Origin of the sequence: Actinomycetospora chlora, from assembly GCF_039542135.1 — a bacterium.
GTDB classification, from domain to species: domain Bacteria; phylum Actinomycetota; class Actinomycetes; order Mycobacteriales; family Pseudonocardiaceae; genus Actinomycetospora; species Actinomycetospora chlora.
The window spans coordinates 56360-112073 of record NZ_BAABHO010000013.1; the positions used below are offsets into that span (position 1 = coordinate 56360).

General features: G+C 74.8%; 59 protein-coding genes (2 of these 59 cut by a window edge). 33 read left to right on the forward strand and 26 right to left on the reverse strand.

Features of this window, described 5'->3' with window-relative positions; all coding sequences use genetic code 11:
• The 5 genes from ABD994_RS10265 to ABD994_RS10285 all read left to right on the forward strand — a co-directional run.
• Positions 1-1353, forward strand: the 3' portion of a protein-coding gene (locus ABD994_RS10265; protein ID WP_345413751.1) for an acyl--CoA ligase family protein. The gene continues 303 nt to the left of window position 1, outside the view; only the last 1353 of its 1656 coding nucleotides appear in the window; its start codon lies off the left edge, out of view; the stop codon is at positions 1351-1353.
• 94 nt (positions 1354-1447) lie between these two features.
• Positions 1448-2011 carry a hypothetical protein gene (locus tag ABD994_RS10270; RefSeq protein ID WP_345413754.1) on the forward strand — a complete coding sequence of 188 codons (564 nt, stop codon included), beginning with the start codon at positions 1448-1450 and terminating at the stop codon, positions 2009-2011.
• A 29-nt stretch (positions 2012-2040) separates the two neighbouring features.
• Entirely contained in the window at positions 2041-2580 is a 540-nt protein-coding gene (locus tag ABD994_RS10275; protein ID WP_345413757.1) for a hypothetical protein, read from the forward strand.
• A gap of 69 nt (positions 2581-2649) precedes the next feature.
• Entirely contained in the window at positions 2650-3990 is a 1341-nt protein-coding gene (locus tag ABD994_RS10280) for an MFS transporter (protein WP_345413759.1), read from the forward strand.
• A 16-nt stretch (positions 3991-4006) separates the two neighbouring features.
• The gene (locus ABD994_RS10285; RefSeq protein WP_345413761.1) at positions 4007-4630 is read left to right on the forward strand and encodes a nucleoside/nucleotide kinase family protein; all 624 of its coding nucleotides are present in this window, start codon (positions 4007-4009) and stop codon (positions 4628-4630) included.
• Between the two features lies 1 nt (position 4631).
• Here ABD994_RS10285 and ABD994_RS10290 read toward each other — a convergent pair whose 3' ends face one another.
• The gene (locus ABD994_RS10290; RefSeq protein ID WP_345413763.1) at positions 4632-6236 is read right to left on the reverse strand and encodes a flavin-containing monooxygenase; all 1605 of its coding nucleotides are present in this window, start codon (positions 6234-6236) and stop codon (positions 4632-4634) included.
• A 28-nt stretch (positions 6237-6264) separates the two neighbouring features.
• The gene (locus ABD994_RS10295; RefSeq protein ID WP_345413764.1) at positions 6265-7638 is read right to left on the reverse strand and encodes an FAD-binding oxidoreductase; all 1374 of its coding nucleotides are present in this window, start codon (positions 7636-7638) and stop codon (positions 6265-6267) included.
• A gap of 68 nt (positions 7639-7706) precedes the next feature.
• Between ABD994_RS10295 and ABD994_RS10300 the strand changes: the two genes are divergently transcribed.
• The 3 genes from ABD994_RS10300 to ABD994_RS10310 are packed head-to-tail and all read left to right on the forward strand — an operon-like array spanning position 7707 to position 10153.
• Positions 7707-8264 (forward strand): dihydrofolate reductase family protein, encoded by a 558-nt coding sequence (locus ABD994_RS10300; RefSeq protein ID WP_345413766.1) that lies wholly within the window; start codon positions 7707-7709, stop codon positions 8262-8264.
• A gap of 18 nt (positions 8265-8282) precedes the next feature.
• Positions 8283-9083, forward strand: a complete 801-nt coding sequence (locus tag ABD994_RS10305) for a siderophore-interacting protein (RefSeq protein WP_345413767.1) — start codon at positions 8283-8285, stop codon at positions 9081-9083.
• Entirely contained in the window at positions 9080-10153 is a 1074-nt protein-coding gene (locus ABD994_RS10310; protein WP_345413769.1) for a serine hydrolase domain-containing protein, read from the forward strand. Before ABD994_RS10305 ends, ABD994_RS10310 begins: the two co-directional genes overlap by 4 nt.
• Here the strand turns inward: ABD994_RS10310 and ABD994_RS10315 are convergent.
• From ABD994_RS10315 to ABD994_RS10345, 7 genes are read right to left on the reverse strand one after another with little or no spacing between them, the layout of a single operon-like run.
• On the reverse strand, positions 10142-10531 hold the full coding sequence (locus ABD994_RS10315) for a hypothetical protein (RefSeq protein ID WP_345413771.1): 390 nt from the start codon (positions 10529-10531) through the stop codon (positions 10142-10144). The two genes, ABD994_RS10310 and ABD994_RS10315, sit on opposite strands and share 12 nt — an antisense overlap.
• Positions 10524-10895 carry a hypothetical protein gene (locus tag ABD994_RS10320; RefSeq protein ID WP_345413773.1) on the reverse strand — a complete coding sequence of 124 codons (372 nt, stop codon included), beginning with the start codon at positions 10893-10895 and terminating at the stop codon, positions 10524-10526. Before ABD994_RS10320 ends, ABD994_RS10315 begins: the two co-directional genes overlap by 8 nt.
• Before the next feature lie 31 nt (positions 10896-10926).
• Positions 10927-11190 carry a hypothetical protein gene (locus ABD994_RS10325; RefSeq protein ID WP_345413775.1) on the reverse strand — a complete coding sequence of 88 codons (264 nt, stop codon included), beginning with the start codon at positions 11188-11190 and terminating at the stop codon, positions 10927-10929.
• Positions 11187-11444, reverse strand: coding sequence for an acyl carrier protein (locus ABD994_RS10330; protein WP_345413777.1), 258 nt, complete (start codon positions 11442-11444; stop codon positions 11187-11189). Before ABD994_RS10330 ends, ABD994_RS10325 begins: the two co-directional genes overlap by 4 nt.
• 2 nt (positions 11445-11446) lie before the next feature.
• The gene (locus tag ABD994_RS10335; protein ID WP_345413780.1) at positions 11447-13021 is read right to left on the reverse strand and encodes an amino acid adenylation domain-containing protein; all 1575 of its coding nucleotides are present in this window, start codon (positions 13019-13021) and stop codon (positions 11447-11449) included.
• Positions 13018-14043 carry an LLM class flavin-dependent oxidoreductase gene (locus ABD994_RS10340; RefSeq protein WP_345413782.1) on the reverse strand — a complete coding sequence of 342 codons (1026 nt, stop codon included), beginning with the start codon at positions 14041-14043 and terminating at the stop codon, positions 13018-13020. The genes ABD994_RS10335 and ABD994_RS10340 overlap by 4 nt, the downstream gene beginning before the upstream one ends.
• The gene (locus tag ABD994_RS10345) at positions 14040-15794 is read right to left on the reverse strand and encodes a carbamoyltransferase family protein (RefSeq protein ID WP_345413784.1); all 1755 of its coding nucleotides are present in this window, start codon (positions 15792-15794) and stop codon (positions 14040-14042) included. The genes ABD994_RS10340 and ABD994_RS10345 overlap by 4 nt, the downstream gene beginning before the upstream one ends.
• 197 nt (positions 15795-15991) lie before the next feature.
• On the opposite strand from ABD994_RS10345, the gene ABD994_RS10350 reads away from it, so the two are divergent.
• Positions 15992-17638: a P-loop domain-containing protein gene (locus ABD994_RS10350; protein ID WP_345413786.1), complete on the forward strand. Its 1647-nt coding sequence runs from the start codon at positions 15992-15994 to the stop codon at positions 17636-17638.
• Here the strand turns inward: ABD994_RS10350 and ABD994_RS10355 are convergent, their stop codons facing one another.
• A complete protein-coding gene (locus ABD994_RS10355) occupies positions 17639-18157 on the reverse strand; it encodes a L,D-transpeptidase (protein ID WP_345413789.1) in 519 nt (172 codons plus the stop codon). It abuts the gene before it with no gap.
• Positions 18158-18368: 211 nt separating this feature from the next.
• Here ABD994_RS10355 and ligD point away from each other — a divergent pair, with 211 nt between their 5' ends.
• A complete protein-coding gene (ligD, locus tag ABD994_RS10360) occupies positions 18369-19349 on the forward strand; it encodes a non-homologous end-joining DNA ligase (RefSeq protein ID WP_345413791.1) in 981 nt (326 codons plus the stop codon).
• Here ligD and ABD994_RS10365 read toward each other — a convergent pair whose 3' ends face one another.
• Together ABD994_RS10365 and ABD994_RS10370 are read right to left on the reverse strand one after the other, a co-directional pair.
• Positions 19350-20099, reverse strand: coding sequence for a putative protein N(5)-glutamine methyltransferase (locus tag ABD994_RS10365; protein ID WP_345413793.1), 750 nt, complete (start codon positions 20097-20099; stop codon positions 19350-19352).
• On the reverse strand, positions 20096-20968 hold the full coding sequence (locus tag ABD994_RS10370; RefSeq protein ID WP_345413795.1) for a beta-keto acid cleavage family enzyme: 873 nt from the start codon (positions 20966-20968) through the stop codon (positions 20096-20098). Before ABD994_RS10370 ends, ABD994_RS10365 begins: the two co-directional genes overlap by 4 nt.
• Positions 20969-21021: 53 nt before the next feature.
• Here ABD994_RS10370 and ABD994_RS10375 point away from each other — a divergent pair, with 53 nt between their 5' ends.
• The 6 genes from ABD994_RS10375 to ABD994_RS10400 all read left to right on the forward strand — a co-directional run bounded on the left by ABD994_RS10375 (position 21022) and on the right by ABD994_RS10400 (position 25885).
• Positions 21022-21690: an RraA family protein gene (locus ABD994_RS10375; protein ID WP_345413797.1), complete on the forward strand. Its 669-nt coding sequence runs from the start codon at positions 21022-21024 to the stop codon at positions 21688-21690.
• The gene (locus tag ABD994_RS10380) at positions 21690-22430 is read left to right on the forward strand and encodes an SDR family oxidoreductase (RefSeq protein WP_425550048.1); all 741 of its coding nucleotides are present in this window, start codon (positions 21690-21692) and stop codon (positions 22428-22430) included. Before ABD994_RS10375 ends, ABD994_RS10380 begins: the two co-directional genes overlap by 1 nt.
• A gap of 47 nt (positions 22431-22477) precedes the next feature.
• On the forward strand, positions 22478-23290 hold the full coding sequence (locus ABD994_RS10385; protein WP_345413799.1) for an SGNH/GDSL hydrolase family protein: 813 nt from the start codon (positions 22478-22480) through the stop codon (positions 23288-23290).
• Positions 23287-23616, forward strand: a complete 330-nt coding sequence (locus ABD994_RS10390; protein ID WP_345413934.1) for a hypothetical protein — start codon at positions 23287-23289, stop codon at positions 23614-23616. The genes ABD994_RS10385 and ABD994_RS10390 overlap by 4 nt, the downstream gene beginning before the upstream one ends.
• Complete coding sequence (locus ABD994_RS10395) at positions 23520-23768, forward strand: GNAT family N-acetyltransferase (RefSeq protein ID WP_345413801.1); 249 nt, start codon at positions 23520-23522, stop codon at positions 23766-23768. Before ABD994_RS10390 ends, ABD994_RS10395 begins: the two co-directional genes overlap by 97 nt.
• Positions 23769-23836: 68 nt before the next feature.
• Positions 23837-25885, forward strand: a complete 2049-nt coding sequence (locus ABD994_RS10400; protein WP_345413803.1) for an HNH endonuclease signature motif containing protein — start codon at positions 23837-23839, stop codon at positions 25883-25885.
• 24 nt (positions 25886-25909) lie between these two features.
• Here the strand turns inward: ABD994_RS10400 and ABD994_RS10405 are convergent, their stop codons facing one another.
• The 3 genes from ABD994_RS10405 to ABD994_RS10415 all read right to left on the reverse strand — a co-directional run bounded on the left by ABD994_RS10405 (position 25910) and on the right by ABD994_RS10415 (position 27753).
• Positions 25910-26326 (reverse strand): SRPBCC family protein, encoded by a 417-nt coding sequence (locus ABD994_RS10405; protein ID WP_345413805.1) that lies wholly within the window; start codon positions 26324-26326, stop codon positions 25910-25912.
• A 72-nt stretch (positions 26327-26398) separates the two neighbouring features.
• The gene (bla, locus tag ABD994_RS10410) at positions 26399-27286 is read right to left on the reverse strand and encodes a class A beta-lactamase (protein ID WP_345413808.1); all 888 of its coding nucleotides are present in this window, start codon (positions 27284-27286) and stop codon (positions 26399-26401) included.
• Positions 27283-27753 (reverse strand): pyridoxamine 5'-phosphate oxidase family protein, encoded by a 471-nt coding sequence (locus tag ABD994_RS10415; RefSeq protein WP_345413811.1) that lies wholly within the window; start codon positions 27751-27753, stop codon positions 27283-27285. Before ABD994_RS10415 ends, bla begins: the two co-directional genes overlap by 4 nt.
• A 98-nt stretch (positions 27754-27851) precedes the next feature.
• On the opposite strand from ABD994_RS10415, the gene ABD994_RS10420 reads away from it, so the two are divergent.
• From ABD994_RS10420 to ABD994_RS10430, 3 genes are all read left to right on the forward strand, one after another.
• A complete protein-coding gene (locus tag ABD994_RS10420) occupies positions 27852-28400 on the forward strand; it encodes an HdeD family acid-resistance protein (protein ID WP_345413814.1) in 549 nt (182 codons plus the stop codon).
• Between the two features lie 19 nt (positions 28401-28419).
• Positions 28420-29232, forward strand: a complete 813-nt coding sequence (locus ABD994_RS10425) for a hypothetical protein (protein WP_345413816.1) — start codon at positions 28420-28422, stop codon at positions 29230-29232.
• A 272-nt stretch (positions 29233-29504) separates the two neighbouring features.
• On the forward strand, positions 29505-30641 hold the full coding sequence (locus tag ABD994_RS10430) for an alkaline phosphatase family protein (RefSeq protein WP_345413818.1): 1137 nt from the start codon (positions 29505-29507) through the stop codon (positions 30639-30641).
• Here ABD994_RS10430 and ABD994_RS10435 read toward each other — a convergent pair.
• The 4 genes from ABD994_RS10435 to ABD994_RS10450 are packed head-to-tail and all read right to left on the reverse strand — an operon-like array spanning position 30626 to position 34139.
• Positions 30626-33010, reverse strand: a complete 2385-nt coding sequence (locus tag ABD994_RS10435; protein WP_345413820.1) for an ATP-binding cassette domain-containing protein — start codon at positions 33008-33010, stop codon at positions 30626-30628. The genes ABD994_RS10430 and ABD994_RS10435 overlap by 16 nt on opposite strands.
• 28 nt (positions 33011-33038) lie before the next feature.
• Positions 33039-33455: a VOC family protein gene (locus ABD994_RS10440; RefSeq protein WP_345413822.1), complete on the reverse strand. Its 417-nt coding sequence runs from the start codon at positions 33453-33455 to the stop codon at positions 33039-33041.
• Between the two features lie 5 nt (positions 33456-33460).
• The gene (locus tag ABD994_RS10445; RefSeq protein WP_345413824.1) at positions 33461-33937 is read right to left on the reverse strand and encodes a helix-turn-helix transcriptional regulator; all 477 of its coding nucleotides are present in this window, start codon (positions 33935-33937) and stop codon (positions 33461-33463) included.
• Positions 33938-33944: 7 nt separating this feature from the next.
• Positions 33945-34139: a hypothetical protein gene (locus ABD994_RS10450; protein ID WP_345413825.1), complete on the reverse strand. Its 195-nt coding sequence runs from the start codon at positions 34137-34139 to the stop codon at positions 33945-33947.
• A gap of 110 nt (positions 34140-34249) precedes the next feature.
• Between ABD994_RS10450 and glyA the strand changes: the two genes are divergently transcribed.
• Genes glyA through ABD994_RS10485 form a run of 7 tightly spaced genes read left to right on the forward strand, consistent with a single transcriptional unit; the run spans position 34250 to position 43303 of the window.
• Positions 34250-35536: a serine hydroxymethyltransferase gene (gene glyA, locus ABD994_RS10455; protein WP_345413827.1), complete on the forward strand. Its 1287-nt coding sequence runs from the start codon at positions 34250-34252 to the stop codon at positions 35534-35536.
• Positions 35533-36762 (forward strand): sarcosine oxidase subunit beta family protein, encoded by a 1230-nt coding sequence (locus ABD994_RS10460; RefSeq protein ID WP_345413829.1) that lies wholly within the window; start codon positions 35533-35535, stop codon positions 36760-36762. Before glyA ends, ABD994_RS10460 begins: the two co-directional genes overlap by 4 nt.
• Before the next feature lie 10 nt (positions 36763-36772).
• Positions 36773-37045 (forward strand): sarcosine oxidase subunit delta, encoded by a 273-nt coding sequence (locus ABD994_RS10465; protein ID WP_345413832.1) that lies wholly within the window; start codon positions 36773-36775, stop codon positions 37043-37045.
• On the forward strand, positions 37042-39783 hold the full coding sequence (locus tag ABD994_RS10470; protein WP_345413834.1) for a 2Fe-2S iron-sulfur cluster-binding protein: 2742 nt from the start codon (positions 37042-37044) through the stop codon (positions 39781-39783). The genes ABD994_RS10465 and ABD994_RS10470 overlap by 4 nt, the downstream gene beginning before the upstream one ends.
• Positions 39776-40339 (forward strand): sarcosine oxidase subunit gamma, encoded by a 564-nt coding sequence (locus ABD994_RS10475; RefSeq protein WP_345413836.1) that lies wholly within the window; start codon positions 39776-39778, stop codon positions 40337-40339. Before ABD994_RS10470 ends, ABD994_RS10475 begins: the two co-directional genes overlap by 8 nt.
• A 31-nt stretch (positions 40340-40370) precedes the next feature.
• On the forward strand, positions 40371-42836 hold the full coding sequence (locus tag ABD994_RS10480) for a GcvT family protein (RefSeq protein WP_345413839.1): 2466 nt from the start codon (positions 40371-40373) through the stop codon (positions 42834-42836).
• A gap of 23 nt (positions 42837-42859) precedes the next feature.
• The gene (locus ABD994_RS10485) at positions 42860-43303 is read left to right on the forward strand and encodes a cyclodeaminase/cyclohydrolase family protein (protein WP_345413842.1); all 444 of its coding nucleotides are present in this window, start codon (positions 42860-42862) and stop codon (positions 43301-43303) included.
• Positions 43304-43309: 6 nt separating this feature from the next.
• Here ABD994_RS10485 and ABD994_RS10490 read toward each other — a convergent pair whose 3' ends face one another.
• Positions 43310-43978, reverse strand: a complete 669-nt coding sequence (locus tag ABD994_RS10490) for a GntR family transcriptional regulator (protein ID WP_345413844.1) — start codon at positions 43976-43978, stop codon at positions 43310-43312.
• An 89-nt stretch (positions 43979-44067) separates the two neighbouring features.
• On the opposite strand from ABD994_RS10490, the gene ABD994_RS10495 reads away from it, so the two are divergent.
• Positions 44068-45432, forward strand: a complete 1365-nt coding sequence (locus tag ABD994_RS10495; protein WP_345413846.1) for an L-serine ammonia-lyase — start codon at positions 44068-44070, stop codon at positions 45430-45432.
• Between the two features lie 13 nt (positions 45433-45445).
• Positions 45446-46294, forward strand: coding sequence for a formyltetrahydrofolate deformylase (gene purU / locus ABD994_RS10500; RefSeq protein ID WP_345413848.1), 849 nt, complete (start codon positions 45446-45448; stop codon positions 46292-46294).
• 7 nt (positions 46295-46301) lie between these two features.
• Here the strand turns inward: purU and ABD994_RS10505 are convergent, their stop codons facing one another.
• Genes ABD994_RS10505 through ABD994_RS10515 form a run of 3 tightly spaced genes read right to left on the reverse strand, consistent with a single transcriptional unit; the run spans position 46302 to position 48487 of the window.
• Complete coding sequence (locus ABD994_RS10505) at positions 46302-47096, reverse strand: IclR family transcriptional regulator (RefSeq protein WP_345413850.1); 795 nt, start codon at positions 47094-47096, stop codon at positions 46302-46304.
• A 16-nt stretch (positions 47097-47112) separates the two neighbouring features.
• Positions 47113-47292: a hypothetical protein gene (locus tag ABD994_RS10510; RefSeq protein WP_345413852.1), complete on the reverse strand. Its 180-nt coding sequence runs from the start codon at positions 47290-47292 to the stop codon at positions 47113-47115.
• A gap of 49 nt (positions 47293-47341) precedes the next feature.
• Positions 47342-48487 (reverse strand): aromatic ring-hydroxylating oxygenase subunit alpha, encoded by a 1146-nt coding sequence (locus ABD994_RS10515; RefSeq protein WP_345413854.1) that lies wholly within the window; start codon positions 48485-48487, stop codon positions 47342-47344.
• A gap of 312 nt (positions 48488-48799) precedes the next feature.
• Here ABD994_RS10515 and ABD994_RS10520 point away from each other — a divergent pair, with 312 nt between their 5' ends.
• On the forward strand, positions 48800-49975 hold the full coding sequence (locus ABD994_RS10520; RefSeq protein WP_345413856.1) for an NAD(P)/FAD-dependent oxidoreductase: 1176 nt from the start codon (positions 48800-48802) through the stop codon (positions 49973-49975).
• A 28-nt stretch (positions 49976-50003) separates the two neighbouring features.
• Here ABD994_RS10520 and ABD994_RS10525 read toward each other — a convergent pair whose 3' ends face one another.
• Entirely contained in the window at positions 50004-51431 is a 1428-nt protein-coding gene (locus ABD994_RS10525; protein WP_345413858.1) for an MFS transporter, read from the reverse strand.
• Positions 51432-51615: 184 nt separating this feature from the next.
• Between ABD994_RS10525 and ABD994_RS10530 the strand changes: the two genes are divergently transcribed.
• A complete protein-coding gene (locus ABD994_RS10530) occupies positions 51616-51963 on the forward strand; it encodes a bifunctional 3-phenylpropionate/cinnamic acid dioxygenase ferredoxin subunit (protein ID WP_345413861.1) in 348 nt (115 codons plus the stop codon).
• 15 nt (positions 51964-51978) lie between these two features.
• On the opposite strand, the gene ABD994_RS10535 is transcribed toward ABD994_RS10530, so the two are convergent.
• Together ABD994_RS10535 and ABD994_RS10540 are read right to left on the reverse strand one after the other, a co-directional pair.
• Positions 51979-52791, reverse strand: coding sequence for an amino acid kinase family protein (locus tag ABD994_RS10535; protein WP_345413863.1), 813 nt, complete (start codon positions 52789-52791; stop codon positions 51979-51981).
• Positions 52788-53639, reverse strand: a complete 852-nt coding sequence (locus ABD994_RS10540; RefSeq protein WP_345413865.1) for an amino acid kinase family protein — start codon at positions 53637-53639, stop codon at positions 52788-52790. The genes ABD994_RS10535 and ABD994_RS10540 overlap by 4 nt, the downstream gene beginning before the upstream one ends.
• 214 nt (positions 53640-53853) lie before the next feature.
• On the opposite strand from ABD994_RS10540, the gene oxdA reads away from it, so the two are divergent.
• The 3 genes from oxdA to ABD994_RS10555 form a co-directional block, all read left to right on the forward strand.
• Positions 53854-54903 carry an aliphatic aldoxime dehydratase gene (oxdA, locus tag ABD994_RS10545; protein ID WP_345413867.1) on the forward strand — a complete coding sequence of 350 codons (1050 nt, stop codon included), beginning with the start codon at positions 53854-53856 and terminating at the stop codon, positions 54901-54903.
• A gap of 90 nt (positions 54904-54993) precedes the next feature.
• Entirely contained in the window at positions 54994-55533 is a 540-nt protein-coding gene (locus tag ABD994_RS10550; RefSeq protein ID WP_345413869.1) for a L,D-transpeptidase, read from the forward strand.
• Positions 55534-55578: 45 nt separating this feature from the next.
• A protein-coding gene (locus ABD994_RS10555; RefSeq protein ID WP_345413871.1) for an isocitrate lyase/phosphoenolpyruvate mutase family protein crosses the window boundary here: on the forward strand, positions 55579-55714 show its 5' portion. Its footprint extends 722 nt past the window's final position; only the first 136 of its 858 coding nucleotides appear in the window; its start codon is at positions 55579-55581; its stop codon lies off the right edge, out of view.

A 55714-nucleotide genomic window follows, 5' to 3' on the forward strand; every position in this document is an offset into this window, starting at 1 on the left:
CGCTACATCCTCGACCACTCGCAGGCGAGCGTGCTCGTCGTCGACTCCGCGCTGTACCCCACCGTGGAGCCGATCGCGGACTCGCTCGAGACCGTGCGCGAGATCGTCACCCTGGTCGACCCGCAGGGCCCGGACGCCGGTGCCGCGGTCGAGGGGGCGACGTGGGACGACCTGCTGGCCCGCGGGGACGACGGTGCGGACCTGCCCTGGTCGGTGGACGACGAGCGCTCGACGATCAGCATCAACTACACGTCCGGCACCACCGGGCGCCCCAAGGGCGTGCAGTACCACCACCGCGGCGCGTACCTGAACTCCTTCGGCGAGATCGTGCACAGCTACCACGACCCGTCGAGCGTCTACCTGTGGACGCTGCCCATGTTCCACTGCAACGGCTGGTGCACGCCGTGGGCGATCACCGCGATCGGCGGCACCCACGTCTGCCTGCGCGAGGTGCGCGGCGACCGCATCTGGGAGCTGATCGGCGAGCACCGCGTGACCCACCTCAACGGCGCCCCCACCGTCGTCACCACGATCATGAACGCCGCCGAGGCGCGGACCCTGGACTACGCGCTCGTGGTCACCACCGCCGGCGCGCCACCGAGCCCCACCACCATCCTCGAGATGGAGAAGATGGGCTTCCGGATCGTCCACGTCTACGGGCTCACCGAGACCTACGGGCCGTACTCGGTGTGCCAGTGGCAGGAGGAGTGGCGCGGTCTCGAGGAGCACGCGCGGGCGAAGCTGCAGGCCCGTCAGGGCGTGGGGATGCTGCAGACCGAGCCGCTGCGCGTCGTCGAGCCCCTCGGGGAAGACGTCACCGACTGGGACGCGGTGGAGCTGGTCGACGTCCCGTTCGACGGCGAGACCATGGGCGAGATCGTCATGCAGGGCAACAACGTCATGTCCGGCTACTTCCGCGACCCCGACGCGACGGCCAAGGCGTTCGCCGGCGGCTGGTACCACTCCGGCGACCTGGGGGTCATGCACCCCGACGGCTACGTCGAGCTGCGCGACCGCGCCAAGGACGTCGTCATCTCCGGCGGCGAGAACATCTCGACCGTCGAGGTCGAGCAGGCCGTCCTCTCCCACCCGGCGGTGCTCGAGGCCGCCGTCGTCGGTGTCCCCGACGAGCGCTGGGGCGAGCGGCCCAAGGCGTTCGTCGTCCTGCGGCAGGGGAAGTCGGCGGAGCCCGACGCGATCATCGACCACGTCAAGGGCGCGATCGCGCGGTACAAGGCGCCGCGCGACGTCGAGATCGTCGAGGAGCTGCCCAAGACCTCGACCGGGAAGATCCAGAAGTTCGAGCTGCGCGCCAAGGAGTGGGGCGACGCGACGACGCGCATCCGGGGCTGAGGCCCGCACGGCCCGCATGGGTGGACCCCCGTGCGGGAACGGGGGTCGGACGGCGGAGGATGTCCGCCAGTCTTCACCCCGGAGGAGCGAGCGCGTGAGCGAGGGATCCGTCGAGCAGGGCGTCGAGCACGGTGAGGCCGTGCTGGACAACGACACGACGAGCCTGGACGCGGAGCCGGCCGTCGTCATGGACGAGGACCGCATGGGCGCGGACCCGCTCGAGGACGGCATGGACGCGCCCGAGGGCTACAGCCGGGACGTGCGGCTCGGTGGCACGCAGGAGTGGGAGCGCGCCGACGCGACCATCAACGAGCGCCTGCCCCAGGAGCAGCCGGACGTCGACGCGGAGGAGCCGCCGGAGCGGCCGCTCGCGGCGACCCCGATCGACGAGCTCGACGAGTCGGTCGACGACCCGGCCAACGCCGTCGACGGCGTGGGCGGCGGGGCGGTGCTCGACGCCGACGGTGCCGACGGCGTGGCCGCGGACGAGCAGCTCGCCGAGCTGGGCGCCGAGGTCGAGCTGGGTGTGTCGTCGGCCCGGGGCGCCGTCGAGCCCACCGGCCTGCCCGCCGACGACGCCGTCGGCGAGGTGGCCGCGCTCGACCGCGAGCCGGGCACCGCGGAGGAGCAGGCGCTGCGCGTGGAGCAGGAGAACTGAGCGCGCCGGGGTGGGCCGTCCGCCCGCAGGTGCCGCGCCGGGTCGTGGTCGCCGCGGGCGCGGTGGTCGCCGTCCTCGTGCTCCTGCTGGTGGGCGCCCTCATGGCCGGCTGGAAGCCGTTCACGAGCGAGCCGGACGTGCTGACCTACGGGCCCGACGGCGACCTCGCCCAGTTCACGCTGTTCGAGGGGCAGTGCGCGAGCGGGAAGCTGGCGAACGGCGGCCAGTTCGGCGTGGAGTCCGACACGCCGTGCGGCAACCCGCACGACGTCGAGGTGGTCGCCTCGGCGGCGCCGCTGCGCGAGGGGCGCCAGTCGTCCTACCCGGGCGCGGCGGCCCTCGCCGCCTTCGGCCGCGCCTACTGCGCGCTCTACCAGGACTCCGACCTGCTCGTGCCGTCGTCCGGCGGGGTCGACCGCGGCGACCTGCGGATGACCGCGGTCATCCCGAGCCAGGCCGCGTTCGCGAACCCGCGGACGGCCGGCTCGGCGTCCGGCGGGCGGCAGGTGAGCTGCATCGTCTCCCGTGACGACGGAGAGCGATTGACTGATCGCTTCTCCGTGATCTGAACGGTCCAGTCCGTGTGGTGCGGGTGCGGTATTGCCCCGTGTGGGTGTGATGGCGAACATTAGTCGGCCATGAGCACCCTTCCCGCCGGAGCCGATCGTCGGGCGCTCAAGCGCCGGGCCGTCGTCGCGAGCACCGTCGGCACCACCATCGAGTGGTACGACTTCTTCCTGTACAACACCGCGGCGGCCCTGGTCTTCGGGCCGCTGTTCTTCGCGAACTCCGGCGCAGGCGGCGTCCTGCTGGCGTTCTCCACCCAGTTCGTCGGCTTCGCCGCCCGGCCGATCGGGGCGGCGATCTTCGGTCACTACGGCGACCGCATCGGACGCAAGTACAGCCTCGTCGCCACGCTGCTGCTCATGGGCGGTGCGACGGTGCTCATCGGCGTCCTGCCCACGTACGCCACGATCGGCGTGTGGGCCCCGATCCTGCTCACGCTGCTGCGGGTGCTGCAGGGCATCGGCGTGGGCGGCGAGTGGGGCGGGTCGGTGCTCATGGCCATGGAGTGGGGCCACCGGCGCCAGCGCGGTCTGATGGCCGCCTGGCCGCAGGTCGGCGTGCCCCTCGGCCTCGCGTCGGGCACCGCGGTCGTCTACTTCTTCGCGGGTCCCGGCTTCCTCGACGGTGGCTGGCGGTGGCCGTTCCTCGCGAGCATCGTGCTCATCGGTGTCGGGCTCTGGGTGCGTCTCAGCGTGCTCGAGTCGCCGGCGTTCGCCAAGGTCAAGAGCTCCGGCCAGGTCGCCAAGCTGCCCCTGGCGGAGACGCTGCGCACGCAGTGGCGCGACGTGCTCAAGGCGATGTTCGTGCGCACCGCCGAGCAGGCGCCGTTCTACATCTTCACGTCGTTCGTGCTGGCCTACGGCACCCGCGAGCTCGACCTCGACCGCCAGCAGCTCCTGCTCTACCTCATCGTCGCGGCGTGCATCGGCATCGTCAGCGTGCCGTTCTTCGGCTGGCTCTCCGACGTCCTGGGTCGCCGATTGGTCTACGGCGTCGGTGCGGTGCTCACCGGCTTGTACGCCTTCCCGTACTTCGCCCTGCTCAACACGGCGATCGGCGGCCTGGTCTTGCTCGGGATCATCCTCGGCCTCGTCTTCCACGACATGATGTACGGCCCGCAGGCCGCGCTGATCTCCGAGAGCTTCGGCACCGGCATCCGCTACACCGGGGCCGGCCTGGGTTACCAGCTCGCCTCCATCACCGCCGGCGGGCCGGCCCCGCTGATCGCCACCGCGATCCTCGCGGGCACCGGCTCGACGACGTGGATCTCGATCTACATCATCATCTGCGCGGTCGTCACGCTGATCGCGCTGGCGATGATGCACCCGCGGCCTCCCGAGGCCGACGAGGCCGACTTCGCCTCCGAGGAGGAGGCAGGCCAGGACGCCGTCCGCGGCGCGGCCCAGGCGTAGGGGCATCCTGGGACGGGTGCCGATCCGTCCCCTGACGCCCGAGGCCCTGGCCGGCGAGCTCGTCGACGCCGTCGAGCGCGCTGGCCCGGGCCACGTCCGGGTGCTGGTGGACGGGGCGCCGCCGGCCCGGCCCGAGGTGCTCGCCGACGCCCTCGTCGACCCGCTGCGGGTGCGCTCGCGGCCCGTCGTGCGCGTCTCTGCGTGGGACTACCTGCGCCCGGCGTCGGTCCGCCTCGAGCGCGGGCGCACCGACCCGGACGCGTTCTACGACGACTGGCTCGACACGGGCGCGCTGGTGCGCGAGGTCCTCGCCCCGCTCGGGCCCGGCGGGAGCGGGCAGGTGCTGCCGAAGCTGTGGGACGTGGCGGTCGACCGGGCGGCCCGCGCGCAGCGGGTGACGCTGCCGGCGTCGGGCGTCGTGGTGGTCGACGGCCCGCTGCTGCTGGGCCGGGGCCTGCCGGCGGACCTGACCGTGCACCTCGCGCTGTCGCCGACGGTGCTGCAGCGCCGCACCCCGCCCGACGAGGCCTGGACCCTGCCCGCCTACGCGCGCTACGCCGCCGAGGTCGACCCGCCCGCCGTGGCCGACCTCGTCGTCCGCGCCGACCACCCGGACCGCCCGGCCCTCCAGACGGCGTGAGTCACGCCGCCCGGCGCCGCGCCCGCAGGGCGAACCCCGGGTAGCCGGCCTCCGCCTCGGCGTCGCAGATGCGCCGGTAGCGGGCGAACCCGCCGGCGTAGGGCAGGAACACGCGCGGCTTGCCCGGCACGTTGGCCCCGAGGTACCAGGAGCTCGCGGCCCGGGGGAGCAGCGTCGCGTCGGCCGCCTCGCGCACGTGCTCGGCCCACCGCTCCTGCGCCTCCGGCGTCGGCTCGGCGTCGAGGTCGGCGTCGCGCAGGTGCACCACCAGGTCCGCGATCCAGTCGACGTGCTGCTCGATCGACGTCGGCATGTTGGTCAGCACCGACGGGCTGCCCGGCCCGGTGATCGTGAACAGGTTCGGGAAGCCGGCGATCCCGAGCCCGAGGTAGGTGGCCGCGCCCTCGGCCCAGGCGTCGGCCAGCTCCTGCCCGTCCGCCCCGCGCAGGCCCAGCCGCAGCAGCGGTCCGGACAGCGCGTCGAAGCCGGTCGCGAACACGAGCACGTCCAGCGGGTGCTCGGCCCCCGACGCCAGCCGCACCCCGTCCGGTGTGATCGCCGCGATCGGGTCCGCGCGCACGTCGACCAGCGAGACGTGCGGGCGGTTGTAGGTCGCGAAGTAGTCGGTGTCGATCGGCGGGCGCTTGGTGGCGAACGGGTGGTCGCGCGGGGTCAGCGTCTCGGCCGTGGCCGGGTCGTCGACGATCTCGTGGATCTTGGCGCGGAGGAAGTCGGACGCGGTGTCGTTGACCGCCTCGTCGGTGAGGACGTCGCGCACGGCGGCCCGGAACCGCAGCCCGCCGCGCTCCCAGGCCCGCTCGAACAGGTCGCGGCGCTCGTCGTCGGGCAGCGCGAGGACGTCCACCTCGCTGACGACGAACGGGTGCCCGTTGGTGGACGCCTGCTGCACCTCGCGGATCGCGGCGTAGTCGTCCTTGTAGGCCGCGGCCTCCTCGGGCGGGAGCGGGGCGTTGCGGGCCGGGATCGAGAAGTTCGCCGTGCGCTGGAAGACCGTCAGGTGCCCGGCGGACTCCGCCAGCACCGGGATCGCCTGGATGCCGGTCGACCCGGTCCCGACGACGCCGACCCGCCGCCCCGTGACGTCGACGCCGTCGGCCGGCCAGCGCCCGGTGTGGTGCCACTCGCCGGTGAACGTCTCCAGCCCCGGGATGTCGGGCACGTTCGCCGACGACAGGCAGCCGACGGCCGTCACGAGGAAACGGCAGGTCCAGGTGCCGCGGTCGGTCTCGACGACCCACCGCTCGCCGTCACGGTGCGCGCCGGTGACCCGCGTGGAGAACGAGATGTCGCGGCGCAGGTCGAACCGGTCGGCGACGTGCTCGAGGTAGGAGAGGATCTCGGCCTGGCCGGGGTAGCGCTCGGTCCAGGCCCACTCCTGCTCGAGCTCGGGGGAGAACGAGTAGCAGTAGTAGTAGCTCTCGGAGTCGCACCGCGCGCCCGGGTAGCGGTTGGCGTGCCAGGTGCCGCCGACGCCGTCGGCGGCCTCGAGCACGTGTGCCCCCACCCCCAGGGAGCGCAGCCGGTGGAGCATGTAGAGCCCGGCGAAGCCGGCCCCGATGACGACGACCTCGGCATCGTTGCTCATGCCAACGAGTCTCGGTCGCGTCACCGGCTCAGCGCAACGCGCAGCCGGGGTTGAGCACGCCGTCCGGGTCGAGCGCGGCCCGCACGCGGCGCACGACGTCGAGGGCGCCCGGGTCGCCCAGCTCGGCGAGGTGCCGGGCCTTCGCGCGCCCGACCCCGTGCTCGCCCGAGATCGCGCCACCGAGCGCGATCCCCGCGGCGAACACGTCGTGCAGCGTCGCGGCGAGCGCGTCGGGGTCGGGCTGGAAGACGGCGAGGTGCACGTTGCCGTCGCCCGCGTGGCCGCACCCGAGGACCCGGGCGCCGTGCGCGTCCCCGGCCGCGCGGGCCCGGGCGAGGAACGCCGCCATCGCCGAGCGGGGCACCACGAGGTCGACGATCTCGTCGGCCCCGGCGGCCTTGACCGCCCAGAACGCCTTCTCCCGCGCCTCGACCAGCCGCCGCGCGGAGCCGGCCGGCAGGTCGAACACGTCGGCGGCCCCGGCCGCGCCGAGCAGCTCGGCGAGCTCCTCGGCGTCCTCGTCCACGCGCTCGGCGCGGCGGCCGGCGAGCTCGACGAGCAGGTGGTCGGCGTCGAGGAGGTCGTCGGGCAGGCCGAGGGTGAGGTCGGCGGCGGCGCACACCGCGCGCATCGTCGGGCCGTCGAGGTACTCGCACACCGACGGCGCGAGCCCCGTCGCGAGCACCCGCCCGACGGCCGTGGTCACCGCCTCGGCCGAGGAGAAGGGCGCGAGCACCGTGCGGCGCACCGGCAGCTGCGGGTGCAGGCGCACGGTCACCTCGGTGACCAGCGCGAGCGTGCCCTCGGAGCCGACGAGGAGCTGGGTGAGGTCGTAGCTCGAGGAGACCTTGACCAGGCGTCCGCCGGTGCGCGCCACCGACCCGTCGGCGAGCACCGCCTCCAGACCCAGCACGTGCGCGCGGGTGACGCCGTAGCGCACGGCGCGCATGCCGCCGGCGTTCGTCGCGACCGTCCCGCCGACCGACGCCGACAGCTCGCCCGGGTGCACCGGGTAGGTGAGCCCGTGCTCGCCCGCCGCGGCGTCGAGGTCGGCGAGCGTGACGCCGGGCTGCACGACGGCCACCGCGTCGACGGGGTCGATCTCGAGGATCCGGTCCATCCGCGCGAACGCCACGAGCACCGCGCCGTCGTCGGGCGTCGCGGCGCCGGAGAGCCCCGTGCCCGCGCCCCGGGCCGTCACCGACACCCCGTGCGCCCGCGCGGCCCGCACCACGGCGGCCACCTCGTCCCGGTCGGCGGGCCACACGACGTGGGCGGGCTTGCCGGCCGGGACGCCGAGCGCCTCGTCGTGGCAGAGGTCGGCCACCGACGGGTCGTCGCCCGTCACGACGTGGTCGGGCCCGACGGCCGTGGCGAGGGTCGCGGCGAGCGCGGAGAGCATTCCCGAGTCCTAGCACGATCCGCTACGGTGCGAACCACTTGCGAAGTGCAATCACTGGAGGCGCGCCGATGGGCCGGCTGATCTACTCGATGATGACGTCGCTGGACGGCTACACCGCAGACGCCGACGGCGACTTCGGCTGGGGCATGCCCGAGGACCTCGAGCTCCACCGCTACGCCGAGGAGCTCCTCCACGGCGTCGGCACGTACCTCTACGGGCGCCGCATGTACGAGACGATGGTCTTCTGGGAGACCGCGCACGAGCTGCCCGACGAGCCCCCGGAGATGGCCGAGTTCGCCCGTACCTGGCAGGCCGCGGACAAGGTGGTGCACTCCCGCACGCTCGAGTCGGTCTCCAGCGCGCGCACGACGATCGCCCGGGAGCTCGACCCCGACGCCGTGCGCGCGGCGACGGAGACGGCCGACGTCACCGTCGACGGGCCCGGGCTCGCCGCCGCCGCGCTGGCGGCCGGGCTGGTCGACGAGATCGCGCCGATCGTGCTCCCGGTGGTCGTCGGCGGCGGCACGCGCTTCCTCCCGGACGGCGTGCGCCTCGACCTCGAGCTCCTCGGGGAGCGGCACTTCGCGAGCGGCGCGGTGCACCTGCGCTACGGGGTGCGCCGGTAGCCGGTTAGCGTGCCGGGCATGGTGGTCCGCGACGCCCCGGTCGTCTCGCACGTCGAGCACCCCGACGAACGGCGCCGGCCGCGTTGCGTCGAGGTCGTCGACGTCAGCGACCCGACCCCGCGCATCCGCCGCGTGCGCCTCGCCGGGGACCTCGCCGACCTGCCCGTCACCGGCCCCACCGACCACGCCAAGCTCTTCTTCCCGCCGGCGCCCGGGCAGGAGCCGCCGGAGCCGGAGCTCTCGCCGCGCGGGCTGGTCGCGCCCCCGGCGGGCGCGCCGCGGCCCTACCGCGAGTACACGCTGCGCCGCCACGACCCCGCGGCCGGCACCGTCGACGTCGACCTCGTACGCCACGGCAGCGGGCTCGCGGGCACCTGGGCGGAGGACCCGCGCGGCACGCTGTGGCTCTACGGCCCCCGCTCGAGCGCGGTGGTGGCGCCCCGCGACTGGTACCTGCTCGGCGGCGACGAGACCGCGCTGCCCGCGCTCGCCCGCTGGGTCGAGCAGCTGCCCGCGGTGCCGGTGCACGTCGTCGTCGAGGTCGCGGACGCCGCCGAGGCGGCCTACCTCGGCGACGTCCCGCCGCACGTCACGGTCGACGCCCGGCCCCGCGACGGCGCCGCCCCGGGCACGACGACGCTGCTCGACGAGGCCGTCGCCGCGTTCACCCCGCCGCCGGGGGCGGGGTTCGCGTGGATGGGCGCCGAGGCCGGCGCGCTGCGCCCGGTGCGGCGGCGCCTGCGCGCGATCCTGCCGACCGCCGCGGTCGACCTCGACGGCTACTGGCGTCGCGGCGTCGAGGGGACGGGGCTCGGGTGACCCTGCAGGAGGTGCTCGACGAGCGCGTCGCGTCCGGGGCGGAGCGCGGCGTGCAGGCCTGCGCCTACCGCGACGGCGTGCTGGTGGAGTCCGCCGCCGCCGGGGTCGCCGACCCCGCGACGGGCCGCCCGATGACCGCGGACACCCCGGTCTTCACCTGGTCCCTCGGGAAGGCGCTCACCGCCACGCTGGTGCACGTCCTCGTCGCGCAGGGGCGGCTGACCTACGACACCCCGGTCGCAGCCGTGTGGCCGGAGTTCGCCGCCCACGGCAAGGACCGCGTGACCGTCCGGCACGCGCTGAGCCAGGCCGCGGGCGTCCCCGCGATGCCACCCGGCACCACGCCGGAGCTGCTGGGGGACTGGTCGTTCCAGACCGCCGCGCTCGCCGACGCGCGGCCGTGGTGGGAGCCCGGGACGGCGCTGGGCTACCACGCCTACACGTTCGGCTTCCTGCTCGGCGAGGTCGTGCGCCGCGTCGCCGGGACGTCGTTGCGCGCGGCCGTCGACGCGCTGGTGGCCGGACCGCTGGGCATCCGCGGCGAGCTGTGGTTCGGCGTACCGCCGGCCGACCAGGAGCGCCTGGCCGTGCTCGAGGACGCCCCCGGCGCCACCGGCTGGCTCGACGCCGTGCCCGACGACGCCACCTTCTTCGCCGCGGTGCCCCGCGCCGTCGTGCCCTGCGCGGCCCTGGGCAACCGCCCCGACGTCCTCGCCGCCGACCTCCCGGCCGGCGCCAAGGTCACCGCGCGGGCGATCGCGCGGACGATGGCCGCGCTGACCGGCGAGGTCGACGGGGTGCGCCTCGTGCCGGCGGCGCAGCTGGCGGAGCTGTCGGCCGTGGCGCAGCAGGGCGAGGACCGCGTCGTCGGCGAGCCGGACGCCTGGGCCCTGGGGCACATGACCGGCCACCCCCTGGGCGGCGAGGACCCCGTGATCCGGAACGACGGCGCCGGGGGCAGCACGGTGTGGGCCGACCTCGCGACGGGCGAGGTCGTCGCCGTCACGAGGAACCGGATGGGGACCGACGACGACACCGTCCTGGCCGTGGCCCGCGCGCTACGGGCGTGAGGCGCGACGGATCCAGAGCAGGCCCAGGACGGGCAGGACGACCGGCACGAAGCCGTAGCCGATCCCGAAGTCCGACCACACCGTCGGGTCGGGGAAGTCCTCGGGGCGCAGCAGCGACAGCGTCCCGATGCCGAGCACGCCGACGAGCTCGACGACGACCGCGACCAGCGCCACCCGGCGGTTGCCCCGACCGAGCGCGACGGCCGCCACGAGGTACACCGCTGCGGCGAACGCCGAGAGCAGGTAGGCCTCCGGTGCCCGCTCGAACTGCACCCCGATCTGGTAGAGCGCCCGGGCACCGGCGGAGATCGCGAACACCACGTAGACGACGAGCAGCACGCGGCCGGGACCGGCACTCAGCCTGCGGGGCTCAGCCACGGGTCACCGCCCACACCTGACCGGTCCGCAGCGACAGGACGGCCAGGGTCACCCCGGCGACGGCGAGCACGATCGACCCGTACCGGGTGCGCTCGCCGTGGGCCAGGGCCGCGCCGATGGGCAGCACGACCAGCGTCGCGACCAGGTAGCCGACGATCTCCACCACCGCGCCCGTCGTGCGGCCGCCCTGCACCACGAGCCCGACGACCAGCACCAGCGCCTGCACGAGGGCCACCGCCTCGAGCACCAGCAGGCCGATGCGGTGGCGGATGGTCGGCGCCTGCCCGACGGCGGCCGACACCGCGCACCACAGCGCCCACGCCAGGGCGAGCGCGAGCACCCCGAGGGTGAGGCCGACGATCACTGCCGCAGCCTACGAGCGGCCGGGGGAGCGGCTAGCTACCGGCCTCGCGCCGGGCGTAGGACACCGCGGCCATCGACGCGCGCGCCGAGGCGAGCACCGAGGACCAGTCGGCGCTGCCGGCACCGTCGCCGCCGGTGCGCATCGCGAGCAGCTCGCGGGCGCACAGGGCGGCCTCGTGGGCGGCCCACAGCAGCGGGTCGCGGTCGGCGGGTGGGGCACCCAGACCGGCCAGGACGGCCGACAGGTGCTCCTCCACCTCGCCGAGGGCGGCCCGGTCGGCGGTGGGTGCGCTCATGCGGTCACCCCGCTCTCGCCGAGGAACGCGGCCATCGCGTCGATGCTGCGGAAGCGGTCGATGTCGAAGTCGTCCAGCGGCAGGCGGCAGCCGAACGTGTCCTCGATCCCCACGATGAGCGTGACCAGGGCGAGGGAGTCGAGCAGCCCCTCGGCCAGGAGGTCGGTGTCCGACGAGGGCACCTCGACCCCGAGCCGGTCACGCACGAGGTCGGTCAGCTGGTCCTTCATCGCCGCGGTGATGGCATCGGGCATCCTCAGCGTCCTCCCGTCGCGGCACCGACGGGGGCGAAGTGCTCCCGCAGCGCCGGCCTGTCGATCTTCCCGTTGACGTTGTGGGGCAGGTCGTCCATCTCCGCCCACCGCGCCGGGACCATGTACTTCGGGACGAGCGCACCGACCTGCCGACGCACGTCGGTGGCGGGCAGCACGTGCCCCTCCGCCACCGAGTAGGCGCAGCAGATGGTGGTCCCCTCGAAGCCGCCCGTGTCGACACCGACCACGGCGCACTCGCGGATACCGGGCACGGTGGCGAGAGCGGCCTCGATCTCGCCCAGCTCGATGCGGTACCCGCGGCTCTTGACCTGCGAGTCGGCCCGGCCCAGGAAGTGCACGACGCCCGCGTCGTCGACCCGCGCGAGGTCGCCGGTGCGGTAGAGGCGCTCGCCGGACGCGTCGGGCCGGAACGCGGCCGCCGTCTTCTCCGGGTCGCGCCAGTAGCCCGGCGACAGCCCGGCCCCGCCGATCCACAGGTCGCCGACCTCGCCCGCGGGCACCGGGGCCATGGCCTCGTCGAGCACGCGCAGCTCCTCGCCGTCGCACGCCCGGCCGATCGGCACCGGCACCGTCTCGTCCGCGGGGACCTCGGGGACGTCGTGGTAGGAGGACGCGATCGTCGCCTCGGTCGGCCCGTAGAGGTTGGTGAACCGCACGTGCGGCAGCTTGCGCATCCAGTGCGCGAGCACCGGCGTCGGCAGCACCTCGCCGCACCACAGCAGTCGCTCGAGCGCGGGGAAGTCGTCCTGGGCGACGGCCTCGAACCGCGCCAGGTAGGTCAGCACGCTCGGCACCGAGAACCACTGCGTCAGCGCCCGGTCGCGGATGAACGCGGCCGTGCCGCGCGGGTCGATGCCCAGCGACGGCGGCACGAGGTGCAGCTCCGCGCCGGCGGAGAGCGTCGCGTAGATGTCGAAGGTCGACAGGTCGAAGTGCAGCGGCGGGTGCCCGGAGACGCGGTCGCCGGCCGCCGTGCCGAAGTGCCGCACCGCCCAGTCCACGAACGCGAGGACCGTGTCGTGGGTGATCATCACGCCCTTGGGTACGCCGGTGGAGCCCGACGTGAACAGCAGGTGCGCGAGGTCGGTCGGCGCGGCGCCGGGCGCGTCGGTGGGGGCGACGAGCAGGTCGCCGCGGGAGAACGCGACCTCCTCCTGCGCATCGAGCGCGCCCACGACCGGTGGCTCCGGCAGCTCGGCGAGCACCTCGTCGAGCAGGGGCCGGGAGGCGGCGTCGACCAGCACGACCTCGGGCTCGGCCGCCCCGACGATGCGGGCCACGCGCGAGGCCGGCCCGGCCGGGTCGACGGGCACGTACGCCCCGCCGGCGCGCAGCGTGCCGATGAGCGCGGCGATCGTCCACGGCGACTTCTCGGCGAGCACGCCCACCCGCGCGCCCGGGGTGAGCCCGTGGGAGAGCAGCACGTGCGCGATGCGGTTGACCGCGCCGTCGAGCTCGCCGTAGGTCATCGACTCGTCGGCGCCGACGATCGCGGTGCGGTCGCCGTGACGGTCGACGGACGCCGCCAGGAGGTCCTGCAGGTGGGAGACGCTCACGCGCCGACCGCCGCGGTCGCCCGGCTGAAGACCTCGCCGGCGTGCCCGAGGTCCTCGGGGTCCGGCGGGATGTCGAGGACGAACACCTCGACGCCGCGCTCGAGGTAGCGGGCCACCTCGGCCGCGACCCGGTCGTGCGAGCCGACCAGGTAGGGGCAGAACGACTGGTAGTTCTCGAACGGGCCGAGCCAGTAGGGCTCCGGCTCCCCGTACAACAGCGAGCCCAGCTCCGCCGGCGGGGTCTCGACCCTGGTGCGGCGGGCGAGCTGGTGGTGCCAGTGCGAGTCCGACACGCGCATGGCCATCGCGTGCGCGACCTGGCCGGTGCGGTCGGTGGGGAAGCGCTCGTGCGCGACCCGCCAGGCCTCGTCGGCGTCGTCGCGGGCGATGATCCCCATCCGCACCCCGCCGCCGGTGGGGGCCTCGGCCGGGTCGGTCTCGGCCAGCGGCTCGGGGTACCGGATCGGCGTGGCGCCGATCTCGGCCGCGGCCGCGCGCCCGGCCGGGGACGACCCGGAGATGAGCACCTCGGGCTGGAGCTCCGGCAGGCACGCCGGGGCCAGCTTGAGGTTCTCCACCTGGTGCCAACGACCGTCGTGCGTGACGGTTTCGCCCCGCAGCAGGCCCATCATGATCTGGGTGTACTCGACGGTGCGCGCGTACCGGTCGTCGTGTTCGGTCCGGTCGCCCAGCGCCACGAGGTCGTTCTTGAACCCGCCGGCGAGCATGTTCAGGTGCACCGAGCGGCCGTGCAGGCAGGCGATCGAGGACACCATCGACGCCGCGGTGTAGGGGTGCATGTACACCGGCTGCACGGCGACCAGCGGCGCGAGCCGCTCGGTGGCGGTGATCGCGGTCTGAGCGACCAGCCACGGGTCGGCGATGCTGTTGTCGGTGTAGACGAGCATCCCCGCGCAGCCCGCCTCCTCGCTCCAGCGGGCCGTGGCCCGCACGGCCTCGAGGTACCGCGAGGGCTCGACGTCCTTGGACTGCGGGCAGGTCGAGTAGACCGTCAGGCTCACTTGGTCTTCCCTTCCACGACGAACCCCTCGATGTAGAGGCGGTCGAGCGCGATCCCGGCGAAGGTGTCGATGGCCGTCGCCGGGTCCATGATCAGCGGCTGGCCCTTGACGTTGAACGAGGTGTTGACGGTGACGCCCGCGCCCGTCCGCTCGCGCACCTCGGTGAGCAGGCGGTGGAACCCGGGCGCGAGGTCGGGGCGCACGGTCTGGATGCGCGCCGAGTCGTCCTCGTGGACGATCCCGTCCACGGTGTGGCGCGCTTCGGGGCGCACCTTCGCGGTGCAGAGCATGTACCGGTCCGGCTCGAAGTTCCGCGTCACGAACAGCCGGTCGACCTCGGCGTCGAGCACTGCGGGCGCGAAGGGCCGGAACGCCTCGCGGAACTTCACCGCGCCGTTGATCCGGTCCTTGATCTTCTCGCCGTCGGGGCGGGCGAGGATCGAGCGGTTGCCCAGCGCGCGCGGCCCGAACTCCATCCGCCCGGAGAACCAGGCGATGATCTTGTCGGCGGCGATGTCGGCGGCGGCGTCCGCGAAGTACTCGTCGCCCTGCCCGACGTAGCGCCAGGTCAGGTCGGGGCGGGCCTCGAGGGCGGCGCGGACGTCGTCCTCGCCGTACTGCGGCCCGAGGTACGGGTCGAACGGGCCGGTGACCGGGGCGAGGCCGCCGCCCTCGGTGCGGGCCACGTGGTAGGCCGCGCCGAGCGCCGAGCCGTCGTCGCCGGAGGCCGGCTGGACGAACATGCCGTCGACGCCGGGCAGCTCGGCGATCGACTGGTTCGACTTGCAGTTGAGGAACGTGCCGCCGGCCAGGCAGAGCTTCGTCTCGCCGGTGCGCTCCATCCAGTACGACACGAGGTCGACCAGCAGCGTCGTCAGCCGCTCCTGCAGCGAGGCGGCGAAGTCGGCCTCGTTCTGCTGGATCGACCCGTCGGGCACCGCCGGGGTGAACGCGGCCTCGGCCAGGAACGCCCGCGCGTGCGGGTAGCCCTGCTCGGCCTCGGCGAGGGCGCCGGACGGCCAGTCGATGACGACGGCGCCGCGGTCGGCGTCGAAGCGGGCCAGCTTCTCGAACAGCGGCCGGAAGCGCTCCGGGTCGCCGTAGGGCGCGAGGCCCATGACCTTGTACTCGTCGGAGTTGAACTGGAAGCCCAGGAACCGCGTCGCGATGCCGTAGAGGATGCCCAGCGACGTCGCGATCGACTGGGTGTGCAGCGACTCGAGCTGCCCGCCCTGCGCGCGGTAGACGGTGAGCGACTCGGTCTCGCCCATGCCGTCGCTGACCACGACCAGCGCGGAGTCGAAGCCGCTGGGGGCCAGGGCCGACTCGGCGTGGGCCACGTGGTGGCGCACGGGGCGGAAGCGCTCGGCGACGCGCTCCCAGCCGGCGGTGGTGAGCCCGTCGACGACCGTGGCGGAGGCGTAGACCTCGTCGAACGGGGCGCCGGTGAGCTCGAAGGCGCGGCGGTGGCGCTCGTAGTCGAAGCCGTGGGCGATGAGGTCGACCTGGTCGGCCGTCACGCCGGCCTCGCGCAGGACGTAGTCGATCGCGTGGACCGGCAGGGCGCCGGTGCCCTTGTCGCCGGTGAAGCGCTCCTCGGAGGCCGCAGCCACCAGGCGGCCGTCGACGACGAGCGCGGCCGCGCTGTCGAGTCCCTGGCAGATCCGCTCGTCGAGCTTGTCGATGCCGGGGTTGGTACGGCGGAGGTGGTCCTGCGCGTTCGGAAGGCCGGACAGGCCGAGGACGATCACGGTGCTCCCCCCGGGGGTGGACGGCGCAGAGGGTCCGCGCCGCGGTGCACGACGTCTGTGTCGGGTCGAGTCACTATGGCCCGCGCGACTTCCCTGCTGCGCAGCGGGGTCGATCGTGGACGATGCGTGGTTCTCTTCCGTAGACGTCCCAGGTGGGGGCGGGTTGCCCCGGGCCGTCGTCGGGCACTCGTCGCACCGTGTCCCGCCGTGACGATCTCGCCGCGACCCTGCGTTCCCTCGATGGAGCGAGCTACGGGCGCTACAAGGGCCTGTCCGGTCGGTGGGCGGTTTCCGGTATCGACCTCGAGGTCCTCCGTGTCCAGGCCGACCCCTTCGCGCCTCCGAGCCGCATCCGGCTGACGGTCACCGACGCCGGCCTGCCGCCCGACCTGTACGCCACGCCCGACCGGCGCCGCGCGCTCGCCGGCTTCCTGCTGCGCGGGCTGCGTCGGGCGCTGCGCGGCACCCCCGTGCACGTCGACGCGGGCGGGCCGGAGGTCCTCGACCGCAGCGCGGGCACGGTCCGCGACGACGGCGTCGTGGTGGTCGAGCTCGGCGTCCCCTTCCCCGGGCCGAAGCGGCGGGTCCTCGGCCGGGAGGCGGCGACGCTGCTCGGCGAGACGCTGCCCGCGGCCGCGCGCGACGCCGTCGTGGGGGCCGACCACGCGGCCGCCCGGACCTTCGTCGAGACCGTCGAGGACGCCGTCGCGCTGCGCGGGCAGCTCGCGGCGCGGGGGCTCGTCGCGTTCGTCGCCGACGGCGCGGTGCTGCCGCGGCGCAGCGGCGTCGACGACCGCCCGCTCGACGGGGCGACGCCGTTCGCCGGGCCGGACTCGCTGCACGTGGTGCTGACGGCGCCGAACGCCGGCGAGGTCGGCGGCCTGGGCGTGCCCGAGGGCGTCACGCTGATCGTCGGCGGCGGGTACCACGGCAAGTCGACGCTGCTGCGTGCCCTGGAGGCGGGCGTCTACGACCACGTGCCCGGCGACGGGCGCGAGCAGGTGGTCACCCGGCCCGACGCGGTGAAGCTGCGCGCCGAGGACGGGCGCGCGGTGGTCCACGACGACGTCTCCGCCTTCGTCGCGCACCTGCCCTCCGGCGAGCCCACCGAGGACTTCTCCACCACGAACGCCTCGGGCTCGACGAGCCAGGCCGCCTCGACCGTCGAGGCCGTCGAGGCGGGCGCCGACGTGCTGCTCATCGACGAGGACACCTCGGCGACCAACATGATGATCCGCGACGCCCGGATGCAGCAGCTGATCGCGACCGAGCCGCTCGTGCCGTTCGTGGAGCGGGTCCGCCCCCTGCATGCGGAGCACGGGGTGTCGACGGTGCTGGTCATGGGCGGGTCCGGCGACTACCTGGGCGTCGCCGACACCGTGGTGATGATGGACGCCTACCGCGCGTCGGACGTCACGGCGCGCGCCCACGAGATCGCCGCCGCCGGGCCGGCGCGCACCGTCGAGCACACCGGGTTCCCGGCGGTGACCCCGCGGGTGGTCGACCCGGCATCGCTCGACCCGACGGCGCGGGGCAAGCGCCGGGTCACCGCCCGCGGCCGGGACACGCTGACGTTCGGCGAGGACGACATCGACCTCTCGGCCGTCGAGCAGATCACCGATCGCTCCCAGGTCGCGGGGATCGGCCGGGCCCTCGCGCTGCTGGGGGACGGCGTCCTCGACGGCACGATCACCCTGGCCGAGGGGCTGGACCTGCTCGACGCCGAGCTGGACCGCCGCGGACTCGACGCCCTGCTCGACGGGCGTCCCGAGGACGTCGCGCGCCCGCGGCGCCACGAGGTCGCGGCGGCGCTCAACCGCCTGCGGTCGCTGCGGCTGCGCTAGCTACGGGACGATCTGGACCCGGTCGTAGACGTTCAGGCCGTTGAAGAAGGCCTGGGCGTCGGGGTCGGCCATGCGGATGCAACCCGCCGACTGGCGTGCCGGGTCGCCGCCGTGGAACGCGCGGCCGTTGCCGTCGAAGAACACCGACCAGGGCATCCGCGCGTCGTTGTACTCCTTGGAGAGGTGCACCTCCTCCTTGCGCTGCACCGCGAAGAAGCCGGTCGGGGTCTCGTGCCCCGGCGAGCCGTGGTTCATCCGCACCGGGCCGCGCAGGATGTTGCCCTGGCCGTCCGACAGCCACGCCTCGTTGGTCGACAGTCGCGCGCAGGCCTTGACGTTGTCCTCGCAGGGCATGGCCGCCCGCGGCGCCGCCATGGCGACCGCCCCGACGCCACCGAGGCCGCCGAGCGCGACCAGACCGAGGCCGAGGGCCGCGACACGGGTGCCCACCCGTCGCCGGACCCGGCGCGCGCCGTCGCGCGCTTCGGTCCTGATGCCCATCCACGTGTGCCGGCCCACCGTGCTCCTCCCCGTCGGTGCGCCGCCCGCGGCGGCGCCTCCCTCTCAACGGCACCGCGGCCACCACGGACGAGTGGTCTGTCCGGGTGGCGTTCGGCCGCACACCCTGCGGCCGAACGGGCGCCGGGCGGGGACCCTCTCATCCGCTCCGCCCGCCCCCGGGCACCCCTCCGGCTTGCCGGGCGTGGCGCTCTGCAGGAAGGGTGACGCCGTGGCCGGAAGGGGATCCACCGGGCGCGACGCCGCCGAGGAACGCGACGGCGTCGCCCTCACGAACCTCGACCAGGAGCTGTTCGCGGGCGCCGGGGTGACCAAGCGTGAGCTCGTCGACTACCTGGACGTGATGGCGCCGCGCCTGCTGCCGGCGCTGGCCGGGCGGCCGCTGTCGGTGGTGCGCGCGCTGCGCGGGCAGAAGCCGTTCATGCAGAAGAACGTGCCGCGCTACGCCCCGGAGTTCGTGCGGACCGTGTCGTTCTGGGCCGAGTCGTCGCACCGCGAGGTGGCCTTCGCCCTGTGCGACGACCGGCCGACGCTGCTCTGGTTCGCCAACCAGCGGGCGATCGAATACCACCCGACCCTCGTCCGGGCCGACGCGATGGGCACGCCCGAGGTGCTCGTGCTCGACCTCGACCCGCCCGAGGGCGCCGGGTTCGACGTGGTGGTCGCGGCCGCGCACCTGGTGCGCCGGGCGCTCGACGAGGCCGGGCTCGCGGGCGCGGTCAAGACCACCGGCGCCAAGGGCGTCCACGTCCTCGTCCCGCTCGCGCCCGGGCCGACCCACGAGGAGGTCGCCGGCGCGACCCGCGCGCTGGCCGTGCGCGTGGAGCAGCTCGACCCGTCCGTCGCGACGACGGCGTTCATCAAGGCCGACCGCGGCGGCAAGGTGTTCGTCGACCCGACCCGCGCCGGCGGCTCGACCATCGCGGCGGTCTACAGCCCGCGCGTGCGCCCGGGCCTGCCCGTGTCGTTCCCGGTGTCGTGGGACGAGCTGGACACCGTCGTCCCGTCGGAGATCACCGTGCGCACGGCCCCCGACCGCCCCGACCCCTGGGCCGCCGACCCCGCCGCCCGCCCGGTACCCCAGGCCCTGCCCGAGGAGCTCGTCGCCGAGGGCCGCACGATCCCCGTCCCGCGGGTCCAGGCCATGCACGAGGGCAAGCGCCGCAAGCGCGCCGCCGAGAAGGGCGAGTGATCACGCGCGTCCGGTGACCACGGTCGCGTCGCGGTCGTCGTCGTGGGCCACCGACGCCGCGAACCCCGCCGCCGCCAGCGCCGTACGGGCGAGGTCCGCCTGGTGCTCCGCGCACTCGACGAGCAGGTGCCCGCCGGTACGCAGCCACGCCGGCGAGGCCGCGGCGAGCCGGCGCACGACGTCGATGCCGTCGCCGCCGCCGTCGAGGGCGCCGCGCGGCTCGTGGTCGCGGGCCTCGGGCGGCATGGACGCCACGGCGTCGCTCGGCACGTAGGGCGTGCTGGCGACGACGACGTCGACGCGCCCGGCCAGCGCCGGCGGGAGGGCGTCGAGGAGGTCCCCGACGTGCACGCCGGCCGCACCGGGCAGGTTCGTCCGGGCGCACGCCACGGCCGCGGGGTCGAGGTCGGCCGCGTGCAGCACCAGGTCGGGCCGGGCGGCGAGCAGGGCGGCGCCGATCGCGCCGGTGCCGCAGCAGACGTCGACGACGGTCGCGCCCGGCCCGAGGACGGCGAGCGTCCCGGCGACCAGGAACTCGCTGCGGTGCCGCGGCACGAACACGCCGGGGGCGACCGCCACCCGCAGCCCGCCGAACTCCGCCCAGCCCACGACCTGCTCGAGCGGCTCGCCCGCCACCCGCCGCGCGACCAGCGTCTCGAGATCCCCCTCGGCCGCGCGCAGGACGGCCGCCTCGTCCTCGGCGAACACGCAGCCGGCGGCCCGCAGCCGCGCGACGAGGGGATCCGTCACAGCCCCAGGATCGCCCGCGCCTCGGCCGGGGTCGCCGGGCGGTGCCCGAGGTCCGCGAGCAGCGACACCGCCCCGTCGACCAGCGCGGTGTTGGTGGGCGTCATGTCGCCCGCGAAGTCCTCGAGCCCGACGCGGAGGTGACCCCCGCGGCGCACGGCCGTCTCGGCCAGGCCGCACGCGACGACGTCGCCACCCAGCACGGCGACCGACCACGGCAGCCCGCTCGGCTCGAGCATCTCGAGGTAGGCGTCGAGCGCCGTCGTCGTCGGCGGCAGCCCGAACTCCAGCCGGTCGCCGAAGTAGAGCTTGACGATCGCGCCCGGCGGCACGCGGCCGTGGCGGTGCAGGGTGAGCGCCACGCGCAGGAAGCTCGGGTCGAAGATCGAGATGGACGGTCCCGTGCCGTGTGCGGCGCAGCGGGCGAACATGTGCTCGGTGTCGGCGAGGCTGTTCTGGTACGGCCCGGGCGCGGCGGCCTCGGCGACGACGCCGTCGCTGGTCAGGCCCAGGTTCACCGAGCCGGGGTCGACCAGCGAGAGCCCGCCCATCCCGCGGCGCGCGAGCTCCTCCTGGTGGGCCCAGCGGGTCTCGATGGGGATGCCGCGGGCCCCGGCGGCCATCGTCGCGTAGAGCAGCAGGTCGGGGTGGCGCTCGAGCACCGGCGCCCACGCCTCGAGGTAGGGCTCGACGGCGTGCACGCCGTCGGGGACGAACATCGCCTCGTGGTGGTCGTGGGCGATGCTCGCGCCGCGGGCCACGCACGCCAGCATCTCCTCGGCGACCTCGGCCGGCGTGACCGGGACGTGGGGGTTCGCGGAGCGGGGGGTCGCGCCGTTGACGGCGACCTCGAGGATGACGGGGGCGGTCACGAGCGATCACCATCCTCGCCCGCCGGGGTCCGCGTCGAGCATCATCTGCACGCGTGGAACCCCTCAGCGCCGAGGAGCTCGGCCGCGCCCGAGCCCTCGCCACGTCGTCGCTCTGCGACGCCGACAAGACCTTGGCCCTGCCCGACCCGGCGATCCGGGCGATGGTCCCCGACGTGCGGATGGTCGGCCCCGCCGTGACGGTCGTCGCGCCCGACGACCACCTCCCGGTCCTCCTCGCCGCCGCGCAGGCGGCGCCCGGGTCGGTGCTGGTGGTGGTCAACCCGCGGGGCGCGCGCGCCGTCGCCGGCGAGCTCGTCGCGGCCGAGGCGCAGCGCCGCGGCCTGGCCGGCGTCGTCATCGACGGGTGGTGCCGCGACCGGGCGGGGCTGCGGCGGCTCGGCCTGCCGGTGTTCGCCCGCGGCTCCACGCCCGCGTCGGGCTCGGCCCGCGACGCGCGCGGTCCCGACGAGGCACCGGTCGCGCTCGGCGGGGTCCCGGTGCGGCCGGGCGACCTCGTGCTGGGTGACGACGACGGCCTCGCCGTCGCCACCCCCGACCAGGTGCGCGCGGCCCTCGCGGGCGCCGAGGAGGTCGAGCGCGCGGAGGCCGCGGTACTCGCGGGGATGCGCGAGGGCCGCGGGCTGGCCGACAGCACGAACCTCGCCGACCACCGCGCGGCCCGCGCCGACGGCCGCGACTCGTCGCTCGCGTTCCTCGTCTGATGGCGGTCCTGCTCGTGACCGGCGGTAGCCGGGGGATCGGCGCGGCGGTCGTCACCCGCGCCGCGGCCGCGGGGTGGGCGGTCTGCCTCACCTACCGGGGCGACGTCGACGCGGCGGAGCGGGTCGTCGCGCAGGCCCGCCGCGCGGGGGTCGAGGCCCGGGCCGTGCGGGCCGACGTGGCCGTCGAGGCCGACGTCGAGGCGGCCTTCGCCGCGGCCGACGCGATGGGGCCTCTCGGCGGGGTCGTCGCCAACGCCGGGGTGGTCGTGCCGAAGGCGCGGGTCGACGCGATGGCGGCCTCCCGCGTCGCCGAGATGCTCGCCGTCAACGTCGTCGGCGCGGTCGTGACGTGCCGCGAGGCGGTGCGGCGGCTCTCGACCGCGCACGGCGGGACGGGCGGGTCGGTGGTGCTGGTGTCCTCGGCGGCCTCGCGGCTGGGCTCGCCCGGCGAGTACGTCGACTACGCGGCGTCGAAGGCCGCCGTCGACACCCTCGGGCTCGGGCTGGCCAGGGAGGTCGCCGACGAGGGTGTCCGCGTCAACGTCGTGCGTCCCGGGATCATCGACACCGACCTGCACGCCGCGGGCGGGCAGCCCGACCGCGTCGCGCGCGTCGGACCGTCGGTGCCGGTGGGGCGGGCCGGCACGGCCGACGAGGTCGCCGCCGCCGTCGTCTGGCTCCTCGGCGACGAGGCGTCGTACTGCACCGGCAGCGTCCTCGACGTCGCGGGCGGGCGGTGACGAGGGTCGCCGATCGTGGTCGACCCGTCCGGAGGAGGATCGCCGGCGTGAGCGGGAGGGCACAGCAGGACGCCGCCACCGGCGTGCGGAGAGGGACGTCGCGCTGGCGCAGCTACGTGGCGCTGGGCGACAGCTTCACCGAGGGTGTCGGGGACCCGGACCCCGCGACGGGGCAGGAGCGCGGGTGGGCCGACCGGCTCGCCGACGTGCTGGCCCGCGAGGACCCGGGGTTCCGCTACGCCAACCTCGCCGTGCGCGGGCTGCTGCTCGACCGGATCGTGCGCACCCAGGTGCCCGAGGCGGTCGCGATGGCGCCCGACCTCGTCAGCGTCTGCGCCGCTGGCAACGACCTCCTGCGCCCGAGTGCCGACCCCGACGCGCTGGCCGAGCGGCTCGAGGGCGCCGTCGCCACCCTGCGCGCCACCGGGGCCGACGTGCTCGTGTTCACCGGCTTCGACACCCGCGAGAGCCCGCTGCTCAACCTCATCGGCAAGCGCCTCGCCTCGATGAACGACCACATCCGCGAGATCGCCCACCGCCAGAGCGCCTACCTCGTCGACCTGTGGGTGATGCCGCCGCTGTCCGACATGCGCGCCCGCGCCGACGACCGTCTGCACCTCAACCCGGGCGGCCACGCCCGCGTCGCCGCGCGCGTCTGCGAGGTCCTCGGCCTGCCGCCGGATGTCGACTGGCACGCGCCCTGGCCGCCGGCCCCGTCGACGACGTGGCGTCACCGCCGGCTGGAGGACGCCCGCTGGGCGCGCGAGTACCTGTGGCCGTGGGTGCAGCGTCGGGCGCAGGGCCGCAGCACGGGCGACGACCGCGTCGCCAAGCGGCCGCGGCTGGCGCCCGTGTCGTGAGCGGGCTGGCGATCGTCGTCGACGACCTCGCGGGACCGGAGGTCGCGGCGCTGCTCGCCGAGCACCTCGACGACATGCGCGCGTCGTCCCCGCCGGAGAGCACCCACGCCCTCGGCCTCGAGGCGCTGCGCCGGTCCGACGTGACCTTCTGGACGGTGTGGGACGACCACGTCCTGCTGGGGTTCGGTGCGCTGCGCGAGCTCGACCCCTCCCACGGGGAGACAAGTCGATGCGGACGACGACCGCGTACCAGGGCTTCGGCGTGGGGTCGGCGCTGGTCCGGCACGTCGTCGCGGAGGCGTCCCGGCGCGGCTACCGGCGGTTGAGCCTGGAGACCGGCTCGTCCGACCACTTCGCCCCGGCCCGTCGCCTCTACGCCCGGCACGGCTTCGTGCCCTGCCCGCCCTTCGGCGACTACCGCGACGACCCGAACAGCATGTACCTGACCCTGGAGCTGGGAACAGTTACCGTTCCGTGACCTTCGTCGGTCCTGATCGGGCCGTTCTCGGGCCGGGACTGTCGGGGGTCGGGGCTAGCGTCCTGTTCGTGAGCATCGGCCAGGATCAGCGCCTCGCGGTGGCTGCGGTCCTGGACGGTCTGGGTCCGGGTCCGGAGCTCGACGCGGTGTTGGAGGAGCTGTCGGCGGCGGCGCTGTCGGGCGAGGACCTGGCAGCGTTCCTGCGCGCGTGTGCTCGTCAGCAGGCGCGGGTCGAGGCGCGGACGTTGACGGCGATGCACCACCTGGGGCGGGCGCGTGCCGGCTCGACCGAGCGGTACTCGGGCTACGACGAGTTCTCCGGCGACGAGGTCGCGGCGGTGCTGTGCTGGTCGCGGTCGATGGCCGCCCGCAAGCTCGGGCTGGCCGACGATCTCGAGGTGCGCCTCCCCGCGGTCGGTGAGGCGGTGTGGGAGGGCCGGCTGGATGTGGTGCGGGCGTCGCGGTTGTGTGAGTGGACCCGGGATGTGCCCGACGACCTGGCCCGCCACGTGGCCGAGGTGCTGCTGCCGGTGGCGGCGAGCCTGCCGATCGGGGAGCTGATCGACCGCATCGAGCAGGTGGTCATCGAGCTCGACCCGGACTGGGCCGCCCGCCGAGAAGCCAAGGCGCGGCGCAACGGGCGGTTGATCCTGCAGGCCAACCCGTCGGGCACGGCGACCTTGTCGCTGGTGGATGTGGCGGCGACGTCGGGGTTGGCGATGCGTGACCGGGTCGACGCCCTGGCCGCGGCGGTGCGCGGGCTGGGGGTGCTGACCCCGATCGGTGTCCTGCGCAAGGAGGTCGCGGAGCGGCTGCTCGACGGCTCCCTGGCCGGCCTCGACGACCGCGCGGTGGCGGTCCTGCTGGCGGCGGAGTACCACGCCCCCGGCGACGACCCCGGTCCCGACGACCCCGGCCCCGAGGGACCGAGCGATGGCGGCCCCGACGGCGGCCCGGGCGATGGCGGACCCAGCGATGGCGGACCCAGCGATGGCGGACCCAGCAACGGCGGACCCAGCAACGGCGGACCCAGCGATGGCGGCCCCGGCGGCAGCGGACGACCGAACGATCGACTGGGCGGCGGCGAGCCGGAGCCCGAGCCCTCACAGCGATCGGGCGGCTCCGACCACGGCGACAGCGGCGAGGGCGCAGGTCCCGGGCAGGGTCTGCTCGACCTCCCAGGTCTTCTCGGGGAGCCCGAGCCGTTCCCGCGTTTGCTCGACGGAGCCGAGCCCGGGCCTGGCCGGGTGCGCGCCGGGGTCGGGGAGCTGCGGCTGCGGCTGAGCACGGCGCTGGGTCTGGATGACCTGCCCGGCCAGGTGCCCGGCTACGGCATCGTCCTCGCCCGGCACGCCCGCCAGCTCCTCGAGCGTCACCGCCTCGGGGAGTGGCGGGTGGTGTGCACTGACGACCAGGGCCGGTTGCAACACGTCCTGCTGGCCCGGCGACGACCAGCCCACCCCCGCGCCCGACCAGGGCCACGGGGAAGCGAGTGCCGGGCGATCGTCGAACTCCACGTTCCGACGACACTGCTCGCTGCCCTGCACCCGGCCGACCACGGTCGGTGGGCGGCGTTGCTGGTCGAGCTCCAGGCCAGGCTGGCCGAGCTACCCCGCGAGGGCGGACCGCCGGCGGCGACCGCGGCCGACTTCTCCCGCCGGCGGCCGCGGGTCGAGATCGACCGCTGGACCCGGGTCCGCGACCGCTGCTGCGTCGCCCCCGCCTGCCGCCGCCGCGCGCAGGCCTCGGATCTGGACCACACGGTCGACCACGCGTGGGGTGGGCCCAGCCTGGACTGGAACCTCGGGGTCCTGGACCGCCACCACCACCGCGCCAAACACCACGGCGGCTGGACGGTCCACCAACCCGCACCGGGTCTCTTCCGGTGGCGCACCCGCGCCGGCATCGCCCACACCACGAGACCGAGAAAGATCCTCGTCGAGCCGGTCGCGCCCCGACCCGCCTCCGCACCCCGCCCCCTGCCCGACGACGGGCCCGCCTGGGCCGACGACGACCACCCCGACTGGCGCGCCCGCTACCTCCGCCGCACAGGGCTCGCCGAGCTCGAGGTCACCGCACCCGCCGCCCACCCGGCCGACGACCCACCACCGTTCTGACCCCGACAGGTCCGGCGGGGCGGGTCAGCGCGTCGACTCCGCCACGACGCCCGCGATCTCGGTGTCCACGTAGCCGCGGATCAGCCGACCCATGAGCACACCCACGACGGCGAGGGGACCCGTCTGCCGGAACCCCAGCGTGATGCGGCTCCGGCCCTCGCCGAGGGGGTCGATCGTGTGCCACGCCGTGCTGTACAGACCCGGGGCGGGCGACTCCCACGTGTAGGACCGGCCGGGCTCGAGCTCCGTGACCTGCCACGTCGCCGGCGGGAGCCGCGGTTGCTCGATCCGGACCCGGCCTCCCACCGCGAGCGTCGTCCCGTCCACGAGCCGCACCCGGCGCATCGACGACGTCCAGGTCGGCATCCGTTCGACGTCCGCGATCACCGCCCAGACGCGGTCGCTCCCGGCGTCGACGTCCCGGCTCACCGTGTACTCCACGAGGCACCTCCCACCACCGGCAGCATCGTCCTCGACGATGACGCCGGGCGGCAGCGCGCGGTGACACCCGGCCTACAGCCCACCCAGCGCGAGACGCGTCGCCTCCGCGATGGTCTCGCGGCCGTTGGTGCTCGCCGGGTCGGTCGGGGTGGTGTACACCGCGAGGACCAGCGGCGGCCGTCCCGGCGGCCAGGCGACGGCGACGTCGTGGCTCTCACCCTGCGCGCCCGAGCCGGTCTTGTCGCCCACCCGCCACCCGGGCGGCAGGCCCGCTCGGATCTGGCGGGTGCCGGTGGTGGTCGCGACCATCCAGCCGGTCAGCAGGTCCCGCCCCGCAGGGTCGAGCGCCGGCCCGAGCACCAGGGCCTGCAGATCGGCGACCATCTGCTGTGGGGTGCTCGTGTCCCGCTCGTCGCCCGGCGCGGTCTCGTTGAGCTCCGGCTCGAGCCGGTCGAGGCGCGTCACGGCGTCGGGGAGCGTGCGCACGAACGCGGTGCTCGCCGCCGGGCCGCCCAGGAGGCCGGTGAGGAGGTTGACGGCGGTGTTGTCGCTGACCGTGATCGCCGCCTCGCAGAGGGCCGCGACGGTCATCCCGGTGTCCACGGAACGCGACGTCGTCGGCGCGTACTCCAGCAGGTCGGCCCGGGTGTAGCGGACCGTGCGCTCGAGCAGTCCCGGGTCGTCGAGTCGCCGCCGCAGCACCGCGGCGACCACCAGCACCTTGGCCGTCGAGCACATCAGCACCCGCTCGTCGGCGCGGTGCCGCACGGCGCGGCCGGTGCCGGTGTCCAGCGCGACCAGCCCGATCCGCCGGCCGGAGCGCCGCTCGAGATCGTCGAGAGCGGGTCCGGGATCGGGGGGCGACGGGGCCGGCGCCGGCGGTGTCGAGGTGGTCGTGCAGCCCACGAGCACCGACGCCGCCGCTCCGAGGCCTCCGAGGAGCACGGTCCGGCGGATCACCCGCGGGACGGTAGCGACCGGTACTCGAGACCGGCGGACGTGCCGCGCCAGGCGACGAGCCGGTCCAGCACGACGACGATCGGCGTCGAGAACGTCATCAGCCACGCGTCGAGCGGCTGGTCGCCGAGCAACGGCGCGTACTTGCGACCGAACGCGTCGAGGGCGTCGTCGACCTCGCCGAGCTCCGACAGCCGCGCTCGCCCGCCACCGGTGACGACGTCGGCGCCCTGACCGGCCGTGTCGAGCGCGACGCTGACCTCGGCGTGGACCCGCAGGTGGCCGACCTTGGCGGTGTCGGGGCGGCTGAAGACCGTGAGGACCGGGTCCGCCCACGCGAACCACACCGGGACGGTGTGCGGCCGCCCGTCCCCGTCCACCGTGCCCAGCCAGATGATCGGTTCGGTCGCGAGCCGCTCGCCGGCGTGGGCGTCCACGGCGACGGTCGGGTCGAGCAACGGGTCGGTCATGACCGCATCGCAACAGGCCGGTCAAGCGCGCCCCCTCGACACGGGGCGATCACGGCGATTCGATGTTCCGCAAACGGACGGGCGAGGGGAGCGTGGACATGACCAGCGCAGTCGGAGGACCGGGGGTTCGCCGTGCGGAGAGTGGCTGGGGCTGGGTCCTGGCGTCCGGGATCCTCGGGATCCTGGTCGGGGTGGTCGCGCTGTTCTTCCCCGGCCTGACCATCCTCACCGCGGCGTTCGTCCTCGGCATCGGCCTGATCGTCCAGGGCGCCCTGGAGATCGGCGTCGCCTGGCGCGCCGAGACCGGCTCGACGGGACGCGGGTGGCTCGCCGCGTTCGGGGTGCTCGCGCTCGTGGCCGGCATCCTGGTGCTGTTCCAGCCCGGCGGCGGCATCCTCGTGCTCGTCTGGGGCCTCATCCTGTGGTTCGTCATCGCCGGGGTGCACGACCTGCTCGTGGGCTTCTCCCAGAGCGGCCACCGCGTCTGGAACATCGCGCTCGGCGTGCTGAGCATCATCGTCGCGTTCATCCTGCTCGTCTCGCCCGGCACGGCGGTCGGCCTCCTCGCGATCATGATCGCGCTGGGCTTCCTGTTCCGCGGCGCCATGGACATCGGTCTCGCCCTGAGCATGCGCCGCTCCGCCTGACGGAGGGGACAGTGAGGGGATGGACGAGCGCGAGACCGTCGGGCGCCGCTACGGCGAGCACCTGACCGACTGCGACCTGCTGGCCCTCGCCGACGGGGAGGCCGACCGGGTGCCGGCGCTGCGCCGGCACCCGGAGCTGGTCCTCGACCTGCTCGACCGACCCGCGGTCGCCGACGCCGTCCTCGCCTCGCAGCGGGACGACCGCGAACGCTTCCGGCACGTCAGCCCGTTCCTCGTGTTCGCCGCCGCCGTGCACCGCACCGCCGGAGCGCTGGTCGGTCGCCTGCACGCCCCCGACCGGACGGCGCCGCGGTCGCGGGTGCCGATCTTCGACGGGCCGTGGCTCGCCGCCTTCGCCGCGGAGCCCGCGCACCGCTTCTTCCTCGTCGAGCTGCTCGCCTCCTACTCCCGGTTGGCCTCGGGCGTGGTGTGGCGGCGCGACGAGCAGGGCGCCCGACGGCAGCGGTGGGACGAGCTCGACCTGCCGGCGCTCGCGGGTCTGCTGGCCGCGGTGCCCGCCGACCAGCAGCCGGGGGTGTGGCGACGGATCGGCGACGGCGCGCTGTTCCTGGCCGGCGTCTTCCCGGAGTACGCCGAGCGCACCTTCGGCGGCCCGGGCGTCGCGCGGCTGACCCGGCTCACCGGGCCGCGGGACGGCCCGGTCACCGAGCTCCTCGAGGAGCTGGCCGGGCGCGCCTACGCCCACGCCGGGGACGCGGTCCCGGCCGGCGTCGCCGCCGAGCCGCACCTCGCGCGGCGGGTGCTGGCCCTCGTCGCCGACCGGTACCTCTTCCCGTCCGGTCCCGGCGGCGTGCTCAGCGCCGGACGGTGACCGGCGGCGCCGGATGCGCGGGTCCGGCCCAGCGGCACGCGAGGACGTCCCACCAGCACGACCGGTCGTGGACGTGGCCGGTCCGCCGGGGTCGCGTCGGGGTCGGCGTGGGAGTGGGTCGGACGGGTGCCTCGACGGACATGGTGGCCTCCTTCGGTCGCCGAGAGCCATGACGGTGACACTGCGTAGACGAGATCGCCATCGTCATTCACTCGAACGGTCGTACGTATCTTCGCGGCCCGCCGTGGCGCGGCATCCGCGAGAATGCGTAGGTGGCCCCGGACGCTGTGGACCCCGTGCTGCCCCGTCCCGACCGGCCCGGTCTGCCGGACGTCCTGCCCTCGCTGCTGGCGAGCGTGTCCGGCACCGGCGGCGCCTTCGCGCTGCCGCCCGCGCGCGCCGCGGCGCTGCTGCTCGTCGACGGGCTGGGGCACGCCCTCCTGCACGACCACGCCGCCGACGCCCCGTTCCTCGCGGCCATGGCCGAGGCCGGGCCGCTGACCGTCGGTTTCCCGAGCAGTACCCCGATCAGCGTCACCACGCTGGGCACCGGCCTGCCGCCCGGGGCCCACGGCACGATCGGGGTCCGGTTCCGCGTCGACGGGAGCCTGCTCGACGCGCTGACCTGGACCGCCGACGGGCACGACGCGCGGAAGACGCTCGTCCCGGAGACCGTGCAGTCGCGGGCGACGGTGTTCGAGCGGGCCGCCGCCGACGACGTGGCGTCGACCGTCGTGTCCGACCGCGCCTTCCGCGAGTCCGGCCTGACCCGCTCGGCGCTGCGCGGCGCCCGCTACCGCGGGGTCGGCGCCTTCGGTGACCTCGCCGACGAGCTGCTCGACGCCCTCGCCCGCCCCGGCCGCCAGCTGGTCTACGCCTACCACGCCGACCTCGACCAGCTCGGGCACCTGCGCGGCCCCGGCTCGCGGGCCTGGCGCTGGCAGCTCCGGCAGATCGACCGGCTCGTCGAGCAGCTCGCCGCCGAGCTCCCGGACGGCGCGCTGCTCGCCGTCACCGCCGACCACGGCATGGTCACCGTCGACCGCCGCCACGACGCCGACACCGACCCCGACCTGCGCGCCGGGGTCGCGCTCCTGGGCGGCGACCCGCGGGCCCGCCTGGTCTACGCGCAGGAGGGCGCCGCCGCCGACGTCCTCGCCACCTGGTCCGCGGTGCTCGGCGACGACGCCTGGGTGCTGCCGGGTGAGGAGGCCGTCGCGCGGGGCTGGTTCGGCCCGGTCGGCCACGGCCTCCTGTCCCGCGTGCCCGACGTCGTCGTGGCCCTGCGCGATACCGCCGCCGTGGTGCGCTCCGAGGCCGAGGCGGTGCTCTCGCGCCTGCCCGGCCAGCACGGCTCGGTGACCGCGGCGGAGATGGAGGTCCCGCTGCTGGTTCAGACCCCCACGTAGGTCGCGAGGTGCTGCCCGGTCAGCGTCGACCGGGCGGCGACGAGCTCGGCCGGGGTCCCCTCGAACACCACCCGGCCGCCGTCGTGGCCGGCGCCGGGGCCGAGGTCGATGATCCGGTCGGCGTGGGCCATCACCGCCTGGTGGTGCTCGATGACGATCACCGACCGGCCGGCGTCCACGAGGCGGTCCAGCAGCGCGAGCAGCTGCTCGACGTCGGCGAGGTGCAGGCCGGTGGTCGGCTCGTCGAGCACGTAGACCTCGCCCGACTCGCCCATCTGCACCGCGAGCTTGAGCCGCTGGCGCTCGCCGCCGGACAATGTCGTCAGGGGCTGGCCGAGCGTCAGGTACCCGAGCCCCACGTCGGCGAGCCGCTCGAGGATCCGGTGGGCCGCCGGCGTCCGCGCCTCGCCGCTGCCGAAGAAGGCGGCGGCGGTGTCGACCGACATCGCGAGCACCTCGCTGATGTCCTGCCCGCCGAGGCGGTACTCGAGCACGGCGGCGTCGAACCGTCGGCCCTCGCAGACCTCGCACACCGTCGAGACCCCGGCCATGATGCCGAGGTCGGTGTAGATCACCCCGGCGCCGTTGCAGTTGGGGCACGCGCCCTCGGAGTTGGCGCTGAACAGGGCGGGCTTGACCCCGTTGGCCTTGGCGAACGCCTTGCGGACGGGCTCGAGCAGACCGGTGTACGTCGCGGGGTTGCTGCGCCGCGAGCCCTTGATGGGGGCCTGGTCGACGACCACGACACCCTCGCGCGACGCCACCGACCCGTGGATCAGGGAGCTCTTCCCCGACCCGGCGACGCCGGTGATCGCGACGAGCACGCCGAGCGGGATGTCGACGTCGACGCCCTGCAGGTTGTGGGTGTCGGCGCCGCGCACCTCCAGCGCGCCGGTCGGCGTGCGGACCTCCGCCTTGAGCGTCGCCCGGTCGTCGAGGTGGCGTCCGGTGAGCGTGCCGCTGCGGCGCAGGCCGTCCAGCGAACCCTCGTAGACGATCTCGCCGCCCGCCGCGCCGGCGCGCGGGCCGAGGTCGACCACGTGGTCGGCGATGGCGATCGTCTCGGGCTTGTGCTCGACGACCAGCACGGTGTTGCCCTTGTCCCGCAGCCGCAGCAGCAGGGTGTTCATGCGGTCGATGTCGTGCGGGTGCAGGCCGATGGTGGGCTCGTCGAAGACGTACGTGACGTCGGTGAGCGCCGAGCCGAGGTGGCGGATCATCTTCGTGCGCTGCGCCTCGCCGCCCGAGAGCGTGCCGGCCGGGCGGTCGAGCGACAGGTAGCCCAGGCCGATCTCGACGAAGGAGTCCAGGGTCGCCGACAGCGACTCGAGCAGCGGACCCACGGACGGCTCGTCCAGCCCCCGGACCCACTCGGCGAGGTCGCTGATCTGCATCGCCGAGACCTCGCCGATGTGCCGCCCCGCGATCAGCGAGGAGCGCGCCGCCTCGGACAGGCGCGTCCCGCCGCACTCGGGGCAGGAGGCGAAGACGACCGCGCGCTCGACGAACGCCCGGATGTGCGGCTGCATCGCCTCCGGGTCCTTCGACAGCATCGACTTCTGGATCTGCGGGATCAGCCCCGTGTAGGTCAGGTTGATGCCGTCGATCTTGAGCTTGGTCGGCTCCCGGTAGAGCAGATCGTCGAGCTGCTTGCGGGTGAAGTCCCGGATGGGCGTGTCCGGGTCGAAGAAGCCGGTGCCGCGCAGGATGCGGCCGAACCAGCCGTCCATGCTCATGCCGGGGATGGTGATGGCGCCGTCGTTGATCGACTTGCTGTCGTCGTAGAGCGCGGTGAGGTCGAAGTCCGACGCCGTGCCTCGGCCCTCGCACCGCGGGCACATGCCCCCGGTGATGCTGAACTCGCGGCGTTCCTTCGTCTCCCGCCCGCCCTTGGTCAGCGTGACCGCCCCGGCGCCGCTGATCGACGCGACGTTGAACGAGAAGGCCTGCGGCCCGCCGATGTGCGGTCGGCCGAGGCGGCTGAACAGGACGCGCAGCATCGCACCGGTGTCGGTCGCGGTGCCGACGGTCGAGCGCACGTCACCGCCCATCCGCTCCTGCCCGACGACGATGGCCGTGGTCAGCCCGTCGAGGACGTCGACGTCGGGGCGGTCCATGGTCGGCATGAAGCCCTGGATGAAGGTGCTGTACGTCTCGTTGATCATCCGCTGCGACTCGGCGGCGATCGTCGAGAACACCAGCGAGCTCTTGCCCGAGCCGGACACGCCCGTGAACACGGTCAGCCGCCGCTTGGGCAGCGCGACGTCCACGTCCTTGAGGTTGTTCTCGCGGGCGCCCCGCACGCGCAGGAGGTCGTGGCCGTCCGCGGCGTGCAGGGTGGGCGCGTCCGGCTCCGTGGCCGTGCTCATCGGGTCTCCGTCCTGGCGGCGGGGTCGGTCACTTCACCTCGAAGATGCGGATCATGCTGCCCGCGGGGTCGCGGAAGGCGGCGTCGCGGATGCCCCACGGCTGCTCGGTGGGCTCCTGGACGACCTCCGCGTCGCCGGCCGCCACGCGCTCGAACGTGCCGTCGAGGTCACGGGTGGCGAGGTTGATCGACGCGAAGGTCCCCTTGGCCATCAGCTCGGCGACGGTCTGCCGCTCCTCGTCGGTCAGCCCCGGCTGGGCCGACGGCGGGTAGAGCACGATCGAGGTGCCGGGCTGGTCGGGCGGCCCGACGGTGAGCCAGTGCAGCCCGTTCCACTCGACGTCGTTGCGGACCTCGAAGCCCAGGGTGTCGCGGTAGAAGGCGAGCGAGGCGTCGTTGTCGGTGTGGGGGAGGAAGGCCTGGTGGATGGTGAGGTCGGTGCTCATGCGGCTCACGCTAGGGGCGTGCCGGCGGCCCGGACTTCTCGATTCCTGACCGGTCGGGTGACCTGCTTGGCGACGCACGGCGGCATGCCCGGGCCCGGCCCGGCGTGCTCCTTGCGGTAGACGCCCGGTGAGACGCCGACGAGCTCGGTGAAGCGCGTGGTGAACGTGCCCAGCGACGACGACCCGACGGCGAAGCAGACCTCGGTGACGCTCATGTCGCCGCGCCGCAGCAACGCCATCGCCCGCTCGACGCGGCGGGTCATGAGGTAGCTGTAGGGCGACTCGCCGTAGGCCCGGCGGAACGCCCGGCTGAGGTGCCCGGCCGACCAGTGCACCCCACGCGCCAGCGCCTCGACGTCGAGCGGCCGGGTGTACTCGCGGTCGATCCGGTCGCGGACACGCCGCAGCCGCGCAAGGTCCTGCAGGTGCTGGGCTCCGGTGGCGATGTCCGCATCCTGCCCGGGCGTTCCCGGCGCGTCCACGACCCGCTCAGGTCGGGCGGAACTCCGCCCACACGCAGCCCGGCTCGGCGACGTCGGCGACGTGCAGTTCGTAGCCGTGGCGCCGGGCGATCGCCGCCGCCTCGGCACGGTGGCGGTCGGGGATGGTCAGCCCGACCCGCTCGCGGCGGAGCCGGGCGGCCAGCTGGCGGTCCAGCAGGCCCATGTCGTCGCGCGTCCCCATCTCCTGGCCTCCTCGCTCGTCGGGTGCCCTCGAGTGTTGACCCTGCTCGGCTCTGGTGTCTACAGTCCTCGACGTCAGATATATCAGTCGGCTACCAAGAGGATCGCCGCATGACGATCACGGCCATCTCCGACCCGGCGCTCCTCGACCGGTCCCTCGCCGAGGTCGACCCCGAGGTCCACGCCCAGGTCACCCGCGAGCTCGACCGCCAGCGCCGGACGCTCGAGATGATCGCCAGCGAGAACGTCGCGCCGGCCGCGGTGATGGCCGCCCAGGGCTCGGTGCTCACCAACAAGTACGCCGAGGGCTACCCCGGGCGGCGCTACTACGGCGGCTGCGAGCACGTCGACGTCGTCGAGCAGCTGGCGATCGACCGGGTCACGGACCTCTTCGGCGCCGCCCACGCCAACGTGCAGCCGCACTCGGGCGCCCAGGCCAACGCCGCGGTGATGGCCGCCCTGCTCCGGCCCGGCGACACGATCCTGGGGCTGGCGCTCGCGCACGGCGGCCACCTGACCCACGGCATGCACCTCAACTTCTCCGGCCGTCTCTACGACGCGGTCGCCTACCACGTGCGCCCCGACGACCACCGCGTCGACATGGACGAGGTCGCCCGCCTGGCCCGCGAGCACCGGCCGGCGATGATCGTCGCGGGCTGGTCGGCCTACCCGCGGCAGCTCGACTTCGCCGCGTTCCGCGCGATCGCCGACGAGGTCGGGGCCCATCTGCTCGTCGACATGGCGCACTTCGCGGGCCTGGTGGCCGCGGGCCTGCACCCCTCGCCGGTGCCGCACGCCCACGTCGTCACCTCGACGACGCACAAGACGCTCGGCGGCCCCCGCGGCGGTTTCGTGCTGACGTCGGACCCCGCGATCGCCAAGAAGGTCAACTCGGCGGTCTTCCCCGGCCAGCAGGGCGGCCCGCTCGAGCACGTCATCGCGGCCAAGGCCGTGGCCTTCGGGCTCGCGGGCACCCCGGCGTTCCGGGAGCGCCAGCAGCGGACCCTGGACGGCGCCCGCCTCCTGGCCGTCCGCCTCATCGCCGACGGCGTCGGCGTGGTCTCCGGTGGCACCGACGTCCACCTCGTCCTCGTCGACCTGCGGGACTCGGACCTCGACGGCCGGCAGGCCGAGGACCGCCTGCACCGCGTCGGGGTGACGGTCAACCGCAACGCCGTCCCGTTCGACCCGCGCCCGCCGATGGTCAGCTCCGGCGTCCGCATCGGCACCGCCGCGCTCGCCACCCGCGGCTTCGGCGCCGACGACTTCGCCGAGGTCGCCGACGTCATCGCCCGCGCCCTGCGCCCGGCCGTCACCGAGGACGAGCTCGACCTCCTCGCCGACCGCGTCGCCGTCCTCGCCGACCGCCACCCCCTCTACCCGGAGCTGCCGGTATGACGCCCACCCCGCCCGGCGCGCACCTGCCGGAGCACCCGGACCGCCTCTGGACCGCGACGGAGCCGAACCGCTCCTACGACGTCGTCATCGTCGGTGGCGGCGGGCACGGGCTGGCCACCGCGCACTACCTGGCGAAGCTGGGCATCACCGACGTCGCCGTGCTCGAGAAGGGCTGGCTCGCCGGCGGCAACATGGCCCGCAACACCACGCTGATCCGCTCCAACTACCTGTGGGACGAGTCGGCGGGCATCTACGACCGGGCCCTCCAGCTCTGGGAGGGGCTCGAGGACGACCTCGGCTACCCGATCCTGTTCAGCCAGCGCGGCGTGCTCAACCTCGCGCACACCGAGCAGGACGTGCGCGATTCCGTGCGCCGGGTGGAGGCCAACAAGCTCAACGGCATCGACGCCGAGTGGCTCGGCCCCGACGAGGTGGCGAAGGTCTGCCCGATCGTCAACGTCTCGGCCGACATCCGCTACCCGGTAGCGGGCGCGACGTTCCAGCCGCGCGCGGGCATCGCCAAGCACGACTACGTCGCCTGGGGCTTCGCGCGCCGCGCCGACGAGGCCGGCATCGACATCGTCGAGGACTGCGAGGTCACCGGCTTCAGCACCGACGGCGACCGCGTCACCGGCGTGCGCACCACCCGCGGCGACATCGCCGCCGGCACCGTCGCGCTGTGCGCCGCGGGGCACACGTCGGTGCTGCTCGACATGCTCGGCGTGCCCGCGCCGCTGCAGTCGCACCCGCTGCAGGCCCTGGTCTCCGAGCTCCTCGAGCCCGTGCACCCGACGATCGTCATGTCCAACGCCGTGCACGTGTACGTGTCGCAGGCGCACAAGGGCGAGCTGGTGATGGGCGCCGGCGTGGACGGCTACAACGGCTACGGCCAGCGCGGCGCGTTCCACGTCATCGAGCGGCAGATGGCCGCCGCGGTGGAGCTCTTCCCCGTGTTCGCCCGCGCCCACCTGCTGCGCAGCTGGGCCGGGATCGTCGACGTCACGCCGGACGCGAGCCCGATCGTCGGGCACACGCCCTACGAGAACGTCTTCCTCAACTGCGGCTGGGGCACCGGCGGCTTCAAGGCCACGCCCGGCATCGGATGGGCGTTCGCCGACACCGTCGCCCACGGCCGTCCCCACCCGCTGGTCGCGCCGTTCGGGCTCGACCGCTTCACCACCGGGGCGCTCGTCGACGAGCACGGCGCCGCGGCCGTGGCGCACTAGGAGGTCCGAGATGCAGCTGATCACCTGCCCCTGGTGCGGCCCCCGCGAGGAGATCGAGTTCTCCTACGGCGGCCAGGCCCACGTGCCCTACCCGGCCGACCCGTCGGCGCTCGACGACGAGGCCTGGGCCCGCTTCGTGTTCTTCCGCGACAACCCCAAGGGGCCGTTCACCGAGCGCTGGGTCCACACCGCGGGGTGCCGGCGCTGGTTCACCGCGGTCCGCGACACCCGCACCCACCGCTTCCTCGGCACCCCCCGGATGAGCACGGAGCTGACGTCATGAGCCGCGTCGACGGATACGGCCGCATCGACCGCACCCGCACGGTGACCATCACCGTCGATGGTGTCGCGTACACCGGGCACCCCGGCGACACCGTCGCCTCGGTGCTGCTCGCCCACGACGCCCGGCCCGCGACGACGAGCGTCAAGCTCGGACGGCCCCGCGGCATCACCGGCTCCTGGACCGAGGAGCCCACCGGGCTGATCCAGGTCGAGGAGCCCTTCCCGGAGCCGATGCTGCAGGCCACGACGGTCGAGGCCGTCGACGGGCTCGTCGTGCGCGGGGTCAACGGGCAGGGCCGGCTCTCGCAGGTCGCCGACCACGCCCGCTACGACCGCCGCCACCGGCACACCGACGTCGTGGTGGTCGGCGCCGGCCCGGCCGGGCTGGTCGCCGCGCGGGACGCCGCGCGCCGCGGCGAGGACGTCGTGCTCCTCGACGACCGGCCCGCGCCCGGGGGCAGCCTCACCGGCACCGAGGTGATCGACGGCCGCCCCGCGCTCGCGTGGGTCGACGACGTCGTCGCCGCGCTCGCCGCCTCCCCGACCGTCACGCACCTCCAGCGGACCACCGCGTTCGGCCACCACGACGACGGCTTCGTCCTCGCCCTCGAGCGCTGCACCGACGGCCGCACCCGGCAGCGCGTGCACCGCGTCCGCGCCGCCCGGGTCGTGATCGCGGCCGGGGCGATCGAGCGGCCGTACGTCATCGAGGACGGCGACCGGCCCGGGGTCGTGCTGGCCTCGGCCGCGCGCGACCTGCTGCACCGCCACGGCGTGCTCGCCGGGCGCGAGGTCGTCGTGGCGACCACCAACGACTCCGCCTACGCCGCCGCGGTCGACCTGCGCGACGCGGGCGCGGCCGTGCGGGTGGTCGACGCCCGCGACGAGGCCCCGGCCGCGTGGGCCCGGCGCTGCGCCGAGCGCTCGATCGGGATCACCACCGGCGCGACGGTGCGCGGCACCCGCGGCGAGGAGCACGTCACCGCGGCGGTCGTGGGTGACGAGGAGGTCCCCTGCGACCTGCTGCTGCTCTCCGGGGGCTGGACCCCGACCGCCCACCTGTTCAGCCATGTGGGCGGCCGCCTGGCCTACGACGCCGGCATCGGCGCCTACCGCCCGGCCGAGCGCCTGGACGGCGTCGAGGTGGTCGGCGCGGCCAACGGCACGCTCGCGCTGGCCGACGTCCTGCGCGAGGCCGGCGGGCCCGACGCGCCGACGGCGCCGGCGGAGGAGGCGGCGCCGCCGCGGGTCCTCTGGCGCGCCGAGGGCGACCCGGCCCGCCAGTTCGTCGACGCCGCGCGCGACGCCACCGTCGCCGACGTGGCGCGGGCCGTCGCCGCCGGGATGACCCACCCCGAGCACGTCAAGCGCTACACGACCATCGGCACCGCGCACGACCAGGGCAAGACGTCCGGGGTACTGGCCGTCGGGATCATCGCGGAGCTCACCGGCCGCCCGCTCGCGGAGCTCGGGCCGACGACGTTCCGCCCGCCGTACACGCCGGTCGCCTTCGCGGCGCTCGCCGGGCGCGAGCGGGGCGACCTCTTCGACCCGGTGCGCACGACGCCCCTGCACGGCTGGCACGTCGCGGCCGGCGCGGAGTTCGAGGCCGTCGGGCAGTGGCAGCGCGCGCGGTACTACCCGCGGGCCGGCGAGGACATGACCGCCGCGGTGCTGCGCGAGTGCGCGGCGGTGCGCGGCGGCGTCGGGATCATGGACGCCTCGACGCTCGGGTGCATCGACGTCCGCGGCCCGGACGCCGGGGAGCTGCTCGACCGGCTCTACACGAACATGATGTCCAGCCTGAAGGTCGGCCGCGTGCGCTACGGCGTCGTGTGCGGCAACGACGGCATGGTGCGCGACGACGGCACGGTGCTGCGCCTGGCCGACGACCGCTTCCTCGTCACGACCACCACCGGCAACGCCGCCGCGGTGCTCGACGCGATGGAGGAGTGGCTCCAGACCGAGTGGACCGACCTGCGGGTGCGCCTGACCTCGGTCACCGACCACTGGTCGATCATGGCCGTCGCCGGCCCGCGGTCCCGCGACGTCGTCGGTGCGGTGTTCGGTGACCTCGACGTCTCGAACGACGCGTTCGGCTTCATGACCTGGCGCGACACCGTCCTGGACGGGACGCCGGTGCGCGTCGCGCGCATCTCGTTCTCCGGCGAGCTGGCCTACGAGGTGCACGTCAGCGCGTGGCACGCGCCGGCGGTGTGGGACCGGCTGGTGGCCGCGGGGGAGCGCTACGGCATCACGCCCTACGGCACCGAGACGATGCACGTCCTGCGGGCCGAGAAGGGCTACCCGATCATCGGGCAGGACACCGACGGCACCGTCACGCCCCACGACCTGGGGATGAGCTGGGCGGTCTCGACGAAGAAGCCCGACTTCGTCGGCAAGCGCTCGTTCGCCCGCCCGGCCAACCGGGACCCGGCGCGCAAGCAGCTGGTCTCCCTGCTGCCCGACGACGCGGCGACGCTGCTGCCCGAGGGCTCGCAGATCGTCGAGCTCCGGGCCGACGGCCGGCTGCCCGCCCCGCCGGTGCCGATGCTCGGGCACGTCACCTCCAGCTACCGCAGTGCCGAGCTCGGGCGGCCGTTCGCGCTCGCGCTCGTCAAGGGCGGCCGCGACCGCGTCGGCGAGACCGTCCACGTGCCCGTCGCGGGCGAGCTGGTGCCCGCCCGCATCGGGCCCACCGTCCTCGTCGACCCCGAAGGAGCCCGCCGCGATGGCTGACACGCTCCCGATCACGCACCCGCTCGAGAGCCGCCGCGAGCTGCTCGCCTCGGTCACGGGGCCGGTCCGCCTCGAGCTCGACGACCCGGTCGCGGCCGCCGACCTGCGGATCGACCCGTCCGGGGTCGACGCCGTCGCCGACGCGGCCGGCGGCGCCCTCCCGATGCGGCCCGAGAGCTGGACACCGCTGCCCGACGGGCTCGCCGTGCGCCTCGGCCCCGACGAGTGGCTGCTTGCGTCGGCGACGGCCCGGCCGGACGAGTGGGAGCGCCGCCTCGACGCGGCCGCGGCCCCCGCCGGCGGCACGGCCGTCGACGTCTCCGCGCAGCGGACGTCGGTTCGCCTGCGTGGTCCTGGGGCGCGGGCGCTACTCGCCGCCGGCTGCGCGATCGACCTGCGGCCGGCGTCGTTCCCCCGCGGACGCAGCGCCCAGACGCTGCTGGGCCAGGCGCCCGTCCTGCTCGTCGCCCACGCCGACGACGACCTGCAGGTCCTCGTCCGACCCTCCTTCGCCGGCGCCGTCGTCGACCTGCTCGTCGACGCCACCCAGGCCTGACCCGCCCCACCACGTCTGAGAAGAGACGCTCATGAGCACCACCCCCCGCGTCGTCGTCATCGGAGCCGGGATCGTCGGCGCGAACCTCGCCGACGAGCTCACCGAGCGCGGCTGGACCGACGTCACCGTCCTCGACCAGGGACCGCTGCCGCTGACCGGCGGGTCGACCTCCCATGCGCCGGGCCTGGTGTTCCAGACCAACGCGTCGCGGACCATGAGCGCCTTCGCCTCGTACACGGTGGAGAAGTTCCTGGGGCTCGAGGTCGACGGCGCCTGGTGCTTCAACCAGGTCGGCGGTCTCGAGGTCGCCACCACCCCCGCCCGCCTCGCCGACCTGCACCGCAAGGCCGGCTGGGCCGCCTCGCGCGGCATCCCCGCCACGGTGGTCGACGTCGAGGAGTGCGTGCGCCGGCACCCGCTGATCGACCCGGAGCGGATCCTCGGCGGACTGCACACCCCCACCGACGGGCTCGCCAAGGCCTCCCGGGCGGTCACCGCGCTGATGCGCCGCGCGCAGGCGCGGGGAGCGGTGTTCCGCGGGTCGACGCGCGTCACCGGCGTCGCGCAGCAGGGCGGTCGCGTGACCGGCGTGAAGACCGACGCCGGCGTGGTGCCCGCGGACGTCGTGGTGTCGTGCGCCGGGTTCTGGGGCCCGGCGATCGGCGCGATGGTCGGCATGCGCGTGCCGCTGCTGCCGCTCGCCCACCAGTACGCGTTCACCGGGCAGGTGCCGCCGCTGGTCGGGCGGAACGACGAGGCGGTCGAGGCGCGGCTGCCGATCCTGCGCCACCAGGACCAGGACCTGTACTACCGCGAGCACGGCGACCGCCTCGGCATCGGCTCCTACGCCCACCGCCCCATGCCGGTCTCGCTGGGCGAGCTGCCGGACGTCGACGACGTCACCGCCGCGCGCCAGCCCTCGATGCTGCCGTTCACCGAGGACGACTTCGCGCCGCAGTGGGAGCAGAGCGTCGCGCTGCTGCCCTCGCTGGCCGACACCAAGGTCGAGGAGGGCTTCAACGGCGTCTTCTCGTTCACCCCCGACGGCGGGCCGCTGATCGGCGAGTCGTCCGAGGTCGCGGGCTTCTGGGTGGCGGAGGCGGTCTGGGTGACGCACTCGGCGGGCGTGGCCCACAGCGTCGCGCAGCTGCTCGTCGACGGGCGCAGCGAGATCGAGCTGCACGGCTGCGACGTGCACCGCTTCGAGGAGTTCCAGACGGCCGACGCCTACGTCGCCGAGACCGCGCAGCAGAACTTCGTCGAGATCTACGACGTCGTGCACCCGCGGCAGCCGCGGACCTCGCCGCGCGACGTGCGCACGAGCCCGTTCCACGCCCGCCAGGTCGAGCTCGGCGCGGTGTTCGGCGAGACGCGGGGCTGGGAGCGCCCGCAGTGGTTCGAGGCCAACGCCCCGCTGGTCGCCGAGCTGCCGGCCGCGTGGCGGCCGCCGACGCGGGACGCGTGGTCGGCGCGCTTCCACTCGCCGGTCGCCGCGGTGGAGGCGTGGAAGACGCGCACGGCGGTCGCGCTGTACGACATGACCCCGCTGACGCGCCTCGAGGTGTCCGGGCCCGGGGCCGTCGCGTTCCTCGACCGGCTCACCACGGGGAAGATGGACAAGAGCGTCGGGTCGGTCACCTACACGCTGCTGCTCGACGATGCCGGCGGCGTGCGCAGCGACGTCACCGTCGCCCGCCTGGGCGCGGACCTCTTCCAGGTCGGCGCCAACGGCCCGCTCGACGTGCACCACCTGCAGCAGGAGGCGGCGGGTCTCGACGTCACCGTGCGGGAGACCACCGGCGGGACGTGCTGCGTCGGCGTCTGGGGCCCCCTGGCCCGCGACCTCGTCGCGCCGCTCACCGACGCGGACCTCTCGCACGAGGGGCTCGGGTACTTCCGCTGCGTGCGCGCCGTCGTCGGCGGCGTCCCGGTGGTCGCGATGCGGGTGTCCTACGTCGGCGAGCTCGGCTGGGAGATCTACACCGGTGCCGAGTACGGGCTGCGCCTGTGGGACGTGCTGTGGCGGGCCGGGCAGCCGCTCGGCGTCGTCGCCGCGGGGCGCGCGGCGTTCGACAGCCTGCGCCTGGAGAAGGGCTACCGCAGCTGGGGCACGGACATGACCAGCGAGCACGACCCCTACGAGGCCGGCGTCGGGTTCGCGGTGCGGCCGGCGACCAAGGGCGAGTTCGTCGGGCGCGCGGCGCTCGAGGGCCGCTCCACCGCCACCCGCACGCGGGCGCTGACGTGCCTGACCGTCGACGACGGGGCGAGCGTCGTCGTCGGCGACGAGCCGGTGCTCGTCGACGGCGAGGTCGCCGGGTACGTCACCTCGGCGGCGTTCGGGCACACCATCGGCCGGCCCATCGCCTACGCCTGGCTGCCCGCGGGGCTGTCGCCGGGCGACGGCGTGGCGATCTCGTACTTCGGGCAGCCGATCCGTGCGACGGTCGCGAGCGAGCCGCTCGTCGACCCGGAGATGGCGCGCATCCGGCGCTGACCGCCGGCACGAGGAGGGGGTCGGTGAGCGAGACGGAGCTCCCCGCGGTACGGCACCTCGCCCTGGGCGCGGCGCTGCTCGGGACGGTGGTCCGGCGCGCCGAGGACGCGGCCGCGGCCGAGCAGCTGGAGTCCGAGGTCCGGGGGCTCGGTGTCCCGGCGCCGACCGACGCGCAGGCGGTGGCCCGCACAGGGGTGCGGGTCATCGCGCTGGCCGTCCGCGCGCTCGACCTCGCCGAGACGGTGCGCCCGGCCGGCCCGCGGGCGGTGATCGGGCGGGTCGCCGCGGCCGCGGAGGCCCTGCGCGCGGCGCTGGGCACCGCACGCGTCGACGTCGAGGTCGCGCTGGCCGACGTCGCCGATCCGGCCGTGCGCGAGGAGCTCCTCACGGCCGTCGACCCGGTCGACGACGTCGTGCTGCGCGCGGCGAAGCTCACCGCGGTGGTGCGGGAGCAGATCCCGCGCTGACTCCCCTCAGATGACGGCGCGGATCGCCTTCTCGAAGCCCTGGACGTGCTGGCGGGCGCGGCGGGCGGCGACGTCCGCCTCGCCGTCGGCGATCGTGCGCAGCAGCCCGGCGTGCTCCTCGACGTGCGAGACGAAGTCCGCCATCCGGTCGAGGAACAGGCAGAAGATCCGGGTCGCCAGGTTGTCGTAGCGCACGAGGGTGTCCTCGAGGTGCGGGTTGCCGGCCGCGCGGTAGATCGCTCGGTGCACCCGCATGTCCCAGCGCATCAGCTCGTCGCGGCCGAGCTCGCGGACGTCGAGCGACTCGGTGGCGTCGGCCAGGTCGCGCAGGTCGGCCCGCACCGCCTCGCTCGCGCTCTCCGCCGCCCGGCGAGCGGCCAGCGGCTCGAGCTGCACCCGGATGTCGGAGATGTAGGCGAGGTCGGTGATGTCCACGGCCGTCGCGAACGTGCCGCGCCGCGCGTACGAGACGACCAGCCGGTCGACCTCGAGCCGCTTGAGCGCCTCCCGCACCGGCGTGCGCCCCACCTCGAGCGACTCCACCAGCGCGACCTCGTCGATCGGCGCCATGGGAGGGATCTCCAGCATGATCAGCTTGTCCTGGATCGCGGCGTAGGCGCGTTCCGACAGCGACAGCGGGGGGCCGGAGTCCTGCTCCACGGGTAGCACGCTCACACGCGGAGCCTACAACAGACGGAGCAGTCCTTCTCTGTTACGCGCACGACTGATATATTAACTGAACATCGCACGAGCGGGAGGTGTCCGTGGCCGTCTCGGTCTTCGACCTGTTCACGGTGGGGATCGGCCCCTCCAGCTCCCACACCGTGGGGCCCATGCGGGCCGCCTACCTCTTCGCGTCCCGCCTGCACGACACCGACCGGCTCGCGCGCGTCGCGTCGGTCCGCTGCGAGCTGTTCGGCTCGCTGGGGGCGACGGGGCACGGTCACGGCAGCGTCCCGGCCGTGGTCCTCGGGCTTGCCGGCGAGCAGCCCCACCTGGTCGACCCCGTGGCGGCCGGGCCGATCGTCGCCGGGGTGCGGGCGGACGGGAAGTTGCGCCTGCTCGGCGAGCACCCGGTGGTGTTCGCCGTCGACGACGACGTCGTGCTGCACCGCACCCGCCGGCTGCCGTTCCACAGCAACGGCATGGTCTTCACCGCCCGCGACACGGCGGGGGAGACCGTCGAGCGCCGCGAGTACTACTCGGTGGGCGGCGGGTTCGTGCTCGACCAGGACGAGACGGGGCAGTCCGTCATCCGGGAGGACGCCACGCCCGTGCCGCACCCGTTCGCGAGCGGGGACGAGCTCGTCGCGATCGCCCGGGCGCACGGCCCGCGCATCAGCGACGTCGTGCTGGCCAACGAGGCGGCGTTCCGGCCGGAGGCGGAGACCCGCGCCGGGCTGCTGCACCTCTGGGCGGTGATGCGCGAGTGCGTGCGGCGCGGCACGTCGACCCACGGCGTGCTGCCCGGCGGGCTGCGCGTGCGCCGCCGCGCGGCCGACCTCGCCCGCCACCTCGACGCCGAGGGTGCCGGCGCCACCGACATGGACCGGGTCACGCTCGACGCGCTCGCCGTCAACGAGGAGAACGCCGCCGGCGGCCGGGTCGTCACCGCCCCCACCAACGGGGCGGCGGGCATCGTGCCGGCGGTGCTGCACCACGCGGCGCGGACGCTGCCCGGGTTCGACGACGACGCCGTGGTGCGCTTCCTGCTGACCGCCGCGGCGGTCGGGCAGCTGTTCAAGCGCAACGCGTCCATCTCGGGGGCCGAGGTCGGCTGCCAGGGCGAGGTCGGGTCGGCGTGCTCGATGGCGGCCGCGGGGTTCGCCGAGCTCCTCGGCGGCACGCCCGAGCAGGTGGAGAACGCCGCCGAGATCGGCATCGAGCACAACCTGGGCCTGACCTGCGACCCGGTCGGCGGCCTCGTGCAGATCCCCTGCATCGAGCGCAACGCCGTCGCCTCGGTCAAGGCGATCACCGCGGCGCGGATGGCCCGGCGCGGCGACGGCGTGCACCACGTGTCGCTGGACAAGGCGATCCGCACGATGCGCGCCACGGGCGCGGACATGAAGGTCAAGTACAAGGAGACGGCCCGGGGCGGGCTGGCCCTCACCGTGGTGGAGTGCTGAGGAGACGGTGGCCGTGACCGACTCGTTCGTCCTGACGCTGAGCTGCCCGAACCGCACCGGCATCGTGCGCGCCGTGAGCAGCCACGTCGCCGCGCACGGCGGCGACATCGTCGAGCACCAGCAGTTCGACGACCCCGTGGGCGGACGCCTGTTCCTCCGCACCCGCGTCGCGCTGCCCGCGGGCGGCGACCTCGACGCGATCGCCCGCGACTTCGCGCCCGTGGCGCAGGCCTTCGCCATGGAGCACGCGTTCCACGCGCCGCGGCCCGTCCGGGTCCTGGTCATGGTGTCGCGGGCGGCGCACTGCCTCAACGACCTGCTGTTCCGCTGGCGCTCGGGCAGCCTCGGCGGCGAGCTGGTGGGCGTGGTGTCCAACCACGAGGACCTGCGCGCCATGGCCGAGTCGGCCGGGCTGCCGTTCCACCACGTGCCCGTGACCCCGGGCACGAAGGCCGACGCGGAGGCCGAGCTCCTGCGGATCACCGCGGCGCTCGACGCGGAGCTCGTCGTGCTCGCCCGCTACATGCAGGTCCTCTCCGACCGCACGTGCGCGGCCCTGCGCGGGCGCGCGATCAACATCCACCACTCGTTCCTGCCCGGCTTCGCCGGCGCGAAGCCCTACCACCAGGCCTACGACCGCGGGGTGAAGTTCGTCGGCGCCACGGCCCACTACGTCACGGCGGACCTCGACGAGGGACCGATCATCGAGCAGGAGGTCGTGCGGATCGACCACACCCACGACCCGCGCGCCCTCCAGACCGTCGGGCGGGACGCCGAGGCGCTCGCGCTGTCGCGGGCCGTGCGCTGGCACTGCGAGCGCCGGGTGCTGGTCGACGGGCACCGCACGGTGGTGTTCCGCTGAGCCGCCCTCACCCGGCGCGGTGGCCGAGCTTCGCCGAGAGGTCGGCCGCGCCCTCGCGCAGGTCGGCGACGATGGCACGGGCGCGCCGGCGCGGCAGCCTGTAGACCGGCCCGGTCGCCGAGAGCGCCGACGAGACGGTGCCGTCGGCGGAGAACACGGGCACGGCGACGGCGTGCATGCCGACCTCGAGCTCCTCGAACGAGCGCGCGTGGCCCTCGTCGAGCACGCGGGCGAGCTCGGTGCGCAGGTCCGCCGCGGCCACGATGGTGTCGTCGGTGAAGCGCTCGAGGCGCCGGCGCAGCAGCCGCCGCCGGTCGTCCTCGGGCATCCACGCGAGCAGGACCTTGCCGGCCGACGTGGCGTGCAGGGGCGAGCGCAGCCCCACCCAGTTCTGCGACGTGATCGCCGCGGTGCCGTCCTCCTGCGCGACGGTGATGCCGGCCTCGCCGTCGGTCACCGCGATGTTGACGGTCTCGCCCAGCTCCTCGGCGAGACGCTGGCAGACGGGCTGCCCGAGCCGCGCGACGTCGAGCCGGCCCGTCGCGGCGGCGGCGAGGCGCACGACGCCGTAGCTCAGGGCGTACTTGCCGCGCTCGCCCTGCTGCTCGAGCAGGTGGCGCTGCTGCAGCGCCCCGACCAGGCGCGACGCGGTCGACTTGTGGACCCCGAGGGCCTCGGCGATCTCGGTGATCCCGAGCTCCCCGTCGGCGGCGACCAGTTCGAGGATCTCCAGGGCCCGGTCGACGGACTGCACCGCGGAGCCCTGCTCGGCGCCGCCGTCGGCCGCTCGTCTCCCCGGCATCCGGTCACGCTACCGGTCAGTCGGTCTCGTTCTCGATGGCCCGCGCGAGCTCCACGAGCAGACCCGGCAGCCGTGCCGCGCACGGCGGGCAGACGCAGCCGCTGCCGTGGACGTTCAGCTCGTCGGCGATCCGGAACGCGTCGCGGTACTCCCGCGTCCCGACGTCCGACGGCTCCGACTCCGGCGTGGTGGACATCCGTGCTCCCCTTCGTCCTGCTCTGTCGGTCCTGCGCTGGCGGTCGTGCTCAGCCGACCCGGGCCCGCACCCAGTCGTGGAACTCACCGATGTGGTGCTCGCTGGGCACGAGCACCCCGCCGCGCGCGTAGGAGCGCGAGTCCATGGACAGCTGGCAGCGCTCGCAGGCGTCGAAGTCCTGCTGGTTGACGCGGTGGAACAGCTCCACCGAGCGGTCGATGTCCGCCCCGGACGCCACGACCTCGGGGAGGTACAGCCAGTCGCACACGACGTGGGTGCGGTCGGCGGCGAGCGGGAACATGCGGTGGAACACGACGTGGTCGGGCACGAGGTTGACGAACACCTGCGGGCGCACCGTGATCGCGTAGTAGCGGCGGTCCTGGTCGGCGCCGACGCCCGGGATGCGCGCGAGCCCCTCCGAGCCGTCGACGGTGAAGCCGTGCACCTCGTCGCCGAAGGCGGCGCCGTGGCCCACGAAGTACTGCGCGGCGAGGCCGTTCGCGAACTCCGGCAGCACCTCGGTGAGCTCGGGGTGGATCGTGCCGCAGTGGTAGCACTCCATGAAGTTCTCGACGATCTGCTTCCAGTTCGCCTTCACGTCGTAGGAGATGCGCCGGCCCAGGGCCAGGTCCGCCACCTGGTAGCCGACGATCGCGTCGGGCGACCCGAGGCGGGCGGCGACGTCGGCGACCACGGTGTCCTCGAACGACGGCGGCTCGTCGGCGAGGCAGAGCCACACGTAGCCGAGCCACTCGCGGCTGTGGACGCGGTGCAGCCCGAAGGCCGAGCGGTCGACGTCGGGCATCTCGCGCAGGTGCGGCGCGGAGACGAGCGAGCCGTCGAGCCCGTAGGTCCACGCGTGGTACGGGCACTGGAACGACCTCCGCACGGTGCCCTTGTCCTCGGTGCAGATCCGCGCGCCGCGGTGGCGGCAGACGTTGAGGTGGGCGCGGACCGCGCCGTCGCGCCCGCGGGCCACGATGACGCTCTCGCGGCCGACCTGGACGGTCTCGAAGTCGCCCGGCGCCGGGATGTCCGCGGCGAGCACCGCGCAGGACCACCCGGTCTCGAAGATCAGCGCCTGCTCGGCGGCGAAGATCGTCGGGTCGGTGTAGTACCGGCCCGGCAGCGTCTCCCGGAGGCTCGCCGGCAGCGGCGGGGAGACGAGCTCCGCAGCCATCTCTCCAGTGGTCATGGGTTCCCTGCTCCTCGAGGACGCAGCGGTGGGGAAGGCTCGACGGCGAGTGTGTTGCGTATTGAGAGACGTAGGCGCTCAATGCGCAACACACGGTCCGCGACCCGGGGATTGCGTGTCAAGGGTCCGCGAGGAGGAGGACCACTCGGCGAGTGTCGGGCTTCGCTCCGGGGCCATCCCTTGACAAGGAGGGAGACGTCTCGGAGCGTCTGCGGTTGCGGAAGAATCACCGAGTTGCTTCATCCGCAACCTCGCCACTCCAGCTCGTGGGGTGTCCTCCACACCGGTCCGTCCCGCGTCCCAGGAGCGGCCATGCACACCATCGCGATCGTGGGCGCCTCCGTCGCCGGGGTCCGCTCCGCGGAGGCACTCCGCCACGCCGGCTTCGACGGCCGGCTCGTGCTCGTCGGCGACGAGCCCCGCCGGCCCTACGACAGGCCGCCGCTGTCCAAGGCGTTCCTCGACGGCAGCCTCGAGGAGGACGCGCTCGGCCTGCTCGACGCGGCCGACGACGCGGAGCTCGCCCTGGAGATGCGCCTCGGCGTCACCGCGACACGCCTCGACCCGGCCGGCGCGCGCCTCGCGCTCTCCGACGGGTCCGACGTGGTCGCCGACGGGGTCGTCGTCGCCACCGGCGGGCGGGCCCGGCGCCTGCCGGGCACCGAGGACGTCGAGGGCGTCCACACCCTGCGCACGCTCGACGACGCGCTCGCGCTGCGGACCGCCCTGCGCGGCGGTCCGCGCGTCGTCGTCGTGGGGGCCGGGTTCATCGGCGCCGAGGTGGCGTCGACGTGCCGGTCGATGGGCCTCGAGGTCACGGTCCTCGACGGCCTCCCACTGCCGCTGGAGCCCGTCCTGGGCGCCCGCATCGCGCGCGGCTGCGTCGACCTCCACGCCGCCCACGGCACCGACCTGCGCACGGCGACCGCCGTGGCGGGCCTGGTCACGGCCGGCTCGGCGACCGGAGGGCGTCGCGTCGTCGGCGTCGCGCTCGGCGACGGCAGCACGGTCGGGGCGGACGTCGTCGTGGTCGGCATCGGCATCGCCCCGCACACCGGGTGGCTCGAGGGCTCGGGGCTCGCGCTGGGCGACGGGGTGCGCACCGACGCCGGCATGGTCACCGACGTGCCCGCCGTCGTGGCGGTCGGCGACGCCGCCCGCCCGCCCGGCGGGCGCCACGAGCACTGGACGAGTGCGGGCGAGCAGGCCGCGGTCGCCGCGACGAACCTGCTCGCGGGGTGCACGCGGGCCACCGTCGACCCCAGCGGCTACGTCTGGTCCGAGCAGTACGGGCGCGTGCTCCAGCTCGCCGGGCACCCGGCGGCGCACCACGACGTCGAGATCGTCGACGGCGACGTCGCGGCCGCGCGCTTCACCGCCCGGTTCGCCGACGCCGAGGGCCGCACCACGGGCGTCTTCGGCATGGACGACCCGCGCGGCTTCGGGCGCCTGCGCCGCCGCGAGCTGCGCCGCCCGGTAGCGGTCTGACGGTGGGTTGACGACGGCCTGACCGGCGTCAGCGCGGCGGCTCGAGCGGGATTCCGTCCGCGTCCGTGTCCGGCGGCGGGAGCTCGGCGCTCGACGTCAGCGGCGCGGCGCCGGCGAGGGGCCGGCCCGCGGACTCGGGCAGGAACGCCACCGTCACGACGCCGACGACACCGGCGGCCACGAGGTAGTAGCCCGGCCAGTCGAGGTCGCCGGTCGCGGCGGTGGCCGCGGCAATGACGGTCGGGGCGGTGCCGGCGAGCAGCGACACGGCCAGGTTGAACGTCAGCGCGAGGCCGCCGTAGCGCACCAGCGTCGGGAAGAGCGCGGGCAGCGTCGACGGGGCGACCGCGGCGAAGCACACGAGCGCCGCCGCGATCAGCGCGAGGCCGCCGAGCTGACCGAGCAGCCCCTGGCGCAGCAGCCAGACCGACGGCAGACCCAGCACGACCAGCAGGAGGCTCCCGGCGAGCAGCACCGGGCGGCGCCCCACCCGGTCGGACAGCCGGCCCAGCGACGTGACGACCGCCAGCATCCCGAGCATGACGAGCACCTGGAGCGCGGTCGACGTCGCCGTGCCGGTGCCGTCCTCGCCGTGTTCGACGAGCGTGCTGGTGAGGTAGGTGGGGACATAGTTCGTCAGCACGTAGTTGGTGACGTTCCACGCGGCGACGAGCCCGCCCGCGACGAGCATGGCCCGCCGGTGGCGCCGGGCGAGGATCTGCAGGGCGCGGCGCAGCGGCATCGTCGCCAGGGCGGGGGAGCGCTCCATGAGCTGGCGGAACGCGGGGGTGTCCTCGAGGCGCAGGCGCAGGTAGACCCCGACGACGCCGAGGGGCAGGGCGAGCAGGAACGGCAGCCGCCAGCCCCAGGCCAGCAGGGCGTCGTCGGGGAGCAGGGCGATCAGCGCCGCGCTCACCCCCGCGCCGAGGGTGTAGCCGGTGAGGGTGCCGAACTCGAGCCAGCTCCCGAACAGGCCGCGACGCCGGTCGGGGCTGTACTCGGCGACCATCGTCAGCGCCCCGGTGTACTCCCCGCCCGCCGAGAACCCTTGCAGCATCCGCGGCACGAGCACCAGTACCGGGGCCGCGGCCCCGACGGCGCCGTGATCGGGCACGAGGCCGAGCAGGACCGTCGACGCGGCCATCAGCACCACCGTCGCGGCGAGCACGCGGGTCCGCCCGACGCGGTCGCCGAGGGGACCGAAGAAGAGGCCGCCGAGCGGGCGCACGAGGAAGGCCGCGGCGAAGGCGCCGAGGGTGTAGACGGGCGCCCAGGGGCCGGCGTCGGGGAAGAGGACCCGGTCGAGGACGGCCCCGGCCAGGTACGAGTAGATCCCGAAGTCGTACCACTCGGCCACGTTGCCGACGGCCGCCGCGGCCGTCGCGCGGCGCAGGGTGTGCTCGCCCTCGACGGCCCGGGCCGCGCCGCCGGACGGCGCCCGCCCGTGCTCGGTCATGCCGCTGCGCTCCCCGGTCGGCCGTCACATCACTGACATATCAGCGTCACATCAACACGCCACGTCAACAGCGTCGGTCATCGGTGCGACATCCGCCAGTACCCCATTGACGCCGATCTGGCGAAGCCTCACCCTGATGTTGCGGATAGCAAGACTCGATGCGCAGATCGCAACAGGAGCCGGAATGATCTACGTCGCGGAACTGACCGACATCCTGGTGGGGGAGTCGGTGCGGGTGGAGGGCTCCGTGCCCATCGCCGTCTTCAACGCGGACGGCGAGCTGTACGCGATCGACGACACCTGCACCCACCAGGACGCGTCGCTGTCCGACGGGTGGCTCGAGGGGTGCGCGGTGGAGTGCCCGCTGCACGCGGCGTGCTTCGACCTGCGCACGGGCCGTCCCTCGGGGCCACCGGCGAAGAAGCCGGTGCGCACGCACGCGGTGACGGTGGTCGACGGCCTCGTGTACGTCGAGGAGTCGGTCGGCGCCGACGCGCCCGTGGGCGTGGAGGCCTGGGCGCAGGCCTCCTGACCCGCGGGCGCGCCCTCAGCCGGCGGTGACGGTGACGCCGCCCCGCCCCTCGAGGGCGCCGGTGAGCCCGCCGGCGCCGGTGCCGTCGACGAGGGTCACGGCGCGGACGTGCTGCGCGAGCTGCAGGCGTTCGAGGGCGAGGCGGTCGATCGGCAGGTCGCCGTCCCGCGCGAGCAGCTCCTTCGCCGAGACCTCGTCGGGCAGGCCCGCGAGCGCGGCCTCGTCGCGGACGTAGACCAGGCGCGCGGCGCCGTAGGCGTCGGCGAGCAGCAGTGCGCCGGTGTCGGTGCGGTGCACGGGCAGCCGGCCCGACGACGTCGGGAACTCGTGCACGCCGTAGGGCGGGTAGCCGTTGGAGACCGCGGCGTGGGCGGCGGCGAGGTGTACCGGCAGCTGGTTCGCGACGGTCTCGTGCGGCAGGTACGACACGCCCTCCGCGGCGAGCAGCGCCGCGACCAGGCGGCCGTTCTGCTCGGACTCCGTGGCCGCGAGGCCGGCGAGGGCGCCCGCGGGCAGGCCGAGGTCGAGGCCGATGCCCAGCACGTGGCGGGCCCGGATGCCGGCACCGGTGAGCACGAGCAGCCGGTGGTCGCCGCTGGCGATGAGGCCGCGCAGCTCGTCGACGAGCGGGAGCAGCACGTCGTGGCCCCGGTCGACGATCGTCGAGCCGCCGAGCACGACGACCTCGAGCCACGGGAGCAGGCGGACCCGCTCCGCGCGCTCTGGCGCCGCGGCGCGGACGAGCTCGCGGTCGAGCAGGGTCTGGCGGGCGAACGCGGACTCGACGTCGCGGCCCGCGCGGTCCTCCGGGTGGACGGAGCGGGTCATCGGGAGCCTCCGTGCTGGTCGTCGCTGGAGATGATCGTGCCGACGTGCTCGCCGGCGAGGGCGCGGGTGAGGTTGCCGGGCACCAGGCCGTTGATCACCTGGACGGACCGGACGTGGCGGGCGTCCCGCAGCAGCTCGAGCATGCCGCGCTCGAGGACGAGGTCGGGCAGCTCGCGGGCGAGCAGCTCGTCGACGGTGATCTCTCCGATGAAGGTCGCCGACGGGTCGGTCTTGGGGTTCGCCGTGTACAGGCCGTCCTCGTCCTTGACGAAGATCATCTGGCGGCAGGCGTAGGTCTCGGCGACGAGGTAGCAGCCGGCGTCGGTGCGGTAGGGCGGGATGACGCCCTCGTGCGGGACGCGCTGCCACAGGGCGTAGGGCGGCATGCCGGGGAAGACGGCGGCACCGACCTCGGCGAGGCGCAGCGGGATCGTCGCGAAGGCGTTCGGCTCCACGACCGGGATGCCGTGCTTCGCGAGCAGGTAGCCGAGCATCGTGGCGTTCTGGCCGGCGACCGCCGACCCGATCTGGGAGAGCACGCCGGTCGGCAGGCCGAGCCCGTCGGCCAGCGCGTAGGCGTGGCGGGCCCGCGTCCCGCCGCCGGTGCCGATGAGCATCCGGTGCTGCCCCGTGAGGCCGACGATCTCGTCGACCAGCGGGAGCACGGCGGCGCGCCCCCGGTCCATGACGCTCTGGCCGCCGATCTTCAGCACGCTGACCTCCGGCAGCACCGGGGTGTCGGGTGCGGAGTCGCTCACCGCGGCCAGGCCGGCGTCGTCGAGCGAGCGGCTGCTCAGCAGGTCGGCGAGCTCGGCGAGCCCCGCCGCACCGCCCGGGGGCACGGACACGCGGTCCTCCTGTCGTCGAGTGAGGCCGCCGGCCCTGGTCACCGCGAGGGTAGGGGTGGCGGCGCCGGGCCCGCCGGAGCCGGCCGGTCCGCACCTTCGGCGGGCGCGGGACGCCGCGGACGTGGTCGCGGGCCGCGGGGTGCCGCGGTCGACGCGTCCACGGACCGCTCGCCCGATGGTGTGATGTGACCCATACCGGACGAGGGAGGCGCTCGTGGAGTCGGCGATCGACACGCACCTGCAGTGCCCGCGCACGCTCACGCGGCGGGCCGGCGAGGATTACCGGCCGCCGTTCCCGGTGTGGGTGGCGCGGGCGGGCGAGGACGTCACGCAGGTCGTCATGGGCTACCTCGGCGTGCAGTACCGCGGCGAGGAGCACCGCGACACGGCGTTCGCCGTCCTCCGGCAGATCGTCGACCAGTTCGGGCTGCCCGACGGCCCGGGCACGTGGGACGTGACCCACCACCGCGACGCGGCCGGCGCGGACAACCTCGTCGCCGTCGGGTACTGGCGCGACCCCGGGACGTACGGACGCTGGCTCGCCCGGCCCGAGGTGGCCGGCTGGTGGGACGCCGACGAGCGGCTCACGGGCGACGTCGGGGTGTTCCGCGAGATCCTCTCCCCGCGCGTCGACGGGTTCGAGACGCTCTACCCCTTCACCGACCGGCTGCCCGGCGTCGGCGGGGTGATGGACGGGGTCAGCGACGAGATCGAGGAGCACGCCTACTGGGGCTCCATGCGCGACCGCATCCCGCGCTCGCAGACCGACCGGATGCGGCCCTCGGGGGAGCTCACCGCGCAGGGCGGTGGGGGGCGTGTGGTCGTGCGGGGCCACGACGACCTCGCGCTGATCCGATCGGGGCAGGACTGGTCGGACGCTGGGCCGGAGGAGCACGAGCTCTACGAGACGGAGGTCGAGCCGGCGCTGCGGGCGGCGATGGACTTCCTGCGCGACCGCGGGCAGCGTCTCGGCTGCTACAGCAACCGCTACGTCCGCTACATCGACCTCGACGGCACGCCGCTGGACAAGACCTACGCGATCTCGCACTGGCGCTCGCTCGACCGCCTCGAGCAGTGGGCCGAGACGCACCCGACACACCTGCGCGTGTTCGTCGCCTTCGTGAGCCTCGCGCGGCGGTTCACGACGCTGCGGCTCTACCACGAGGTCTCGGTGGTGCGGGCCGACGAGCAGTACTACGAGTACGTCAACTGCCACCCCGCGACCGGCCTGCTCCGCGACGCGACGGTCCCCGGCCCCTCCTGACGACGGGCGCCTGCCGGGGTGGGTCCATACTCGGGCGCGGTGGCAACGCATCGCAGGAGTGGCCGGCGCCCGGGCCTCCTCGTCGGGGGAGTGGCCGGGGGAGCCGTGCTCGCCCTCGTCGTCGCCGCCGTGGTGGCGCTGCTCGGCGCCGGTGGTCACACCCCGGCGGCGCCCGCGGCCCCTGCCGTGGTCCCTGCCGCGGCGCCGGCCCCCGCCGCCTCGGCGCCGGCGGCCCCGGCCGGGATCGCCGACCGTGCCGCCTGCCCGCCCGAGGTCGTGGCGTGCGTCGACCTGCGGACCCGGCAGAGCTGGCTGCAGCGCGACGGCGCGGTCGTCTACGGGCCGGTGCCGTTCCTCCCCGGCGACGAGACGGGCCGGGTGCCGCCCGGCCCCACGAGCTCCGCGACACCGACCGGGCTGTTCCACGTCGGGCGCAAGAACGCCGACCAGGTCTCGAGCGAGTTCGACGAGCCGATGCCGCACGCGGTGTTCTTCGCCCCGGGCGGCATCGCCTTCCACCAGGGCAGCCTCGCCGGGTCGTCCCACGGCTGCGTCCACCTCGACGCCGCCGCCGCGACGGCCTACTTCGACCACCTGCGCCGCGGCGACGAGGTGCTCGTCTTCAGCTGACACGCTTCGGCGCCCGCCGCAGTGACACCGCCCTACGGTGACCTCGTGACCACCGTCGGGGACCGTGCGACCCGCTTCGCGCGGGCCCACCACCAGCTCTTCCTCATGCCGAACGCCTGGGACGCGGGCAGTGCCCGGGTGCTGGCGGCGCGGCCGGGCACCGTCGCGCTCGGGACGTCGA

Coding starts and splice junctions, on each gene's coding strand:
- ABD994_RS10520 (WP_345413856.1), top strand. CDS start 48,800: ATGCACACCATCGCGATCGTGGGCGCCTCCGTCGCCGGGGTCCGCTCC.
- ABD994_RS10535 (WP_345413863.1), bottom strand. CDS start 52,791: ATGACCCGCTCCGTCCACCCGGAGGACCGCGCGGGCCGCGACGTCGAG.
- ABD994_RS10435 (WP_345413820.1), bottom strand. CDS start 33,010: ATGAGCACGGCCACGGAGCCGGACGCGCCCACCCTGCACGCCGCGGAC.
- ABD994_RS10460 (WP_345413829.1), top strand. CDS start 35,533: ATGACGCCCACCCCGCCCGGCGCGCACCTGCCGGAGCACCCGGACCGC.
- ABD994_RS10505 (WP_345413850.1), bottom strand. CDS start 47,096: ATGCCGGGGAGACGAGCGGCCGACGGCGGCGCCGAGCAGGGCTCCGCG.
- ABD994_RS10525 (WP_345413858.1), bottom strand. CDS start 51,431: ATGACCGAGCACGGGCGGGCGCCGTCCGGCGGCGCGGCCCGGGCCGTC.
- ABD994_RS10480 (WP_345413839.1), top strand. CDS start 40,371: ATGAGCACCACCCCCCGCGTCGTCGTCATCGGAGCCGGGATCGTCGGC.
- ABD994_RS10415 (WP_345413811.1), bottom strand. CDS start 27,753: ATGACCGACCCGTTGCTCGACCCGACCGTCGCCGTGGACGCCCACGCC.
- ABD994_RS10280 (WP_345413759.1), top strand. CDS start 2,650: ATGAGCACCCTTCCCGCCGGAGCCGATCGTCGGGCGCTCAAGCGCCGG.
- ABD994_RS10330 (WP_345413777.1), bottom strand. CDS start 11,444: ATGCCCGATGCCATCACCGCGGCGATGAAGGACCAGCTGACCGACCTC.
- ABD994_RS10475 (WP_345413836.1), top strand. CDS start 39,776: ATGGCTGACACGCTCCCGATCACGCACCCGCTCGAGAGCCGCCGCGAG.
- ABD994_RS10425 (WP_345413816.1), top strand. CDS start 28,420: ATGGACGAGCGCGAGACCGTCGGGCGCCGCTACGGCGAGCACCTGACC.
- ABD994_RS10465 (WP_345413832.1), top strand. CDS start 36,773: ATGCAGCTGATCACCTGCCCCTGGTGCGGCCCCCGCGAGGAGATCGAG.
- ABD994_RS10510 (WP_345413852.1), bottom strand. CDS start 47,292: ATGTCCACCACGCCGGAGTCGGAGCCGTCGGACGTCGGGACGCGGGAG.
- ABD994_RS10515 (WP_345413854.1), bottom strand. CDS start 48,487: ATGACCACTGGAGAGATGGCTGCGGAGCTCGTCTCCCCGCCGCTGCCG.
- ABD994_RS10380 (WP_425550048.1), top strand. CDS start 21,690: ATGGCGGTCCTGCTCGTGACCGGCGGTAGCCGGGGGATCGGCGCGGCG.
- ABD994_RS10395 (WP_345413801.1), top strand. CDS start 23,520: ATGCGGACGACGACCGCGTACCAGGGCTTCGGCGTGGGGTCGGCGCTG.
- ABD994_RS10300 (WP_345413766.1), top strand. CDS start 7,707: ATGGGCCGGCTGATCTACTCGATGATGACGTCGCTGGACGGCTACACC.
- ABD994_RS10295 (WP_345413764.1), bottom strand. CDS start 7,638: ATGCTCTCCGCGCTCGCCGCGACCCTCGCCACGGCCGTCGGGCCCGAC.
- glyA (WP_345413827.1), top strand. CDS start 34,250: ATGACGATCACGGCCATCTCCGACCCGGCGCTCCTCGACCGGTCCCTC.
- ABD994_RS10305 (WP_345413767.1), top strand. CDS start 8,283: ATGGTGGTCCGCGACGCCCCGGTCGTCTCGCACGTCGAGCACCCCGAC.
- ABD994_RS10470 (WP_345413834.1), top strand. CDS start 37,042: ATGAGCCGCGTCGACGGATACGGCCGCATCGACCGCACCCGCACGGTG.
- ABD994_RS10450 (WP_345413825.1), bottom strand. CDS start 34,139: ATGGGGACGCGCGACGACATGGGCCTGCTGGACCGCCAGCTGGCCGCC.
- ABD994_RS10530 (WP_345413861.1), top strand. CDS start 51,616: ATGATCTACGTCGCGGAACTGACCGACATCCTGGTGGGGGAGTCGGTG.
- ABD994_RS10420 (WP_345413814.1), top strand. CDS start 27,852: ATGACCAGCGCAGTCGGAGGACCGGGGGTTCGCCGTGCGGAGAGTGGC.
- ABD994_RS10290 (WP_345413763.1), bottom strand. CDS start 6,236: ATGAGCAACGATGCCGAGGTCGTCGTCATCGGGGCCGGCTTCGCCGGG.
- ABD994_RS10440 (WP_345413822.1), bottom strand. CDS start 33,455: ATGAGCACCGACCTCACCATCCACCAGGCCTTCCTCCCCCACACCGAC.
- ABD994_RS10325 (WP_345413775.1), bottom strand. CDS start 11,190: ATGAGCGCACCCACCGCCGACCGGGCCGCCCTCGGCGAGGTGGAGGAG.